Here is a 57,152-nt window from a genome sequence, read left to right on the forward strand (position 1 = left end):
TGAGCATTGCCACAATCGCAGTAAGGGAACTCGTCCGCTCCCGCGTATAAAGAGCTCAATCCATGTGATCTCGCCGGCGGTCAGCCCTATGCGTTGTAGCCACCATCTACTGCGATCAGGGCACCGGTGATGAAGGCCCCCTCCGGGCCGACAAGATGCCCGACCATTGCCGCGATCTCCTCGGGCCTGCCGTAGCGGCCCACCGCCATTAGGGCCCTCTCAGCATCCGCGGTCGGTCCGTCGGCCGGATTCATGTCCGTATCGGTCGAACCCGGCTGTATGAGGTTGACCGTGATCCCGCTCGCGCCGACATCCCGCGCCAAGCCTCGGGTGAACCCGATAAGCGCCGACTTGCTCATTGCGTAAAGCGTTACGCCGCCATAGGGCACGCGCTCGGCAAAGCACGACCCGATCGAGATGATCCGCCCACCGCTCCCGAGATGGCGCAGGGCGGCCTGTGAGGCGAGGTATACGGCCCGAACATGGATGGCCAAAGTCCGGTCGATCTCCTCGAGTGTCACGTCGGCTGGAGGTCCAAAGGGGAAGACCCCCGCGTTGTTTACGAGGATATCGAGACGGCCGAGCTCGCGGACCGTCCGCTCGACGGATTCGACCACATCGCCCGGACTGGCGCTGTCCGCCCTGATCGTCAGTCCGCGCCGGCCAGCCGCCACAACTGCATCGACCACTTCCCGGGCACTGCTCTCAGAAGCGGAGTACGTGATGGCCACGTCCGCCCCCTGTGTCGCAAGCCTCCTAGCAATGGCGGCACCGATGCCGCGGCTGCCGCCGGTTACCAGTGCGATCCTTCCCTCCAACATGGCATCCTCGTTTTGTATCGATCGGTACACCATGGAGCATGCGCTTGCCTTCAGCTGTCAAGGGCGTATTTTCCCGGTCGGTACAAAACACGGCACGGATCTCCCATGCCTCGTCCGCGCAAGTTCGAACGAGCAGAGGCGCTTCGGCGCGCAATGGAAGTCTTTTGGCGGCAGGGCTACGAGGGGACTTCGATGAATGACCTGACGGCTGCCATGGGCATCAACCGGCCGAGCCTCTACGCCGCATTCGGTTGCAAGGAGGCGCTGTTCCAGGAGGCGGTCACGCTCTACGACGCGACCGCAGGCGCACCAGCGGCTCGCGCGCTTGAGGAGGCGCCGACCGCGCGGGAGGCAGTGGAGCGTGTGCTGCGCGTGAACGCGTCCTATGGCGCAGCGCCGGGAACGGCGCCTGGCTGCATGATCGTCCTCGCAGCGACCGTGGGCAGTCCAGAAACCGAGGAGGTGCGGGCACTTCTCTCCCGACGGCGTAGCGAAGGTCAGATAGGGCTTCGCAACCGTCTTCAACGCGCCATGGCAGAGGGTGATCTTCCACAGGGCGCTGACATCGACGGGATTGCCATGTTCTACACGGCGGTCCTGCAGGGATTGACGATCCAGGCCAGGGATGGAGCGGCCGCCGAGGCTCTCCATCGCGTTGTCGACAAGGCCATGGCAGCGTGGGATGTGCTGGTCCGTCCCAGCACAGATGAACAGCTGTAGAGGCTCGCTGATACTGCAGTGCTGACGCGAATTCTGTCCAGTGACGGGTCACACCGCGGCCATTAGGACGACCAGGACGAACAGACAGTGACGATTACCGCTGCACCGCAGTCCCCGAAGCACGGCAAAGTACCCACGGGCCGGCTGATTGGCCGCTACATCCCAGCCGGTCCACATGCACAATGGAAACCCTGCTGCACGGCCCGGTTATCAAAGGATACCTACGAGGAGGTGCGCATCAAAGCCTTGGGCTCCCAACCCAAACGGTCCCTTTCTTCTGTAGATGCACAAAGCAGCACAGGAAGGCGCTCACCGAGCTTCCATCTTCGGTCAATGGAGAAATGACGCCACAAAAGCGCTTCTGGATCCCTTTTGCAGTCACGAACTCGTCCTCAACCCTGACAGGCTGCCGCGTCGACATGCATGTTCGAAGATTGTCAGCGAGAGGTGCAACGGTAGGATTTCCCTTTATCACCTCGGACAGAAGAGTCTTAGAGAGCCGTCTTCCATAATTATCGGCAACCGTTTCACCAACGATCACATGGTAGAAATCACTCCCCCCATCCCTGCTCTCCAACAACACGAGGTAGGGTAGAAGGTTGGGTATCAGCGTTACGTCCAACTTCTTGCGATATGGAAGTTCTCCAATGCCACGCATTTCATTCCAGAAAGCGAGGAATCGGCCTAACAGATCTTCGGGCATCCGATCAGCCTCGACCTTTCCGACCACTCGGGGTGAGCGGTATGATCCGATCAACAGATACGCCTTAATTGGGTTACTACGTTCTCGGTGAGAGCCGCGCCTGGGATGAACCTGCCGATCGTCGCAGCGCTTGCTGCCTCTCCCGCACCGGTCCTACGCATTGAGAAACGGCGCAGCGTGCTCCTGGAAGGGGCGGCAGCCCGGATCTCGTCGGAGTTTATCAATGCGCCCATTTCTACCAATGCACGGCGAAAGACAATTCAGAACATACTGGCTGCTAACAGACAGAATTTCTAATTTCACTGCATTCACCCGTCATGATCTACTCACCTTCCTAATCAGCCAATCCTTGCAGCGTTTACAACTTTTAAAATCTGCCCCTGAAATAATACTTGGCTTGTCTCATTAGATTCCAAGTATTCACATTGACCATTACTATCCCGGAAACTCGGGCATCCGAGACCTCCGCAGGCGAGAAGCTGGTTCAGGGCGGCCCAGGAGCCGATGCGATCCTCGCCAGCCCGGCCGTGACCTTCGACTGGGTGCCCGCGAGGGGAACTCCTACTCGGCGCACTCATCCTATTATGACTGGTGGAAAAATTCCGGTGAGTACATCACGCATCGCGTTGTTTCGCTGAGCACCGCAAATGACACGGTCGTCTTCGAAACGTCATCCCCGCCCCTGACCTTCTCCATGGATCCGGTCGAATTCCGCTTCGAGGGGACTGAGGGCCTGGATGCGGACCTGCAATACCCTCGAGACGACTGGGATCTCGTCTGGTCCCGAGACCCGGAGACACAGGTTCTCGCCCCCCCACATCCTGCAAGAGATCCATAACGGATGGCTCTGGTACGGGCCGGACCAGATGCATTTCTACAAGCATGGACGATGAGCACTACGAGCAGAATGAGCGAGGTCGATGGCTGTTGCGCGACGCGCCCGACTTGACGGCGCTCGGCGGCGACGGCGCCGACATCATCTACGGTGGAACGGGGAACCACAGCCTGCTTGGGCAAGGAGGCAACGACCGGCTTCAGGAAGGAGTTGGCATTGCGTTCCTGGCCCGTGGGCAGGGTGACGACCGGCTGGATGGCGGAATCGGATCCCAGATCCTCAACGGGGGTGCAGGGAAGGACACGCTGATCGGCGGGACGGCGGACCAGACACCCATCGGGGGCGCCGGGCGCGACGACCTGCAGGCGATCGCTGGATGGCCCACTCCCCTTCGGTTATGCCCCAACCACGCCGCTTGGACGCCGACGACACTGATCTCATGTAGGCAGGCCGTCGTTTTCGGCGACCGGATCGGCCTTACGGGCCTCGCCTTCAGTCCAGTCCTCGAGGAGGTTGAAGGCGACGGCCAGGAGCGTGGGGCCGAGAAAGATGCCGACGAGCCCGAAGCCCAGCACTCCACCGACGGCGCCCAGGAAAACGAGGACAAAGGGTAGCGCGCTGGTGCGCGAGATCAGCATCGGCTTGAGGATGTTGTCGACGCCCGACACGATGACTAGGCCCCAGATACCCAGAAAAGCCGCCCAAGCGAAGTCGCCCTTCCATGCGAGCCAAAGCGCAGCCGGAGCCCAGATCAGGGGCGGCGCCCCGGGAATCAGTGAGGCCACGAAGGTCAGCAACCCCAAGAAGAGCGCCCCGGGAATACCTGATATCCAGAAGCCGATCCCGGCCAAAAGCCCCTGGGCGAGGGCTGTACCGATGACACCGTAGACAACGCCCCGAACAGTCGCGGCTGCGACCTGGATCAGGTGCTCGCCGCGCTCGGTGAACTTGGACAATAGGACGCGCAGGCGCTGCGATGCGGCCTCGCCGTTCCGGTAAAGGAAGAACGCGATAAAGACAGAGAGCGCGAGCTCGACCAGTCCCTTGCCGAAAGTACCGCCGGCTGCAATGGCGAATCGCGCAGCGGGCTCGACAAACCCCTGGACCATATCAAGTACTCGCGCACGATCTGCCGCGAGCTCGTTCCAGTAGTCGTGGAACTCGGTGCCAACGAGCGGGAGGGAGGCCACCCACACCGGCGCGGCGGGCAGGCCTTCGGCAAAGACAGTTCGCGCCTTGGCGACGACACCCGCGGTGTCGTCGGCGACCGATGCTACGACGACGGCGAAGGGCACGATGAGCACGACGGCGATGGCAAGCGTCATGATCGAGGCCGCAAACGTCCTGCTTCCGTGCAGAAGCGTCTCAAGACGCATGAAAATCGGCCAGGTCGAATAGGCCAGAATCATCGCCCAGAGGAGCGAGGTGAGGAAAGGGAAGACGACCACGAGGCAACCTAGCGCGAGGGCCGAGGCCGCCGCGATACCGGTCCCCCTTTCGAAAGTCTCCTTAAGCTTCATGATGTCGTCCATCCCATCCCGCAGAACAATAAGCGCCGAGGCAATTTAGGAAGAGAATGCGATACCGGCACGCCGTCGTCATGCGGAGCCCGTTAGGGGGCTGGAGCGATAGCGGCTGGCCCGGGTCCGGGAAATGGACCGGAGGTCAGGCTGCGCAACTGCTACTGCCTGTGCCTTCTTGTCCGGATGGCCATTCGCGGAGCTTGGACCATCGCTTGGTCTCGTTGCGGGCCTTCACTGCGACCGCGAGGGCTTCCGCCGCCCAACCAGCACGACCAGGCGCCTGCCGCATGTGACCGTTTCTCGCGGAGCCTCGGGACGCGCCTGCCCGACGTGCGGATCGCGATCCACTGCGAGATGGGCCGCAGCCGGTCCGCGGCCATCGCCCTGGGCATCATCGCCGACGAGCTCGGGCCCGGGCGCGAGAGCGAAGCCGTCGCCGAGCTGCTCAGCCGCGACATCGAAGGCCATGTCTCGCCGTATCCGCTCCTGATCCATATCCTCGACCAACGCCTCTGGCGCTACGGTGCGCTCGAGGCGGCCCTCGCCGCAGCCAGCCCCGCCTATGTGGCAGCCCGCGACCACTGGGCTGCCGTGGCTGCCGATCCGGAGGGCGCTCTGAAGGCGCGCACCAAGCGCCGTCGGCGGCCGCGCCGCAGCGAGTTCGACCAGGACGTATCCGGCGATTGGCCGCGATGGATTGTAGGAAAGGAAGACCTGCCGACGTAATAATTTCGGCAGGTTCGAGGTATGTCGAGGAACCCTTTGAGGGTCCTGTAAAGGCCCCCAGCGATCCTGTCCATCGGACGCGGGTACTCGGGCCCGATTACCGCCTTGTTCAGCCGGCGGTCCCGCGTTCCCGTTTGGATCGCCACACGCGCGGCTCCGGCCTTCGACCCTCGTTGCGCGAGCGAGGATAGACGAGCTTGGCCATGTACTGATCGATGGACTGCCCATCGCCGGACAATGGCAGCAGCAGGGAATCGAACCCGAAGACCTGGCCGTCGATCGTGCGCTCGCCGGCGGCGCTGACTGGCTCGCCATGCGCCAGAGCATTCGTGAAAAGCCGCAGGCAGAAGTCCCGGAAGACAGGATCAGGCTGATCCTCGAAGGTCTCGTGCGTCATGTCGTAGCCGGCCGCCTCGGTGATCAGATCGCCGATCAGCCGATAGCGGAAACGCAGCGGGTCATGCTCGACCGCGATCAGCATCAGCTCGCCGAGGTGAAGGCGGAACGCTTCCGGGTCGATGTCGCCGCGGGCTGGCCAGCGCCGGCTACCGCGCAGACCATCCCAGACCCGTAGGAGGTCCAGCAGATCCGGTTCGCGCGTCACGACCCTGGAGTAGCGAGCCAGGTAAGCTGCGGCCAAGGGAACAAAGGCACCCTGGTTCGGCATCGATTTTTCACCTCCTCGCCAATGCCCTGATCCGCTCCGGGCCCAGTTCGCCCTCCTGTCCCCAGCCCCCGGCGCCCGACTTCACGGCCGGCCGGAACTGATCGTAGAGCCGGAATCCCGAGCGCGCGAGCTCCGCCGGCTCCAGCGAGCCCGCGAGCTTCTCCAAGGCGGCGCGCGACGAGTCCAGAGCGTCGGAACTTGCCGGCGAGATATCGCTCCACGCTGAGCGGCGCGATCGGTTTGCCCCTATTGCCGGCCGTCAGCGCCCTCGGGCCGGTTCATCAAAGGGGCACCGATTCACGGCAGCGCAAAGCGGGCCGGGTTGAGCCGCCACCGATCCCTTTTGCCTCTCCGGCACCGGCGCAACTACAAACACGTTCTGAACTGCTCTAGCCGATCGTAGAAAGAAGAAGCATTAGGCCCGCAAGGTTGAACGCCATGTGAGAAACGATAGAGTGCTGGAGTCCTCGGCCTCTAACGAGCCACCACAGGCAAATAGCTAGGATGAACTGAGGTATAAGGACCGCCTCAGCTCCATGCACCACGGCAAAAAGTGCCGATATGGCAGTTCCTGATGCCTAATAGTATTTGTCTACACTAAGGCCTAGCCGGATCAGTATCGCGGCTGGGCCCCGGAACAGGACTTCTTCAACCGTGGGACCGATAACGACAACCATGATGAAGGTCCACACGACACTCTGCTCGAGTTCGTCGGCGACCATATCCTCATTCGCGCTACCTAGAGCTGGCAGGCCGAATAATGCCGCGAACAAATCCAATGCAGGTAGGACCAACGCAACCAGCACGGCGGTTTCAAGCAAGATGCGGGCCATGTCACCAAGGTGACGTGGCAAGACATGTTAGGATGATGTCGGCATATTATTAAGCTGCGGCCAAGCCGCTGACTCCCGGTGATACGGCGCTTGAGTGATTATGCGGCAGCATCAAGTCGATCCGACGTCCTTCGGGCGTCGGGACGACGGAGTCCGCGTTGCCATTCCATCCACCTGCAGCATCCGGAAAATGCTCAACCCGCGCGCGCCGTCATACCGGCCGTGCGAAATGTATAGGGTCGTGCGGTCTACACCGAACTGATTGGCCACTTGGCCAACCGTCATCCTCGAATCAGTGAGGAGTGTCCGCGCCATCTTGACATTCGTCCGTCCGGACGGCTCCGGCACAGAGGTAGTCCGGGAACATGGAGGCGCAGACGCGAGGGACGCCGTCAGCGCACTCATCAGCGCATCCCGCAGGAAATCGCTAGCTTCCCGTCGCGCCGTGGAAGTGCGTCGCCACGACGGGTACTGACATCCCACCGGCAAGTGTCCAGAGCCGCTCAGTGCCCGATGTCGAAAAGGTCACCGTATTGCCGAGGCTGGGATCGGTGATACTGGTCCGGTGCATGAACGCGCGCTCCAAAATGGGCGGCGGCATGCCAGGGCCAGCGCGGGTTGTAGAGGACCGTCCGCGCCAGCGCGATCAGGTCGGCATCGCCGGTGCCGACGATCGCTTCCGCCTGCTCGAATTCGGTGATGAGCCCGACGGCAATCACAGGCATGCGCGTCGCCGCCTTCACGGCGCGGGCAAGGGGTACCTGATAGCTCGGTCCGACCGGGATGCGCTGGGCTGGGCTGAGGCCGCCGCTCGACACGTGGATCGCGGCGCAGCCTCGGGCTTCCAAGGCGCGCGTGAAGGCGAGCGTCTGCTCGATGTCCCAGCCACCCTCGACCCAGTCGGTGGCGGACACGCGGGTGGTGACCGGCCGGTCGGCCGGGAAGGCCGCCCGGACCGCCTCGAACACCTCGAGCGGGAAGCGCATGCGGTTCTCGAGGCTGCCGCCATACTCGTCCTCGCGCCGGTTCGAAAGCGGCGAGAGGAACTGGTGGAGGAGGTAGCCATGGGCGGCATGGACCTGGATGGCGTCGATTCCCAACCGCGCGGAGCGCCGGGCCGCGCCGGCGAAGGCGTCGCGGATGCGGTCCAGGCCCTGCCGGTCGAGCGCGATCGGCGGGTTCTCTCCCGCCTCGTACGGGTCCGCGGAGGGGGCGACCGTCTGCCAGCCATTCTCATGCTCGGGGGCGATCTGTGCACCTCCCTTCCAAGGCTGATCGGTCGAAGCCTTGCGGCCGGCGTGGGCAAGCTGGATGGCAATCGGAATGCTTGACCAACCGCGCACGCTCTCGAGCACGCGTCCGATCGCCGCTTCCGTCTCCTCAGACCAAAGGCCAACGTCGGCGTAGGTGATGCGGCCTTCGGGCAGCACCGCCGTCGCCTCGATCGTCAGGAGCGCCGCGCCGGATAAGGCAAGATGGCCGAGATGGATGAGGTGCCAGTCCGTCATGCACCCGTCCACCGCCGAGTACTGACACATCGGCGCGATGACGATCCGGTTGGCGAGTTCGAGCTCGCCGACGCGCACCGGCGTGAAGAGGCGGGCTCGGCTCATTGTGCGCCCGCTCCACTGCGGACAAACGGACCTCGCCAGCAGGATCTGGCGAGGGCTGGCGGCGAAATGACGGAAGTCTCGACGGCCATGGCTCAGGCTCCTTCGCGCCACCAACAGGGCTGGCCGGAACCTGTCTTCGCGGCTTGCTGGCGTATACCGTGGGCCTACGTTCTGTGGCCGCGGAAAGGTCTGCGGCCAGCGGCGGGCGAAATCCGGAATGCGCGGGGCGGAGCGACCATTTCGCCGTCGTGCGGCACACGATGGGACTCGCTGCTGTGGTTCTGTTCTCCCACAGCGGTTCGGTCGATGTGGGCGCCAAGAGTTGGGGAAGGCACTGGCTCAGCGATAAGTTCGGCGCGAGTCCGGAGGCTGTAGGCGAGCCTGGCCGCCTTGAAGGTTTAGGCCCGGTTGTCAGAACCCCAGAGCCTATAGTTCGAGCGAGATCCGGTGACGGTCAGCCGGTTTCCGTGCATTTGGCACGGGAGCGAACATGGGACCGAAGGCGGCGGAGCTTGTGGCGGGGATTATCGACCGGATCGAGGATCGGCCTCCCGCCCCCGGACGTCCGCCCGTGCCGACGGTGGAGGTTGTCGAGACGCAACGGTTCTTCCTGCGCGAGGGCGGTCAATGGCGTGAACTGCGGGCCTTGGCAGGACGCGCTTCCGGCTCCACCCTGAGGCGCCGCCTCAACGGCTGGCATGCCACGGCCCTGCTGCGCCGCGTCCATGCCGTCCTGGTCCGCATGGCGCGCTCTGGCCCCGACGCCGCGGCCTGGGACGTGGCGCTCGACAGTTCTTCGGTCCGAGCCAAGCGCGGCGGCGAACTGACGGGGCCGAACCCGACCGACCGCTGCAAGGCCGGGACCAAGTTCCATGTCGTGGTCTCGACCGACGCGTCCCGCTGGCGATCGTCCGCTCGGCCGCCAACGTCCACGACACCCGGCTGATCCCCGACCTGCTGCGCCTGGCCCAGGTCGTCTGCGCCGCCACCGGCCGGCTCTACGCGGACGCTGGCTACGACAGCGCCGACAACCGGTGGCTCTGTCTCCGGGACGGCATCCGGCCTCGCATCCGCAGGAAGGGCGAGCCGCACGGCTCCGGCCTCGGCTGGGTCCGCTCCGTCGTCGAGCATGGCTGCGCCTGGTTGCTGGCCGACAAGAGGCTCGACCGGAGGCACGACAGGCTCGGCCGGATCATTCTCGCGCTCCTGGTCGCAGCCTGCATTTTCATCATCGCAAACCGGCACCTTGCGTTCTATCGGGGCAGCTCAGCCGGCAGCCTGCGTCGCCCCCTGGCCGTCCCTCTTGATCAAGGTCTTTCGGCGGCGACCACAACGGCCGGCATCATGAGCTCGACCGTTCCTTCCCGGGCATGAGCAGCGACGGCCTCGCGCACGGCACTCCGGATCGCCGCCAGAGCTTCCGGCGTCTGCGCCCGTAGCAGGGCGGCGGCGCGAACGGTACCCTTCATCATCGCCTCGAACGGTGCCTCTGGCGACTTCACCCGCCAGACCTGAGGGACAGTAATCGCGGTGGCGGACCGGAACCCTGCCGCCCGGAGGCTGCGTTCGCACTGCGTGCGATCGCTGAACAGAAAGAAGTTTGGCCCAGGCGGCAGGGGGACATCCATGCGGCCATGGGCCTGAACGGCACCATAGACGATGCCCAAACCTTCGCATTGCTGTGGCGACGCCCAGACGCTGAATGCGATACGGCCTCCGCCTCGGAGCACACGAAACGCCTCGCCGAGAAAGGCGTCCGGATCGGGGAAATGGGGCATGCCGAAGTTGCTGACCACGGCATCGAAGCTTCCGTCCGGGAACGGCAAGGCACCAGCGTCGCCCTCACGGAACTCGATCGCCGGGTACTGCCCCCGGGCCAGGGCGAGTTGCGTCGAAGAGAAATCCAAACCGACCACCTCGGCGCCTCGCTCGGCGGCCGCAGCCGCGGCATAGCCCGCACCAGTGGCAACGTCCAGAACCCGCATCGCGGTCCCGACGCCGGCGACGTCTAGAAGTGCCCCAATAGCCTGTGTGGCCACGGGGGCGAGGTATTCGTGATACCCGAGGGCGACGTCCTCCGCCGACCACCCCTGATGTTCGAAGTAGCGAAATGAGGCCGTTGGATCTGACATCGTAGCCTCCCTCGCTGCACCATGCCGCCAATCCTACAACCACATCCCGGCGGCATCGAGGTGGACAGAGGGGGCGTCTTCACCGGTTTTGATAACCACCTCTAAGCAGGAACATACGTCAACCTAATCACGTCCTCGCCAACCAGATCGCTGGCCGCAAGGCGCAGCAGCGGCCGCGGGCCGGCGAAGAATGGCGTGCCGCGACCCAGCACGACGGGGTGGAAGTAGAGTCGATACTCATCGATGAGGCCAAGGTCGGTCAGACTTTGCGCCAAGTCTGGCCCGGAGACTGCAATCTCCCCAACAAGTTGAGCCTTCAATCCACGGACCACCGCCTCGAGGTCATCCTCGACAAGTGTGGCGTTGGGGCCGACGGACTTCAACGAGCGCGACAAGACCCATTTCGGTTGGCTCCGCCAAGCCGCCGCGAAGGCGCGCCGCTCCGCGTCCCACTCAGGATCGTCTTCATCCCAATAGCGCATGATTTCGTACATGCGGCGGCCGTACACACTGCCCGTCAGGCCGCGTACGTGCTCTATCCAGTGACGAAAGAGCGCGGGGCCTACCTCCATTTTCAGGTGGTCGACGTAGCCGTCCAGGGACTGGTTCATTCCGAACACAAGCTTCGCCATTTTGCAAAACCTCGGTCCCAAGTCTTTCAGATTAGCTTGAGCCGCAATTACGCGGAAGGAAAGTTGGGCATGATCGCCACAGTGTCGGCGTGACCACCGCAGGTCCGCTATCCCCCAAGAGGTACGCGGGCCGCCGACAGTTGTGGGCGGCCCTGTATAGGCTCGCTTCTGAGGTCGCTGGCCGACCGGAACGCTTCAGCTCACGCGAAGAAAGAGTTAGGCGGAGGAGCCCAGCGTTTCTGCGGGTTTCGGCGATGTGGCGCGGTGTGGCGCAGACACGAAAAACCGGCTCCCGATGACAGGACCGGCCCAACGGAAACCCAACATTATCAAGGGATTGGGAATGGTGCCCAGGGCCGGAATCGAACCAGCGACACGGGGATTTTCAGTCCCCTGCTCTACCAACTGAGCTACCTGGGCATCCGCGGGGCGAGGCAGCCTCGCCCTCGGTGTGGGCCGTCCTTATAGAAAACGGCGCCGGGCCTGTCCACAGGAAATCGCCGGCCTCAGCGCAGCCGTGGCGTGCTGCCGGCGCCGGGCTGCGGAGCGGCGTCCGCGTCCGTGCCAGGGTCGGCGCCGGGATCGGCCTCGGGGTCGTCGGCGGGGATCTGGTAGACGCCGTTCAGCCAGCGGGCGAGATCGATGTCGGCGCAGCGGCGCGAGCAGAAGGGGCGCGTGTGCGTCTCTGCCGGACGGCCGCAGATCGGGCAGGCCGCACGCGGGCGGCCGGCCTGCGGCTTCGGCTCCAGCGTCGTCGGGCCCCCGGGAGCCCCCGGGGCTGCGGGGCGGTTCTCTTCGGTCATGGCGATCTAATGGGCATCGCCGCCGCCGTGGTCAAGCGGTCCGGATCCGGCGAGAGCCAGCAGCTCCGGGATCTCGGGGCCGCGGCGGCCGCGGGTCATCTCGACAAGCCCCAGGCGCGTCAGGCCGTAGACCTGCACGCCCGCCGGGTCCTCAGCCACGGCGGCGGACAGGGCCTGGACCAGCCGCTCGCGCTCGCCGGCCCCCTTCATGTCGATGAAGTCGACGACCACGATGCCGCCGAGATTCCTGAGGCGGAGCTGGCGCGCCACCTCCTCGGCCGCCGCCAGGTTGGTGGAGAGCGCGTTGCCCCGTTCGCCGCCGTTCACGTCGACCACGGTCATGGCCTCGGTCCGGTCCACGGCGATCCAGCCGCCGCCCGCGAGATCGACGCGCCGCCCGCCCAGCCCGGAGATGGCCTCCTCCAGGCCGTGACGCTCGAACAGCGGCTCGGGACCGCGATGCAGCGAGAGGACCGGCACCAGGTCCGGCGCCGCGTCGGCCGCCCAGGCGGCAAGCTCCCGGTGAAGGTCCGCCTCGGCCACCCGGATCGCGGAGATCGCCCGCCCGCCCTGCTCCACCACTGCGCGGCGCGCGGCATCGGGCCCGGCCAGCAGAAGCCGAGGCGCCGCCCCTGCCGCCGCGCCCTGCTCGATCGCGCGCCAGGCCAGCGCCAGCGATTCCGCCTCGGCCGCGAGCACGGCGTCCGGCACGGCGGCCGCCTGGGCGCGCACGATCCAGCCGCCCCCCACGGCCACGGCCTCGACCCGGCGCGCGAGCGCGGCCCGCAGCCCCGGGTCGCGGCCCAGCCGGCGCGAGATGCTCAGCCCCGGCGTCATCGGCGTCATCACCAGGAAGCGCCCCGGCAGGGTCATGTCCATGGTCAGGGTCGGCCCCTTGCCGCCACCCGGCTCGGCCTTGACCTGGACGAGCAGCTCCTGGCCCGCGCGCAGCAGGCGGCCGATGGGCTGCCCGCCGCCGGCGCGCGCGGCCTTGCGGCTGCCGGCGCCGGGAAGGCGGAGGTCGGAGGCGCCGATCAGCCCCGCGCGCCCTTCTCCGATATCGATGAAGGCGGCGTCCAGACCGGGCACGATGCGCTCGACCCGGCCCAGGAAGACGGCGCCCAGCCGCGAGGGTCGCGCCGCATGGTCGAGCTGCAGGTCGGTCAGTTGCCCGTCGCGCAGGGTCGCGGCGCGCAGCAGCGGCCCGCTGCGGTCCACCAGGATCTCCGCCGGCGCCGCGGCGGGTGCCGCGCCGCTCATGGCAGCGGGAAGCCCACGCCCCGCAGAAGCCCCGCCACCTCGAAGAGCGGCAGGCCCACCACGTTGCTGTAGGATCCCTCGATCCACCGGACCAGCGCGGCGGCGCGGCCCTGGATCGCGTAGCCGCCGGCCTTGCCCTGCCATTCGCCGGAGGCGAGATAGGCCTCGGCCTCCTCCTGCGACAGGCGCTTGAAGGCCACGGTCGTGACCACCAGCCGGTCCAGGCGGCGACCGTCGGGCAGCACCAGCGCGACGCCGCCATGCACGCGGTGCCGCCGTCCCGAGAGCAGGTCGAGGCAGGCGCGCGCCTCGGCCTCGGCCTCGGCCTTGGGCAGGATGCGGCGGCCGCAGCCCACCACGGTGTCAGCTGCCAGCACCAGGGCGCCGGGATGGCGGGAGGCGACGGCTTCGGCCTTGGCGCGCGCGAGCCGCCGGGCGTGCGGCCCCGGCAGCTCGCGCGGCAGCGGGGTCTCGTCGAGCTCGGCGGGATCGACCGCAGCGGGGACGATTCCGATCTGGCGCAGCAGATCGAGACGCCGCGGCGAGGCGGAGGCCAGCACCAGCGGCCAGGGGACGTTCATGCGCAGCCGTTCACGTGAAGCGGAAGATGATGCGGCCCGTGGCCGGGCCGATGGGCAGGCATTCGGTGCCCGTTCCCGGGCGTCGCGCGGCCCACGGCGCCCGGCGGCAGCTCGACCCCGGTCTCGCCGAGCTCGGTCAGGTCTTCGGTCGCCATGGGGCGCAACCGCGTGGTGTCGAACCCGCCGATTCCTGGACGCGTGCCGCGGGCCCGTCAAGGGCTTCGGGGGCGGTCCGGGGAGCGAGCCGCCGCCCCCGGACCGCCCCACCGGCCGAGCGGGGTCAGATGAGGCCCGCCAGCAGCGGCTCGACCTCCTGGTAGCCGCGCCAGATCATGTCCAGCGCCACGTAGAAGATGGTCGCGAGACCCACATAGGCGATCCAGCGGAAGCGGTTCAGCAGGTTCGCGATGAACGAGGCGGCGACACCCATCAGCGCGACCGAGAGCACGAGGCCGATCACGAGCACCGATGGGTGCTCGCGCGCTGCGCCGGCCACCGCCAGCACGTTGTCCAGCGACATGGACACGTCCGCGACGACGATCTGCCAGGCGGCCTGGGAGAAGGTCTTGGTCGGCGCGCCGCCGGCGACGTTGCCGTCCCTGTCCAGGTCCTGCTCGGCCAGAGCCTCGGCGGCCGCGTGCTCCTCCTTGTGGGAGGACCTCAGCTCGCGCCACATCTTCCAGCAGACCCAGAGCAGCAGGATGCCGCCCGCGAGCAGCAGCCCGACCACCTGAAGAAGCTGCGTGGTGATGCTGGCGAAGGCGATGCGCAGCACGGTGGCCGCGATGATACCGACCAAGATCACCTTGCTGCGCTGCTCGCGCGGCAGCCCCGCCGCCGCGAGGCCGATTACGATGGCGTTGTCCCCCGCGAGAACCAGGTCGATCATGATGACCTGGAGCAGGGCCGCGAGGCCATCGGCCGTGAAAATCTCCGTCAGCAATGCCGTTCTCCTGCAACTGTTCGGGGAGCGGCAGCCCGGGCTTCGGCGGGCCGGCTAGCCGTCGCACACGACCGGAGGCAGGGACCGGCAAGCCCGGTTCCAGGTTCGACCGCGTGGGAAGGCTGGCCAGGCTCGGCGACCGCAAGCGCGAACAGGCCACTCCACATGTCCAGTCCGACATCGCAGCCCAAGGGACTGCCAGAGGGGCCCGGCCTGGCGTCGCCCTTTTAGCGCGGCAGCCGCCGCTGCTCAAGCGCCAGGGACAGGTACCGCCAGCGGCGGCTCCACGCCTCCGAGGAGCATCCGCCGGCCGGCAGGCCCGCCGGTCGGCCTGCTTCAGAGCGAGCTGGCCGCGCGGGAGGCCTGGTCGTACAGGCCGGAAAGGGCACGCAGCAGGCCCGCCGCCTCGCCGATCTGCCGGTTGTCGACGGTGCCCAGCGCGTCCATGGCGCGGATCAGGCAGCTCTCGCGGACCTCGCGGTAGCGGCGCACGGTTTCCTGGCCCTTCTCCGAGGTGCTGTAGAGCACCTCCTTGCCGCGGCGCGTACGCTCGATCAGGCCGTGCCGGTCCAGCTTCTTCAGCGCATAGTTCACGATGTGCGTGTCCTCGATGTGGAGGACGAAGGCGATGTCGGCCAGCCGCTTCTCGCGCGCGCGGCTGTTGACGCAGTGGAGCACCAGGATCTCGGTGACCGAGAGGTCCGGGACGCCCGCCGCTGCCATGCACTGCACGACCCAGCGGCTGAAGGCGTTGTTCGCCACGATCAGCCCATATTCGAACTCGCTGAGCTCGGCACTGCGCTCCGAGACCAGATGGGCCGAGGAGACGATCGAATGCGGGGAGGACACGGTCTGGGCCTCGTGATCGGTGGCGGGGCAGGCGGGCTCCCGCACCGCGGGACGGTCGCCGGGCCTTATTGCACGACCGCGGGGTACGGAACCGTCCGGAGCGGCCTTCCCCGCGGCGGACGCCGGCCCCGGGGCCCGAAGGACCGGCGCGCCCGCCGGAGCGGGCGCGCCGTCCCAGGCGCTAGGCTTACTTGCTCTTGTACGCGTTGATGAGCTCGTGGCCCGAGGCGCCGGCGCGCTGCAGCCAGTCGGCCGTCAGGCGGCTGCCGATCTGGCGCAGGCCATCGGCCAGCGCCGGGCTCGGCTGAAGCACCTTCATGCCGTTCTGGGCCATGATCTCCATGTTCTTCCGGGTGGTCTCCTGGGACAGCTTCCAGCCGCGCTCCTCGGCGGTGGAGGCGGCCCGCAGCAGGCCCTCCTTCGTCGCGGCATCCAGCCGGTCGAAGGCCGCCTTGTTCACGAAGATGACGTTCTTCGGCAGCCAGGCCTGGGTGTCGTAGTAGTGCGTCATGCTCTCCCAGACCTTCGAGTCCACGCCCGTGGCCGAGGAGGTGATGAAGGTGTTCACGACGCCGGTGGCCAGCGCCTGGGCGAGATCGGCGGCCTGCACCGTCACCGGCTGCGCGCCCGCGATCTCAGCGATGCGCGAGGTGCCGGCGTTGTAGGCGCGCCAGCGGGTGCCGCGCAGGTCCTCGACGGAATTGATGTCCTTCTTGGCGAAGATGCCCTGCGGCGGCCAAGCCACGGCGTAGAGAAGCTGCAGCCCCTGGGAGGCGAGCTTCTTCTCGATGGCCGGCCGGGACACCTGGTAGAGCTTCCAGGATTCCTGGTAGCTCGTCGCCAGGAACGGCACCACGTCCAGCCCGAAGAGCGGATCCTCGTTCTCGTGCAGGGAGATCAGCACCTCGCCGGCCTGGACCTGCCCGGTCTGCACCGCGCGCTTGATCTCGGGCGCCTTGAAGAGCGAGGCGTTGGAATGGACCGTGATCTCGAGCTTGCCGCCCGTCATCGCCTTCACGTCGGCGGCGAACTGGTTGAGGTTCTGCGTGTGGAAGTTGGCCGGCGGATAGGCCGAGGGCAGGTCCCACTTGGTCTGCGCGGCGGCCGGAACCGCCGTCGCAGCCGTGACTACGGCCGCGAGGGCCAGGGCGGAAAGAGTCGTGCGCATCGATGAAGCCTCCAGTTTGGTTTGTTGATGCTTAGATCACCGCAGCTTCGGATGGAAACACTTCGATCAAACCCGGCCTAGGACGGGAAGACCAGCCGCGGCAGCCAGGTGACCGTCGCCGGGAACACGGTGATGATCACGACGGCGGCGACGAGCAGGAAGAAGAAGGGAAGCGCGGCCCGCGCGACCGTCAGCGAATCCTTCCCGCTCATGGTCTGCAGCACGAAGAGGTTGAAGCCGACGGGGGGCGAGACCTCGGCCATTTCGACGACCAGGACCAGGAAGATCCCGAACCAGACGAGGTCGAAGCCTGCCGCCGACACCATGGGCAGCACAACGGCGGTCGTCAGCACGATCATGGAAATGCCGTCCAGCGCGGTGCCGAGAAGGACGTACATCACCATCAGCGCCATGATCAGCACGAACGGGCTGAGATGGAAGCTGTCGACCCAGGAGGCCAGGGCGTTCGGGATGCCGGTATAGGCCATGGCCGTCGACATGAAGGACGCGCCGGCAAGGATCATCATGATCATGCAGGTGACGCGCGTCGCGCCCATCACGCTTGCCCAGAAGCTCTGCCAGGTCAGGCTGCGCGACCAGGCTGCGATCGCAAGCGAGCCCATGACGCCCCAGGCCGCGCATTCCGTCGCCGTTGCCCAGCCCGCCACCAGCGTCGCGAAGACAAGCAGGATCAGCAGCATGCACGGGATCAGGTGGGCCGATTCGCGCAGCTTCTCGCGGAACGGCATGGCGGGCTCGCGCGGCGGCATCTTTCCGGGGTTCAGCAGCGCCCAGACCGCGATGTATCCGGAATAGAGCCCCATCACGATGGCGCCCGGGATGAAGCCCGCCAGGAACACCTGGATGATCGAGACGTCCGCCGCGACGGCGTAGATCACCATCATGATGCTGGGCGGGATAAGGATGCCCAGCGTGCCCGCGCCCGCGAGGGAGCCCAGGCTGACCATCTCGTCGTAGCCGCGCTTCTTGAGCTCGGGCAGCGCGATCTTGGCGACAGTCGCGCAGGTGGCGGCCGAGGAGCCGGACACCGACCCGAAGATCCCGCAGGCGAGCACGTTCACATGGATCAGCCGCCCCGGCAGCCAGTTCAGCCACGGAGCCAGGCCGCGGAACATCTCCTCGGACAGTCTGGTGCGGAACAGGATCTCGCCCATCCAGATGAAGAGCGGCAGCGCCGCCAGCGTCCAGGACGCGCTGTTGCCCCAGATCGTCGTCGCCAGCACGTAGCCCGAGGACGGCGCGTTCGTGAACTGCATGCCGACCCAGCCGCAGGCGAGGAGGCCGACTGCGATCCACACGCCGCTTCCCAGCAGCACGAGCAGGACCACCAGGATGAGGCCCGCGATCGTGATGAGATCCATGGCTCAGACCCCGCTCTGGATGGCGCGCTCGACCACCTCTTCGGCGGTCTTGGGGGCGGGCTTCTCGTAGGTCGGCGCGAGGCCGGACAGGACCCTGGCCAGCTCGTCCGCGAAGGCGATGGCGAAGACGACGAGCCCGAACGCATATCCCATCTGCGGGATCCAGAGCGGCACGGGCAGGACGCCCTGCGCGAGGTCGTTGAAGCGCCAGGAATCGTAGGTGAGCTGGACCGCGTACCAGGCGAAATAGCCCACGGAGACCAGCCCCACCGTCAGCGAGACCACTTCCAGCACCCAGCGTGAACGCCCGGCCAGGCGATCGAAGATCAGCTCGACCCGGATCATCTCGCCGGACTTGAAGGTATGGGCGAGGCCGAGGAACGCCGTGGCGGCCATGCACCAGGCCACCAGGTCGTCGCCCGCCGGCACGTTCATGTCGATCTGGCGCCCGATCGACATGACCATCATCAGAAAGAAGATGGCGAGCAGGAAGAGTCCCGCCAGCCAACCGGTGGCTCGATAGAGCCAGTCCAGGACCCGTCTCATTCCAAAAATCCCCCAGACAGCCGGATTCACTCCTGCATCATCCCTGCGGGAATGCCGGTCTTCGCCTCTCCTATGAAGAGATCGTGAACACGATGATGACGTTTTGTCAACGTGATGTTGACTGATCGTTTCGCTTCTGGTTCGTATAACGCAACGCCCCGGGGTCCGGGGCGGCAGAAGCCGTATCGCACCTGAATGGGGGACAACCGTGATGAGCAAGGGCGCCGCACACCGCTGGGACTTCTGGATCGACCGCGGCGGCACCTTCACGGACGTGATCGGGCGCGCGCCGGACGGCACGCTGCATGCCCGCAAGGTGCTCTCCGAGAACCCCGAGGCATATCGCGACGCGGCCGTTCACGGCATCCGGCTGCACCTGGGGCTGCGCCCCGGCGAGCCGATCCCGACCGGCAGCATCGGAGAGGTGCGCATGGGCACCACGGTCGCCACCAACGCGCTGCTGGAGCGCAAGGGTGATCCGACGGCGCTGCTGACGACCCGCGGCTTCCGCGACGCGCTGGCAATCGGCTACCAGGCGCGCAACGACATCTTCGCGCGGCGAATTCTGAAGCCCGACCTGCTCTACGCCCGCGTCGCCGAGGTCGGCGAGCGCGTCCTGGCGGACGGCACGGTCGAGCGTCCCCTGGACGAGTCCGAGCTGCGCGCGGCCCTGGAGGAGATCCGCGATGCGGGCTTCCGCTCGCTCGCGATCGTCTTCATGCACGGCTACCGGCACTCCGCGCACGAGCGGCGCGCGGCGGAGATTGCCCGCGCCATGGGCTTCCCGCAGGTCTCGGTCTCCCACGAGGTCAGCCCCCTGATCAAGTTCGTGGGCCGCGGCGACACCACCGTGGTGGACGCCTATCTGTCGCCGATTCTCCGGCGCTACGTGTCCCAGGTCTCCGAGGAGCTGGACGTCGCGCGCACCGGCGCCCGGCTGATGTTCATGATGTCCTCGGGCGGCCTGACCGCGGCCGAGCTGTTCCAGGGCAAGGACGCAATCCTGTCCGGTCCGGCAGGCGGCGTGGTCGCGCTGGCGCGGACCGGCCAGGAGGCGGGCTTCACCAAGGTCATCGGCTTCGACATGGGCGGCACCTCGACCGACGTCGCGCATTTCGATGGCGAGTACGAGCGCGCCTTCGAGACCGAGGTGGCAGGCGTGCGCATGCGCGCGCCCATGATGCTGATCCACACCGTGGCCGCGGGCGGCGGCTCGATCCTGCACTACGACGGGGCGCGCTTCCGCGTCGGCCCCGATTCGGCCGGCGCCAATCCGGGTCCCGCCTGCTATCGCCGCGGCGGGCCGCTTGCGGTCACCGATGCGAACGTGATGGTCGGCAAGCTCGACCCGCGCTTCTTCCCCCCGATCTTCGGCCCGGCCCAGGACGAGCCGCTGGACACGGAGGCCGTGCGCGCGAAGTTCGAGGCCATGGCGGCGGAGATCGGCGACGGCAGGACGCCCGAGGAGGTCGCCGACGGCTTCCTGCGGATCGCCGTCGCCAACATGGCCGAGGCCATCAAGAAGATCTCGGTCCAGCGCGGCTACGACGTGACGGGGTACGCCCTCAATGCCTTCGGCGGGGCGAGCGGGCAGCACGCCTGCAAGGTCGCCGACGCGCTCGGCATGACCCGCGTGCTGATCCATCCGTTCTCGGGGCTGCTCTCGGCCTACGGGATGGGTCTCGCCGACATCCGCGCCCTGCGCCAGAAGGCGCTCGAGGCGGCGCTGGGTCCGGCGGCGCTGGAGGGGATCGCGGCCATCGCCGCCGATCTCGGCGGCGAGGCGCAGGCCGAAGTCGAGGGCCAGGGCGTTCCCGCCGACCGGCTGCAGACCCATGTCCGCGCCCATGTGCGCTACGCCGGGACCGACACGACGCTGGAGGTCACGGCCTTCTCCGCCATGGGAACCGTGCCGCTGGCCGAGGCCGCCCGCTCGATGGCCGCGGAGCCCATGCAGGAGGCCTTCGAGTCCGCCCACAAGGCGCGGTTCGGCTTCATCGACCGAAGCAAGGAGCTGGTCGTCGAGGCCGTCTCGGTGGAGGTCGTGGGCGGCGGATCCGAGGCAGCCGCACAGCGTGGCGCCGCGGCCGAGCGCCCCCTGCCCGACCCCGCCGAGCGCACCCGGTTCTTCTCGGACGGAGCTTGGCACCAGGTGGCAGTCTACACCCGCGACCAGCTCGCCCCCGGGCACCGGGTTATGGGCCCCGCGCTGATCATCGAGCCCAACCAGACCGTGGTGGTGGAGGACGGCTGGCGCGCCGGCCTGACCGCGCGCGACCATCTGGTGCTCGAGCGCGCGGTGCCGCTGCCCCGGCGCACCGCCGTCGGCACCGACGCCGACCCGGTGATGCTGGAGATCTTCAACAATCTCTTCATGTCCATCGCCGAGCAGATGGGCGTGACGCTGCAGAACACGGCCTATTCCGTCAACATCAAGGAGCGCCTGGATTTCTCCTGCGCGGTGTTCGACGCCTCGGGCGCGCTGGTCGCCAACGCCCCTCACATGCCCGTGCATCTGGGCTCCATGGACCGGTCCGTGGAGAGCATCATCCGCAACAACGCGGACATCAAGCCGGGCGACGTCTTCGCGATCAACGCCCCCTACAACGGCGGCACGCACCTGCCCGACATCACGGTGTGCACGCCCGTCTTCGACGAGCGCGGCCAACGGATCCTGTTCTGGGTCGCCTCGCGCGGGCACCATGCCGATGTCGGCGGGACGGCGCCGGGATCCATGTCCCCGACCGCCACCACCATCGACGAGGAAGGCGTCTACATCGACAACTTCAAGCTGGTCGATCGCGGCGCCTTCCGCGAGCGCGAGCTGGTGGAACTGCTGACCGGCGCCGCCTGGCCGGTGCGCAACGTCGTGCAGAACATCAACGACCTGAAGGCTCAGATCGCGGCCAACGAGAAGGGCGTGGCCGAGCTGCGCAAGATGATCGACCAGTTCGGGCTCGACGTCGTTCAGGCCTATATGGGCCACGTCCAGGACAATGCCGCCGAGAGCGTGCGCCGCGTGCTCGACCGGCTCTCGGACGCCGAGTTCACCTATCCGATGGACCAGGGCTGCCGGATCCAGGTGAGGATCACCGTGGACAGGGTCCGGCGCGAGGCGACGGTGGACTTCACCGGCACCTCGGAGCAGCGCCCGGACAACTTTAACGCGCCCGAACCCGTAACGCGGGCCGCCGTCCTCTACGTCTTCCGCGTGATGGTCGAGGACGCGATCCCCATGAACGCAGGCTGCCTGCGGCCGATCCGGATCGTGGTGCCCGACGGCTCCATGCTCTCGCCCAAGCGGCCGGCGGCGGTGGTCGCGGGCAATGTGGAGGTCTCGCAGGCCGTCACCAACTGCCTGTTCGGCGCGCTCGGCGCGCTGGCCGCAGCGCAGGGCACCATGAACAACCTGACCTTCGGCAACGAGCGGCACCAGTACTACGAGACCATCTGCTCGGGCGCCCCGGCGGGCGAAGGCTTCGACGGCGCGCCCGGCGTGCACACGCACATGACGAACTCGCGCCTGACCGACCCGGAGATCCTGGAATACCGCTTCCCCGTGGTGCTCGAGGACTTCCACATCCGCCAGGGATCCGGTGGCCGCGGCCGCTGGAACGCCGGCGACGGCACCAGCCGGACCATCCGGTTCCTGGAGCGCATGGACTGCGCGATCCTGTCGGGGCACAGGAAGGTCCGGCCTTTCGGCCTTCTCGGCGGGGAGCCCGGCGAGCTCGGTCGGAACCTCGTGCGCCGCGCGGACGGGCAGGTCCAGCAGCTCGGCGGCTGCGACCAGACCACGCTGGAGGCTGGAGAGGCCGTGACGATCGTGACGCCGACCGGGGGCGGCTTTGGCCCACCCGGCGAGCGCGGCCGCTGAGGTGGTCGCGCCCCGTTTCGGGGCAGGATCCGCCCGGCATGGAACTTGCTGCCGGCTTCCGGCAGGTGCCCGACGCGCAGGGACGCGCGGCGCCTGCTGGGCCCGGATCGGGCCGGCGCTGGAGCGCGTGGATCCGCTCTAGGTTCAATGGGTAGGAAGTGGCTCGAGGTTCAGGGCGAACCCCAAGTCGCTTTAGGGGGAACGATGAGCACGACGGTACAGGGCGCGGCGGGCAAGGTCGAATTCCGGCACAGCATCCGCGGCAAGCTATGGCTGGCATTCGGGGTGACCGTGGCGCTGACCGGCTGCGCCGGGCTCGTCGGCATCCTGTCCTACAGGGAGATCGGGCAGCGGCTCGCGACCATCGCGGGGGAAAGCCTGCCCGCGATCTCCGAGGTGCGCGGCTTGGCCGAGCTCAGCACGGCCGTCGCGGCGGCCGGCCCGAGTCTGGCGGCGGCCTCCGATGAGGCGCGACGTCAGGCTGCATTCGAGGCAATTGGCGCGCGAACGGGCACATTGCTCGCGGCGCTGCGCGATGTCGAAGCACGGCTGAAAGCCGATGCGCAGGTGGCCGAGCTGGACGGCAAGGCGCGCGCCGTGATCGCGAACCTGGACCGCCTGAACGCCGCCGTCGGCGAAAGGCTGGTCGCCGCCGCCGAAAAGGAGCGCGCCCTGGCGCGCCTGCTGGAGACCCATGCGCGCGTCGCCGCGACGCTGACCCCGCTGCGCGAAGCCGCGCAGGAGCGGCTGAAGTCTGAAAGCGGCAAGCTGACCGAGGACACCGGCGCCGCCCTGCGGGCCCTGACCGGCGAGGCGATCGGCGGCCTGATCGATCTCTACGAGCTGCGCCGTGCCGTGGCCGCCGCCGCGGGCAGCGCGGCCGCCGCCGTCCAGGCCCCGGCGCGGGAGCTGGACGGGCTCTGGCAGGGCTACGTCAATGCCATGATGGACGTCCAGAACCGCGGCGGCGCCGTGCTCGCGCGGACCGGCGAAGCGACGCTGGAACCTTTGCTCCAGGGCCTCTGGACGGTCGGCGCCGAGGGCACCGGCGTCTTCGATACACGCCGCCGCGCCGTGGGTTCGCCCGCCGACGGCGCGGCTGCCCGCCGTGCGGCGGAGCTGGGCGCCGAGGCGGCGCGGCTGGCCGGCGAAATCGAGGCCGCGATCGAACCCCTGATCGTCGCGGCGCGCACCGGCATCCTGTTGTCGGGCCGTCGGCTCGAAGGCAACACGGCCTCGTCCGTCGCCACCTTCCTGGAACAGGGCGTCGATCCGCTGACGGTCTACCTGGAGCTTTCCGCCCACTCCAACGCCCTCAACGGGATCCTGTCCGAGGGCGCGGCGGCGCCCGACACGCAGCGCCTGGCAATACTGGCCGGGAACGCAACGACCGGTCTGGCCGGCCTGCGGAACCTCGCGGGCAAGGCGCCCGAGGCCGATCGCGCCGGGATCCTGGCTGCGGTCGACGCATATGCCGCCCTGGCGGAGGGACCGGCCTCGCTTCCCGGCCTGCGCGGGACCGAGCTGCGCCTCCAGGCCGAGGCCGAGCGCCTGCTGGAGCAGAACCGCCAGCTCGCCGAGGTGCTCGGGGCCGTCGTGGCGGACCTTGTCGCCCGGGAGCAGGCCCGGGCCGACGCCGCGGCCGCCGCCTCCCACCGGGCAATCTCCGGCGGGCAGGCGCTGCTTGCCGCGATCGTCGCCGTCAGCGTGGCGGCCGGGCTGCTGATCGGCTGGCTCTATGTCGGCCGGATCGTGGCCGCGCGCCTGTCGGCGCTCGCCGAGGCCATGCGCCGCGTCGCGGCCGGCGATCTCGACATGCCGATCCAGGTCGCGGGCCGCGACGAGATCGCGACCATGACCTCCGCGCTCCTGGTCTTCCGGGACGCGACCCGCGCCGTGGCCGAAGCCAGCGCCCAAGCGGACCGGCAGCGCGACACCGCAGCCGCGGAGCGGCGCGCGATGCTGAGCCGCCTGGCGGACGAGTTCGAGGCGACCGTGCAGGCCGTGGTCGCGAGGGTGCTGGACAGCGCCACCACGCTGCGCGGCGCCGCGGGGAACATGGCCGACAACGCGGGCCGGACCCAGCAGGATGCGGCCGACGCCTCGGCCGCCGGCCACAGGACCAGCGCCAACGTCCAGGCCGTTGCGGCCTCGACCGAGGAGCTGAACGCCTCGATCACCGAGATCGGCCGCCGCATGGCCGACTCGGTCCGCCTGGTGGGCGGAACGGTGGAGGCCGTGACCGAGGCGGACAGCACGGTTCGCCAGCTTGACGAGGCGGCAGCCAGGATCGGCCAGATCGTGACGATGATCGAGGAGGTCGCTTCCCAGACCAGCCTTCTGGCGCTGAACGCCACGATCGAGGCGGCACGGGCCGGCGAGGCCGGAAAGGGCTTCGCGGTGGTGGCATCCGAGGTCAAGACCCTGGCGACCCAGACCGCCCGCGCCACCGAGGAGATCTCGGGCCAGATCGCTTCCGTCCAGGAGATCAGCCGCCGCACGGTGGCGGCCCTGCAGGCGATCTCGCGCACGGTGACCGAGGTGAACGCCGTCACCGTCGCCGTCTCGGGCGCCATCGAGGAGCAGCAGGCGGCCACCCAGGAGATTGCCCGCAACATCGCGGAGGCCGCCCAGGGGGCCGGCATGGTCCTCCACTCCATCGAGACCGTCGGGCATGCCGCGACGGAGACCGGAGGCGCGGCCGGGCGCGTGCTGGGCGCGGCCGAGCAGCTCTTCACGGAGGCCGAGTCGATGCACGGGCATGTGGGCGGCTTCCTCGCCAATGTCAGGAGCGCATGAGCCGGGCAACGGCCGGGCGGTACCTTGCGGCCCCCCGGCCGTCTCATCCGGTCGAGGATCTGGCGGTCGAGATTCGTTTTTGTTGATCCGGGTCAATTGCTGCCCTTGCGGATTGCGGCAGACCTCGGGCGCAGACTGCCGGAGACGAAGCCATGACCGCGACCCACCCGCGCGACGAAAGCGCCTTCTGCCACCTGACCCGACCCCTCGCAACCCAGCCGTCACGCCCCAGCCGTCACGCCATGCGCACATGGGCCGGCCGCTCCTGGCGGCCGCAGAGCCAGCGGTAGACCTCCTCCATCTGCCGGGCCACCACGGGCCAGGAGAACCTCTCGTCCACCAAGGCGAAGCCGTTGCGCCCGATTGCCCGCCGGCGCGCCTCGGGCATCGCGAACAGCGTTCCCAGCGCCAGCGCCAGGCTCTCGACCTCGGGCTCGGCCCGCAGCGCCGCATCCATCGCGAAGCCCTCCGGCAGGTTGCAGCGTGGCGTGATGATGGCCGGCAGGGCATAGGACCAGGCCTCCAGCACGGCCATGGGCAGACCCTCGCTGACCGAGGGAAGAACGAAGGCGTCGGCTGCGGCCAGGGTCGCCGCCTTGTCGGCGCCGTGCTGCGGGCCAATGAAGGAGACATGCTCCTCCAGCGCCAGCGCCCCGGCCATCGCCTTCAGCTCGGCGGCGTGCCCGCCCTGGTCCCAGCCGGCAATCACGAGCCGCCACGGCGCGGCTAGGCGGGGATCGCGCCGCCGCGCCACCTCCCAGGCGCGGATCAGGGCGGCAATGCCCTTCTGCGGCGCCACCCGGCCAAGGAAGAGCAGTACCTTCGCCTCGGCCGGAAGCGCCCGCCGCCACGCGGCGCCCCTGCCCGGCGGCGTGCGGATCTCCACGCCGTTGGGGACGACGCAGACGGGGTTGCGCAGGCCGGCCGCCCGGATCGCGTCCAGCTCGGACTGGCACAGCGCATGGATGCAGGCGGCCTCCCGGAGGTTCCGCTCCTCGTACAGGACGCGTGCGGCACGCTTCTTCCAGCCGCTGTGGGCCAGCGCCCAGGCGTCCAGATGCCCGTGGGGGCTGACGACGTAGGGGCGTCCATGGACGTGGCCCCAGCGCCGCGCCGCGAGGCTGACGTATTTCCAGAGGCCGTGCACATGGAGGACATCGAGCGACGCGCCTTGCAGGACCCGGACGAGCGGCGCCGAATAGCCGAAGGATTCCGGCCCCAGGACCGGCGAGACGGTCAAGGGCACGTCGCCCCAGGCGGCGCGGTCCGCGGCGGTATGGGCGTCCTGCAGGCCGAAGAGCGCGACCTCGGTCCGCGGCGGCTGGTGCAGGTGTCGCGTCAGCCCGCGCAGGCATTCGAAGACGCCGCCCCCGCTCCTGGAGACCGAGGCGACAAGCGTTCCGACCCGGAGGGGCTGTGTGGCCGGATCCTGGACGGCACCCGCGAAAAAGGGGCGCGGCAAGGTCGACATCGTCATGCGGCATTCTCCTGTCGCGTGCGGGCCGCCGTGTCGGCGTTCCGGGCCGAGGCCTGGTCGGAAGCAGGGTCCAGGGCCGGGCTGCGGACGGACCGCAGTTCCCGGCAGAGGCGTCGGCCATAGGCCTGCAGGTCGAAGTCCTGCGCGCGGCGGCGCGCGTTCTCGGCCATAGCGCGGCGCAGGTCAGGCTCAGCGGCCAGGGTCTCGACGGCCTGCGTGATCGCGTCAACGTCGCGGATCGGGACGACGTACCCGTCGGTCCCGTCGCGCACGACACTGCCGGTGTTGGCGGTCACGATCGCCGGCAGGCCGGCCGTCATGGCCTCGTAGACGGCGGTGGCCGACCCCTCGCAGATCGAGGGCAGGAGGAACACGTCGGCCCAGGCGTAGTGGGAGAGGATCTCTGCGCGCGGCACGCCGGGGATGAACTCCAGCCCTTCGGCCAGGGCGGCGCGCGGTGCCGGCCCGAGATCGCAGGGACCGATCAGCCGGAACTGCGCGCGGCCCCTGAGCCGGCGCGCGGCCTCCAGTACGTAGGGCGATCCCTTCCGCAGACCGACGCTGCCGACCGTCAGCACCCGCAGCGGGCCGCCATGGGACGCGCGCGCAGGCAGAGAGAAACGTGCATCGACGCCATAGGGCACGACCACGCAGCGCCGGGGATCCCCACCCTGGTCGATCACCCCCTGGCGGACGAACTCCGACCCGCAGACGACCAGGTTCGCGGCCGCCCATTCCGCCCGCTCGCGCGCGGCATAGGTCCCGGCCAGCCTGTCGGCGACGGCGGGCGGCTGCCAGTCCGGAAATCGCTCGGCCTCCTCCTGGACCAGTCGGTCCACGATCTCGCGCGGGGCGATGATCTGCTCCACGGCGGTCCAGAGCCCCCGCGCCCGTGCAGCCGTCAGGAGTTCGAGGCATTCCCCACTATAGGCGTAGACCCCCGCGGCCCGCCCGAAATCCGCAGCGGCGACGGCGCGCGCCAGCTTCCTCCCCGCCCAGAGATGAGCCGCGGTGCTCTGCGTCGGCGTGCGCGCCGCCATGCGCATCAGGGCGAAGGCCAGCCCGATCCCGCCGAAGCTCGTGATGCGCTCGTCAGGCACCTGCCAGGGGATGCGGCCGGCGAGGCGCCGCACGGCCGCAGGCTGCAGGCGCCGCGGAACGGCCCCGAGCAGCCGCGGCCAGCCGCGCGTGCCGCAGATGTCCGTGTAGAACCGCTCCAGCATCCCCGAAGATGCGAGGAGACGGGGAACAGCGTAATGCATGCGTGCGCCAAGCTGGCTGACGATGACCTTGTCCATCTCACCGCCTCTGTCTCGTTGATGCCCGCCTCGTGATGTCTGTCCGTCGAGAACCGACCGGGCCCGGTCCGCTCCCCTGCCCCCGGCTTCCTCACCCCGGCCGCGCCGCCGTCCCGAGCGATCCTGCCGCGGGGCGCGGGTTCGGCGCCGCCCCGCCCCGGGGAGCCGGGCAGCGCGCGAACCACAGGACCGGAAGCATGAAGAGCGCCATATGCAGCCAGGTCGACGGCACCCACTGGGTATGGTGGGAGATGGCGTTCATCGCGGGGGCGGCGGAGAACATGTAGATGATCTGCGGGACCGCCCAGCCCTGCCGCGCCGCCTGCCAGACGCGGCAGAGAAGGTGGGAGATCAGCAGGAACTTCACCGCGCCGAACCACCAGAATGACCGGAACGCGTCGGCCATTCCCGTCTCGGTCGTGCCGTAGACCGGGTTGTATTCCGAGGGACCCGGCCTCGGGATGTCGAGCATGAGCTGCTGCTTGAGGTCCTGGCCGAGGAGCTGGGCCGGGAAGTAGTTGAAGACGAAGATGTTCCAGTGCCACGCCCCGAAGTCGAGCTGCATGTCGCGGTCGGCGGCGTTGATCAGGATCAGGGCGTTGGGCATCTCCAGCCCGCCCTTTTCGAGCCCCTTCGCGAAGTTCTCCATGACGGGGATCTCGGCGATATCGGCAAGCTCCGGCCGGCCCTTGGTCCGCGTGATGTCGCGGTACTCGGCGACGCTCTCCATGACCAGGGTTCCGGCCACCACCCCAGCGACCACCAGCAGGCGCGGCAGCGTGCGGTCCCGGTGGAAGAAGGTCGCCAGTGCGACCATCAGGACGAGTTCGACGGTCTCGCCGCGCTTGCCCGTCACGAAGATCCGGTCGAGGTAGAGCAGCGCGTCGAAGGCCACGATCGCCAGCGCCGGCAGCGAGGGGCGCCGCATGAGGCAGAGAAGGGCGATACCCATGCCATAGGGCAGCAGCTTCGAGAAGAAGAGCTGCATGACGGGCACCCCCGTCATGCCGGTCATCACGGCCAGCTCGCCCGAGCGTCGGCTGAGCTCGAAGTAGAAGACCGCACCCGCGGCCGAGAGGGCGGCCGCGCCGAGAAGCAGCCGTCCCTCGTCGAGCGTCCAGCGGAAGGAGCGGAGCGCCGGCGCGGTGTCGGACCATCCCAGCCGGATCATGGCGAAGCAGAGAATGGTGAAGCAGACCGTCATCTCGTAGGCGCCGGCCGGCAGGAACCGGTTGTCGATCATCGCCGGAAGCTGCGGAAGGATGAAGGACACGGCCATGGCGCCCGCGAGGAACGGGTATTCGTAGATCCTGTGCGGCCGCGTCAGGCCGCCAAGGATCAGCAGCAGCGCCTGGGCGACGAAGGTCCACGTCACGATCCAGCTCATGGCGCCAATCCCCGCGCCGCCGGGAGATCGGAGGCCGGCGCTCCGAAGCCGGTGCCATAGCGTGCGGCGTACCAGGCGATCTTCAGGAACTCCTGAGCCACGGTGAGCCGGGCGAGGCCCCGAATGCTGCGCCAGTGCGCATCGTGCTCGTCCGCGGCGGCCACCATCAGGGCCGTCGCCGGCGAGGCCGCCCGGAAGCAGCCCAGCGCACGCCGGGTGTGATACCAGCTCGTGACGAGGATCGCGCTGCGGGCGCCCAGCTCCGAGAGGATCGCCGCCGAGCGGCTGGCGTTCTCGTGCGTGCTGCGGGATTGGCACTCGACGACGATGCGTGCGGCGGGAACGCCGCGCCGGACCAGCGCCCCGCGGACTGTCTCGCAGTCGCCAGCTCCGGTGACCAGCACCCGGGGCGCGAGACCGTCGGCGAAGAGCCGCGCCCCGAGCGCGGCACGGGGCCCCGCATCGCCTCCCAGGACGATGATGACGTCGGACGGGTGGAGATCGGTCCTGACGAGCAGCAGCGGGCCGAGAAGCGAAGCCGCGGCCATCAGCGCCAGGACCAGCCCCAGGCACCCAAGCGCCAGCCGGAGCGACCGCCCTGCCCTCAGCATGCCGGCTGATGTCCTGGACGAAATCCCGCGCGCAGGATCGCCGGCGCGGCCGGCCGGCCGCGGAACCGCATGTGCATGGGGGTGCCCGTCAGCCGTGACCGCCATCGCGCACCATGCCCGGCTGGATCTCGCCCATCCCAGATGCGGCGGCTGCGGAGGCTGTTCCGGCCCGGACGAGATGCCGGGGCTCGAAGAACGGCGCGTGCGGCACCCGGCGCTCGTGCAACTTGGCATCCACGAGGAAGCGGTACCAGAAACACTGGAGCACGCAGTAGACCAGGCCCGGGATGCCGTCGAGGAAGCCCAGCCGGACGAAGTACTTGTAGAGGAACAGCGCGAAGGGTCGCAGCAGGAGCGGGGCGCGGTAGTACATGGCCTTGCGGAAGCGCGCCCGCTCGATCGGGTTCCCGGCGGCGTCGGGACGGATCGCGGTCGAGGCTTCCTGCGCCTCCAGGTCCTCGACCTCCAGGTCGCTCCACCGGTTGTGGCGCGCGATCCACTCGGACAGCGAGGCGCGGTGGTCGTCCACGAAGGGCGCCGTCAGTGTCCGGCCGGTGCCGGACAGCACGAAATGCTGGTCGTATTTCCTGTCCTCGACCCGGACGCAGCCGGTCCGGAACAGGCGCATGTGGTAGGTCGGGTAATAGCCGCCATGCAGCAGGTCGCGGCCCATGAAACGGGTCAGCCGGCGGATGAAGAACCCGTCGACGCCCGGCGGCCAGGCGGCCTTCAGGGCGTTGATCTCGTCGACCAGCGCCTGCGTCAGGATCTCGTCGGCATCGAGATGGAGCTGCCAGCCATATCTGAGGTCCAGGTCGGAGATCGCCCAGTTCCTCTGGTCGGCGTAGTCCGCGAAGGCGCGTTGATGGCAGCGCGCGCCCATGGCCCTGACGAGGTCCACGGTCCCGTCGCGCGAAAAGGAATCCACCACGTGGATGTCATCGGAGACGAGCTTCGCGCGCGAGATCGTATCGGCGATCACGGCCTCGGAATTGCAGGTCAGGATGACCACGGAGATCGTCATCGGGGCTCTTCCTGGTGGTTTCCGGGGGCGAATGGGCCGGTCATGAGGCCATGCGCTCCCTGACGGTCCTGATCAGGTTCTTGACGGGCAGTGGCAGGTAGCTGCGCAGGCCAGGGCGAAGGCCGGGCGGCAGCCGCCAGCGCTCGATGTCCAGCGGATCGGCGACGGGCGGACGCGTCGCCGCAACGCGCTCGATCAGCAGTGCATAGCGTGACGCCATGGCCTCGACGCCGAAGCGCTCGTCCGCGACCATCGGCCCCGCTGCCCGCATCCGGGCCAACAGCGCGCCGTCGCGCAGGAGCCCTTCGACGGCGCGGGCGGCGGCACGGGTGTCGCCGACCGGAAAGAGCATCCCCGTCTTCCCGTGCTCCACGATGACGTCGGTGACGCCGCGCAGCAGGGAGGTCACGGGCACGCAGCCCGCCGCCATGGCCTCGATCACAGTCATCGGCAGCCCTTCGAAGCGGGACGGAGCGATCAGGCAGTCGTGCTCCTCCAGCAGGGCCTCGGCCCGCTCGGGCGGAACGGCACCGAGGAAGCGCACACGCGCGCCAAGGGCGGCGCAGCGCCCGCGCAGGCGCTGCAGGTCTGGCCCGTCGCCGGCCACGGTGAGCGTCACGGAATCCGGAAGCCTGGCCAGAATGTCTGGCAGCCAGAGCACACCCTTCGCCTGGTCCTCGACCCGGCCGAGCGACAGCAGGCGGAGGCGTCCCGGATCCGGCGCCGGCCCCGCCCGGTGCGCGCGGCGGTCGACGGCGTTCAGGATCGTCGTGATGCGGGCCTCGTCGAAGCCGTGGTGCAGCGTCAGGTCGCTCGTGATTCTCGGCGACACGCCGACCGTCGCGTGGACGTGGTCGCGCAGGGCCCGCGCCGAGGCGTAGATGCCGGGCGTGATGTTGTGGACGACCAGGATGCGCAGGAGATATCCGGGCAGGTAGCGGACCGCGTTGGTCTGGACCCGGTCGCCCCCGAGGTTCACCACGACGCCGTCGAAGCGATGCTCCAGGATCGCCTCAATGAGCGCCCGCGCCTCGGCGCGCTCGTCCCCCCCGGCGTCCGCAGCGACAAGTCCATGGGCGCGTTCGGCCGCCCAGACGGGATCGTGCAGGGCGCGGCGCGCCTCCTCGCCCCGGCCGACCCAGCGGAGGTCGATCCCGGCCTTGCACAGGCCCGCGCGCAGGTGGCGATACACCGTGAAGGTGCCGCCGATATGCGGGAAGGCGAGATAGGCGAGCTTCATAGGCCCGGGCTCCGGATCGGCAGCCCGGCGTCCTGCAACACGGCTCCTCCGCCCGCCGGGCGCCCCTTGCGCAGACGGTTCTCGGCACGCCGGACGAACCGGATATGGGCGGCGAGAGGCACGGCGAGCCCGGCCAGCATCACGGGGTCCGGCACCCCGGCGAGGATTCCCGCGACGCCGACCCCGCCCAGGACGAAGCTCGCGAGCACGATGAGACCGGCCGCCCGTCGCGCCGAGAAGCCGAGATCGAGCAGCAGGTGGTGGAGATGGCGGCGATCCGCCGCGAAAGGGCTGCGGCCGCCATGGATGCGGCGGAGGATCAGGCTGAGGGTGTCGATTGCCGGCAGCGCGCAGATCCAGAGCAGGCCCGGGAGCGGCGCCGTCGGCGCCGGTGCGGAGGCCAGGACGACGATGAAGAAGGCGATGCTGGCCCCCAGCATGGTGCTGCCGGCGTCGCCCATGAAGACCGATGCCCGCAGGCGCCAGGGATGGGGAAGATTGAAGACCAGGAAGCCGAGCGTCGCGGCCAGCAGGACGAGCACCGTGGCCTGCCCGCCATGCCGCTCCGCCCCGGCCACGACCGCCAGCCAGAAGAAGGCCGCCGCCGCGGCCCCGCCGGCAAGACCGTCCAGCCCATCCAGCATGTTGTAGGCATTGATCGCGCCGACGATCAGGAACAGCGTGAAGGGAAGCGCAAGGACGCCGAGATCGATGCGGCCTGCGCCGAGTTCCGCGAGCTCGCGGACGACGTGCCAGTCGGGGACGACCATGACAGCCGCCGCGACTGCCTGCACCGCGAGCCGGACCCGCGGGCGGAGGTCCCGGATGTCGTCGACGATACCGATTGCGACCAGGATGAAGAGCCCTGAGACGAGGCCCCAGGGCGCGCGCTGCGGCCATTCCACCAGCAGCACCGTGACCATGAAGGCCGCGAACATCGCCACGCCGCCCACCACCGGGATGCAGCCCTCGTGCAGCTTGCGGGCATTGGGCCGGTCAACCAGCCCCGCCGGCTCGGCGAGCTTGCCGAGCGCGATGATCAGCACGACCGCCAACAGGAACGCGTTCAGGAGATGTGTCGCATGGAGCGTCATGTCCCTCCCTCCCTGGCTGGAAGCCGGGATCCGCAGCGGGCGCCGTCCCGTCTGCCCTTGGTGCGCCGAAAGCGTAGCGAGGCGGCGGCGGCGCCTGGGATAGAGCAATTCTGCTGAGCGCGGTTCCGGATGGCCGAGGCTCGGCCATGCCCATGTCCATGTTGCGGAGCGGCGGCGGCGCATCCCCTCCGGCGAAAGGCGTAGGGGCCGGTCGCGGGCGCCCTCCGCCGGCCGCGATCAGTCCGCGGCGAGGCCTCGGGCGGGGGCGCCGCGGCCCGTAAGGGCGGCCGGCGGGGCGGCACGATCGAAGCCGTCCCAGGCATTCTCCCGGCCGATCCACGCCCTGTCCGAGCGCCTCACGAAGGCCAGGGTATCCGCCGGCGGCATGCGACCGCGCTCAAAGCGGTTCCGGAAGAGGACGCTTGCCGAGATCGGCGTGGTCGGCCCCGCGAACCGCCTGGCGGAAGGCAGCGGCGAGCGAGCCTCGAGGATGCCGATGCGGATGTCGGTGAAGCGATTCCCCTCGAACACGTTCATGACCTGCGCACCGGTCTCGAAGCCCTGCCAGGTCTCGAAATGCATGCCGGCACGGGCGAGATTCTCGCCGACATTCCCGCGATAGACGTTCCCGAGATGGCCGATCGAGCCCGGAACCTCCCCATGCACGTACATCGTGTGCATGACAAGGCCGTCGTAGGACTCTCCGACCAGGTTGTTCACGAGCAGGTTGAAGAAGACGGGGCTCAGCTCGGCACGGCCCTCGAGACCGATCGCCCACAGCTCGATCCCGCCGCGCATGCGCCGGAAGACGTTGCCATCGACCACGATATCGGAGCTGTTGCCGTAGATGTGCACGCCCGAGGAGGCGGTGTCGTAGGTGGCGTAGACGGGCTTGCCGTCGAGATCGTTCCCGTAGACCGCGACGCGCGACGCCGTCCCCGCGACGGTGACGCGGCTGCCGGGTTCAGGGACGACCTTCCAGTCCGGACTGACGACCAGGGTGTTCGTCGACGCGTCGACCTTCCCGATCCGACGAACCTGGCCGACCCCGGCTCCTGAGAGGACGAGGACATCGAACCTGCCTTCGAGAAGTGGGGGCAGGGTCCCAGGCGCCAGCGTCAGGCTGCCGGGCGTTCCCGAGGCGACGGCGGCACTTGCGAGCGCGCAGCACTGCTCGAACAGGATCTGCTCGCCGGCGTTGGGATCGCCGAACCGCGCGGGCGGGGGCGCAAGGGCCTTGGTCACGTTCCCTGCGATGTAGACATTGCGCAGGCTGCCGAAATGCGGCTGCGAGACGATGAACCGGCCGGCCGAGGATTTCGCGGGGTCGTCCGGGTCCAGATCCGCGGCCCGGTTTCGGGTGATCGCGATCTCGCCGCCGCCCCAGGTGGTGAGCGCGGAATTCGCCCCAGCCGACAGCCTGAAGTCGCAGCCATCGACGACGACCTGGCTGGACCGGCCCAGGAACCCGCCCTTGCCGACCAGCTCGACGTCGGACAGGACGAGGCCGCGGATGCCGTCGAGATGGAAGTAGGGGTCCGGGGCGGACACGATGCGCATGCCGGCGAGACGCACATTCCTGGAGAAGCGGATGAACACGGGCGTGCCCTGGCTCCCCTTCCCCTGCGTGCCGTCGATCGTGAGCCCCGTGATCTCCAAATCACTGCCGCCGAATGATCCTTCGGCGAAGAGCAGGGCCTGCGCCCTCTCGTCCCCGGGCACAGGTCGGAAGGACGAGGACGCCTTCAGCACGCTGCGGTCCCGTCCCTCGCCGACCAGGCGCAAGCCGTCCGGCAGGACGAAGCCCCGGCTGGACAGGTAGGTTCCCGCCGGGAAGAGCACGGTGGCTGGAGCATTGCGGCCGGCCTCCGCGATGGCGGCCTGGATCGCCGCCTCGTCGTCGGACCGGCCGTCCCCACGCGCGCCGTACCGGCGGACGTCGTATACGGGCCCCTGCCGCCCCGCCTGCCCCATCTCGGCCGCCGTCTCCGTCTGCGAGGCGACCTCCAGCGTCACCGGCGCGCCCCATCCGAAGCGGCCGCCATGGCCGTTGTGGGCCCATAGCGTGTAGGTCCCGGACGGCAGGGCGGCCGGCACGGTGAACACGATCCTGTAGGGGTTCACGGCGGTGACCTCGACCCAGGCCCCTGCCCGCTCCGGCGCGGCCAGGTAGACCCATGCCGCCGTCGTACCGTTGCCGCGGCTGAGGTTGCGCCCGTAAAGGGCAGCCGAACGGCCCGGAACGGCAGGCTGCGGGCCCGCCCACCATGCCTCCGCCCGGTTCAGGGCAAAGGGTGCGCCCCGCATGCCGACGCGCTCGGGCCATACGAGATACAGGGACCACGGGAGCGCGCCTTCGGGCACCGCCGCCGCCGCCGCGGTGCCCGATGCGGCCCAGGGACGGGCCTCGGATGCGACCGCGTCGGAGGGCGAGGTCTGGGAGAACACGCGGAAGCGGAGATCCTGCCCGAGCTCCGCACCGCTCACGACGAAGGTTTCGCCGGGTCCGGCGGTACGGGATGCCTCGGCGATGGCGGGCGTGGCGCCGCTGTCGAGGAGCGGCGGCTCGAACACGTCGAAGACGTCGGGCAGCTCGGGGCGGGGCTGCGGCTCCGTCAGCCCGAAATCCGAAGGGAGTGCCGCCCGGGCCGGGCGCGGCGCCGCGGGCTCCGCGCGGGCAGGCTGTGCTATCGCCCCGCCGGGCGTGGTGCCCAGCAGCACGCAAAGCAGGAGAGCGGTCAACCTGTCGTACCGCCCTTGGGCGAGGATCTGAAGCATGGATGGGCCCTCCGCGGGTGCCGGGCAGGCGCAAGCAGCTCCGGTCCCGCCGGCGATACGGGGGGCACCTTAGCCGCGCCGGCCGTGTCGTGCCGTTCGGCCGTAGGAAGGTGGCGCGACGAGGCGGCCGACCGCGGCTACGTCTTCGGGTGGCCCCGCGCATCCCTCGCGCATCCCTCTCAGGGCCGATCCGGGAATATGGGCGCCCTTCCTTGGTAGGCCCGGCCGTGCGTACGGACGCCGCGCGCCGTCATTCGGCCAAGATGAGGGGATCCCGGCCGGACGGTAGGCTCGGGGAACGGGTTTCAGGACGGGCGCCCGCTTCGGGGGGCCGCATCGGCGCACCGCCCGGCGCCACGCGCGGCAGGTGCTGCCTGTCAATGCGGCACATCCTTCCGGTCGCCCCGCCTGGACCTGCCCATCGGAACGCGGCATCGGGGGTGCGGAATGTCGAGGCGGGTCGCATTGATCCTCGGAGTGACGGGCCAGGACGGCGCGTATCTCTCCGAATTCCTGCTGGGGAAGGGCTACGTCGTGCACGGCGTCAAGCGCCGATCGTCCTCCTTCAACACGGCCCGGATCGACCACCTTTACCAGGATCCGCACCAGGGGAACGCCTGCTTCCACCTGCACTACGGCGATCTCACCGACGCAACGAACCTGGTGCGCCTCGTGCAGCAGATCCGTCCGGACGAGATCTACAATCTCGCGGCCCAGAGCCACGTCCAGGTCAGCTTCGAAACCCCGGAATACACCGCCAATGCGGACGGGCTCGGCACGCTGCGCCTGCTGGAGGCCATGCGGATCGTCGGGATCGCCGGAAGCTGCCGGTTCTACCAGGCCTCGACCTCCGAGCTCTTCGGTGGCGTGGGCCCCATCCCCCAGGACGAGGCGACGCCCTTCCATCCGCGCAGCCCCTACGCCGTCGCCAAGCTCTATGCCTACTGGATCACGGTGAACTACCGCGAGGCCTACGGGATGCATGCATCGAACGGCATCCTGTTCAACCACGAGAGCCCGATCCGCGGCGAGACCTTCGTCACGCGCAAGATCACGCGCGCCGTGGCCGCGATCCATCACGGGTTTCAGAGCAAGCTCTATCTCGGAAACCTCGACGCCCGTCGGGACTGGGGCCATGCCCGCGACTACGTGGCCGGCATGTGGCGGATCCTGCAGCAGGACGAGCCCGACGACTACGTCCTGGCGACGGGAGAGACGCATACGGTGCGCGAGTTCGTGGAGCTCGCCTTCCACCAGGTCGGCCGCGCCGTCGAATGGAACGGCAGCGGCGTCGAGGAGAAGGGATACGACCGCAGCACCGGAGAGGTGATCGTCGAGATTGATCCCAGGTACTTCCGGCACACCGAGGTCGATGTGCTCCTGGGCGATCCCTCGAAGGCCCGGGCCAGGCTCGGATGGTCGCACAGCATCAGCTTCCGCGACCTCGTGGCCGAGATGGTCGAGGCCGATCTGGCAACCGTCCTGAGGGAGGAGACCCGCAATGACCGATACGTTTGAGCGGCGCGCCGGCGCGCCGGCCTTCGAACTCGCCGGCCGGCGCGTCTGGGTCGCCGGGCATCGCGGAATGGTCGGCTCCGCCCTGTGTCGGCGCTTGGCGCGGGAGCCCTGCACCGTGCTGACGGTCGACCGACGCGAGCTCGACCTGATGGTGCAGCCGGCCGTCACCGACTGGATCGTGCGGGAAAGACCCGACCTGATCTTCGTCGCAGCCGCGCGCGTCGGCGGAATCCTCGCCAACGCGGCCAATCCCGCGACCTTCCTGTACGAGAACCTCCTGATCGCGACCAACATCATCTCGGCCGCCCACCGGGCGGGGACGGAGAAATTGGTCTTCCTCGCGAGCAGTTGCATCTATCCCAAGTTCGCGCCCCAGCCGATCCCGGAGGAGGCTCTTCTGACAGGCGCGCTGGAACCCACGAACGAGTCCTATGCCATCGCCAAGATCGCGGGCATGAAGCTGGCCGAGGCCTACAACCGCGAGCACGGACGCCGCTTCATCACCGCCATGCCCCCCAATCTCTACGGGCCGAACGACAATTTCGACCCCGGCACCTCGCACGTTCTGCCCGCGCTGATCCGGCGGATCCACGAGGCGCACCTGACCGGCGCGCCTTCGGTGACGATCTGGGGCAGCGGCACGCCCCTGCGCGAGTTCTTGCATGTCGACGACCTCGCCGATGCCTGCGTGTTCCTCGCCCGGCATTACGAGGCGCCCGGGCACGTCAATGTGGGCCCGGGAACCGAGATCTCCATCGCCGGGCTTGCCCGCCTCGTCGGCGAGATAGTCGGTTACGGCGGCGAGTTCGTCTTCGATACGTCGAAGCCCGATGGGACGCCGCGCAAGCTCCTGGACTGCACGCGGATGCAGGCACTCGGCTGGAAACCGTCGGTCGGCCTGCGCCAGGGCGTCGCTGCCGCCTACCGCGAATGGCTCGGCCGGCAGGAGGCGCCCGGGCCGCGGCACATCCCGAGCCGCCAGCCCGCGTTCTGATATCCCCTCGTCCCGGCACCGCCGGGACGAGACGCCGGCACCGCCGGGACGAGATCCCGGCGCTCCGGCAAGGCCGGATTTCAGCCGCCCCCCGGCCGTATGTCGGTGGCGACGGTCACCGTCTCCGGCCCGGCGCCGCTCTCGACGCGCAGGACGTCGCCGGGCTGCAGCGCCCCCAGCTCCGTGATGGAGATCACCTGGCGCTCGCCCTCGATCAAGCGAATCACCGAATAGGACGGCGCCCGTCGCTCCGCGGCGCGGGGCTGGCTCGTCTCCAGGCGGAGCCGGTCGACCATGGCCGCGCCCGAGGCGGCGCTGCCGTTCGCCCTGGAGAGCGCAAGCTCGACCTCGCGGAGATCCTCGGCGTTCTCGCGCTGCCAGATCGCACCGAGCTCGATCAACTTCTGATCGACCTCGAGCTGGCGCTGGTGCGCTCGCGCCAGGAAGGAGCGGAGCTCCAGCCCGTCCCGTTTCATGGTCGACATCTGGCGCTTCAGGTCGTTGATCCGAGTCTGGGTCGTATGCCCTCGCGACATCAGGCCTTCGGCCGTCCTGATCTCGTCGGCCAGCAGCGTGATCTCCTCGTCGTGGAGCCTGATGCTCTGCTCCAGCGAGCGGATCTCCTGGTCGTAACTGGCGCGCTGGTCCTCCAGGATCCTTCTCTGCGCAGCCTGGACGCCGCGCCTGACATTGAAGAGGTCCACCTCCTTCCTGAGCAGCGCCTGGGATCCCGCATCCGAGAACCCCGCCAGGGAGGAGCCGTCGAAGTCCTGTCCCGCGACCTCGGCCGCGAGGCGCGCCCGACGGATCACGAGCGAGGTCCGCAACAGCAGCGCGTCGCCGAGCTGCTGCTCGGCTCCGATGAGCTGTAGGACCTTGTTCTCGGCCTCCGCGGACAGGCGCAGGCCGCCTGCGAGGGAAACGAGCTCGAGCGGGACCATGCCGGGCCGGAACTGGTACGGTCCCGGCCGGGCCACGTTGCCCACCACGTAGACCGGTGCGTATTCCGCGATCTGCACGGCCGGGGCACCGCTGACCGGCACCTGGCCGGCCAGCCGGGCGACGAGCTGCCGTCCGATCTCGTCCACCGTCAGTTCGGCCACGGGGACGGTACCGGCCAGCGGATAGCTGATCGTGCCCTCCGGCCCGATGCGGAAGTCGCCCGAAAGCCGCTCGTCGTTGTAGACGACGATCCTCAGGACGTCGCCGGGACCGACCCGGTAGGCTGCGCCGCGTCCGGAGGCGCCGAGGTCGGCCGCCCGAAGGTCCGCGCAGGCCCATGAAACGGCGAGTGAGACGCCGGCTGCGAAGCCGCGCCAAGCCACGCGGCGCGTGCGCCCGGACGCATGCACGGGCTCAGGAGACCGGGTCGGGATGATCGTCATGGTACTTCTCTCCATTCGCACCCGAGGTCAGGACGCCGTTCGTTGCCGCGGCACCCTGCGCCGGACGCTGGGCGGCCGGGGCCGCGCCGCGCGACCGGTCCGCATGCAGCCGTATCTGCGCAGCCCACCTGGCGTGCAGGCTGCCGCCCCTGCTACGGACTGCTGGCGCGTGGTCGACGGCGTCCAGCACCTCCTGCGGGCTCCGGCGGGCGGCATTGAGAACGATCCCGGCGACGGCGGTCTCGCCGAGGCCGAGATGGTGGAGCGCCAACGCGACGTCGTCGATGGCGGTCACGCCCCAGCGCACCACCAGCAGGGCGGCATTCGCGACGCCTCCGACCGGGCCGGCATCCGGGGAGCCGAGGATCGCCGGCGTGTCGATGATCACCAGGTCGTATTCCTCCCGCAGTGCCGCCACGAGCACCCCGAACCGGGCCGAAGCGAGTAGCGGGCCGGCGTCGCCGGCATGGGGTCGGGCGGCGATCACATGGGCCGGCGACAGGGGATCGGTCCGTACTGCGTCGGGCCACTTCGCGTTGCCGGCGAGTACGTCGTTCAGCGCCGGCCCCGCCCCGATGCCGAAGGCTGCGCCGATGCCCGGACGTTTGAGATCGGCGTCCACCACGACCACCTGCCGGCCGAGCAGCGCCGCCGATCGAGCAAGGGCCGTGCAGAAGCTCGTCCGCCCCTCGCCGGGATTGGCGGAGGCGATCATCAGGACGGCCGGCTCCTGGGTGTCCAGCAGGCGGTCCAGGACGGCTGCCACGCGACGGACGGCGACGGAGCAGGGGGAACCCGGCGCGACCGAGGGCTGGCCTGCAAGGCCGCCGGAGTCGCTGCGGCCCACCCGCGGCACGACGGCGACGACCCGCGTCCCGGTCCGCGCCTCCAGCACGCCGCCTTGCAGCACGCGGCGATCGAGGCGGTCGCGGACCGTGGCGCCATAGATCCCGCCGCCGATGCCGCCGAGCAAAGCCAGGCCGAGCAGCGGCAGTCTGGATGAATCCGGCCGCTTGGGCGGCGTCGCCGCCGAGATCAGGCGGGCCTCGGGCGTCGCCAGCCCGTCCTGCTCGATGGTCTGCTTGTACCGCGTTAGAAAACTCTCGTACAAGGTGCTGTTGGCATTGGCGTCCCGCTGGAGCTGGTTCAGATGGATGGCCGCCCGCCTCGACTGCGCGACGGTCGCCTCCATCTCCCCCAGCGCCTCCATCAGTTCCAGCTCCTTGCGTTTGGCGACCTCGACCTCGCTGGCGAGGCTCGACAGGACACGCTGGATCTCGGTGAGAATTTGTCGCTGGATGCCTGCCTTCTGCGCCGCGAGCGCCGCTGCCTGCGGCCCCTTCATGGCGTCGAGCTGCTCGAGCTGCAGGAGCGAGCGGGTCGTCTCCATCTCGTCGCGGCGGAGCGACTGGATGGCGGGCGAGGCAAGGACCTCGGCGAAGCCGTCGATGGTGCCGTCGGAACGGGCGAGCTCCAGCGCGGTCTGCAGGCGCGCCTCGGCAGCCGCCCGCGCCGACCGGGCCAGGACGATTTCCGAGTTCAGGGCGTTGATGCGCAGCATCATCGGCGTCGTCTCGGCGACTTCAGAGAGGCCGGCTTCGTGCCGGAAGGTCTCGACCGCGAGCTCTGACCGCTCCAGCTCGATCCGCATGGTCTCGAGCTTGCTGCCGAGCCACTCGCTCGCGCTCTGGATGCCGGACGTCTGGAACTCCACCTGCTGATCGAGATAGGCCTGCGCGTAGGTGTTCGCGGCCTTGGCGGCGAAATCCGGATCGTAGGCGGTGAAGGCGACGTAGATCGTGTAGGACCGGCCGTCGTTGCTGACCTTCAGCCCGGACATAAGGCGGTCGACGATCTCGCGCCGGGCATCCGCTGCGGCCCCATCGGACCCAGCCGGGGCCCAGCCCCAGCGGAATGCGGCGCCGAGCAGCCCCTCCGGCGAGGACCACCAAGGCCGTTCGGGCCACAGCTCGGACGCGACCGCCTCGTCGAGCTTCAGCCGGTCGGCGACCCGCTCGGCCATGAGGCGCGAGCTGATCAGGTCGATTTCGGTCCGGATGACAGGCTCTTCCTGCGGAAGGGTCGAGATGATGTTTGCGGTGGGGCTGATCTGGATGTTGCGGACGTTGAGGGCCAGGACGGCCTCGGCCCGGTAGCGTGTCGGCGTCGTGAGCACGACCAGACTGGCGCAGGCGACGGCAATCAGCACGGAGCCGAGAACGATCAGTTTCCTCCGGGCAAGGAGCCGGAACCAGTCAACGGGGCCCGAGCGCACTTCGTCTGCCGGATGACGGGAAGCGATCATGCTGCACCTTGTCTGTCAGTCCACGCCCTCTCCGACGGCAGATCCGGCTATTCGGCGATCAACTTCTGCGCCAGATAGGCGACCTCCGTCCGGTTTCTTGCCTTCAGCTTCTTCATGACGTTGCGGATGTGCGCCTTCACGGTGCTCTCCCGCATATTGAGCTCGTGCGCGATGATCTTGTTGGCCTTGCCCTGCCGGACCGCCTGCACGACCGCGACCTGCCGCTCGGTGAAGAGGCCGTTGCAGCGCAGCCTGGGCGCCGCCGCCTCCTCGATGGAGCGGCGCGAGGCGATCAGGCTGCTGGCGGGCACGAAGATCCCGCCGGCCCTGACCAGGCGGATGGCCTCGACCGCGACCTTCAGCGACACGCTCATGGGGATGTAGCCCTTGGCGCCGTTGTCCAGCGCCTCCAGGATCCGGGCCACCTCCTCGTTCTCCGATACGAGCACGACCTGCTGGGCCGGTCCTGCCTGGTGCAGGATTGCCAACTCCTGCTCGTTCTGTGCGGGAGTGCGGCCCTTGCGGCCCATGGAGAAAAGCACGATCGCACCGGACCCCCCCACCACCTCGGAGGCCATCCATTCCTCGACGTCGGCGAAGGCATGGACCGGCCCGCCGCCGAGACTGGACAGCGCCCGTGCCAGGCATTCGCGGATCAGCAACCGGGGCTCGATGATCACGACGGCATCCCGTGCCTGCTCATCCGGAGCCGTGGGCGCCTTCGCGCCCGCATTCCTGGCGAGGTTCTGCGCCGCGCGAAGGGCCACGGGTTCCTTGCTGTAGTAGGCGAGGTTCAATGTTTCCATGGTTTCTCCCTTTCTCCGAAATCGGGCGCGCGTGGCGCGCGCCCGTCTCGACGCCAGCTCCTGGAACCATGGCGGAAGGGACTTCCGGGGCGGCGCACTACCGGCGCGGCGACCTAAGTCCGGCTCGCGAAGGTACACCGGGTCCGACCGACCGGCCCTGGGATGCCGGCACTACGACGCGGGACGGTACGGGATCCGGAAGCCGGGCAGCACCGCGGAGCCGCGGTCGGAGAACCGCGCCGCGTGCCCGGAAGGCACGATGCCGGCGCGCGGCATCACGTGGTCCAGCATGATCATCTCCCCTTCCCATCCAATCGTATGCCTGCGTCGCACGACGAGGATCTTCTGTTCTTGTGTGCGAGGCGGCCGGAACGCCGGACTTTTAGTTCCGCCCCGCAAGAAAAATCGCAATGAAATGCTAACACTCGCCAAGATCAGAGTGAAAGTACGCCTTGTGGTGGATTTCGGGCGTAACGCACGCCGCGGATGCCACCTCTTCCTCCGCGGGACCTAAGCCAAAGGAGGGCGATGTGGGGGCGGTGCCCTCACGACGTTTCCCCCGTCCCGGCGGGACGCGGCCGGCCGAAGGGGCGGAAGCGGACGCGGGCCAGGCGCAGAAGCACTGCCTGGCCACCGACGGCTTCGAGCGTCCTGCGGATTTCCTTCAGGAAGGGATGCCGGGTCGCGGCCAGCCCGGCCGCCCATCCGGCGATGGCCAGCAGCGACGCAGCCGTGGTCGCCCCGGCCGAGAGCTCGCCACCGCCCCCGGACAGCACGAGAACGGCCGCAGGGCCGAGGACGCTGCATAGCGTCACCACGGCACTCCGGCCGACGGCCGCGGGAATCTCCCACCAGGCGAAGGGCACATGGCGGCGAACGAAGCTGAGGGACACCAGCATCTGGATCGGCAGGGTCAGGAACAGGCTGGCCGCCATGGCAGTGACGCCGAAGGCGCTCGCAAGGCAGAGAATCGGCGCAGCCAACGCAACGGAGAGGAGCTTCGAGGCGAAATTGTCCCTGAGCGCCCCCAGCGAGACGAGGACGGGATAGGTCAGGATCACCGGGAACCAGGACAGGCTCGCCACGGCCATGATCTGGATCAGCGGCGCGGTGCCAAGCCATTGGCCGCCCAGGATCAGCAGCACCGCCGGGTGGGCCAGCAGGGCGAGCACGAGGAGCGCCGGCCAGTGGAGGACGGTGATGTAGCTCAGCGCGTCGAGGTAGGGCCGTTTCAGGTCGCCGCCCCGGCGGACCTCGGCGGCGAAGGCCGGATAGGCCACGGAGAACACGCCCGACAGGATGAACCTGTCCGGCAGCCCGCAGACCATGCTCGCCCGGTTGTAGAGCGCGACCGTCGAAAGCGGCAGGAACCGCCCGAGGACGAGCTGGGGAAGGGAATCGTAGATCCGGGTCAGGATGATGGTCGACCCGTTGAAGCACCCGAAGGCCAGCGCGCCGCGCCAGGAGGCCAGGGACGGCCGCAGGATCCAGGCTTCGGGACGGAAGGCGAAGGCAAGAAGGCTGCTCGTCGCCGAGGCAGCCAGCAGCGCCCATGCGAAGCTCATGTAGCTGAAGCCCAGGATCGCCAGGATCAGGGTGACCGCGGCGCCCGCGACGGCGGAGGCCGCGTTGATCACCGCGAGCGCCCCAAAGGCCATGTCCCGGCGCAGAAGCGCCGTGATGGGAAGCGCCAGCGTCTCGACAACGCAGGCGGCGGTGGTTACGCGCAGGTAGCGCGCGAGGCCGGGCTCGCCGTAGAAGTCGGCGATCCACGGCGTCGTCGCCGCGAGGGCAGCGGCGACCGTCGCGCTGACGGCGAAGAGCACCGTGAACGAGGTGCGCACGTCCTCCCGCGAAATGTCCCTGCGCTGCACCAGGAATTCGGACGTCACGAACTCGCGCAGGGACAGGGCGACCGTCATGATCCCGGACCCGACCACGGACAGGCCGATCTCGGCCGGCGTCAGCAGGCGCGAGACCGCGGCGATCATCGTGAACTGGACCGCGATCACGGAATAGCGCTCGGCCGCATTCAGCACGAACGCGCGTCTTACCCCTGCCATCTGCCCCCCGGTCCTCGCGCATGTTTCGGAACGGATCGGCCCTTTCCGCGCCCGGACCGACGGAGCCGCGCGTTCCGTCGGACCTACCGGCGCCGCTCCGCCAGGGCCATGAGCGTCCAGCCCAGCCCCATCCTTTCCTTGAGCCTTTCCACCCGATCGCCCAGCAGGGCGCGCACCGGCCGGTTCACCCTGGACGAGTTGACCAGCCGCATGACCCCGCGGTTCGCCTTCGGCGTGACGGAGAAGACCTCCCGCACCACGAATTCCGGATCGAGAAGCGCCCGCAGTTCCCGCCGGTCGACCCAGCGGCGCAACTGCCCAGGCGAAGGCGGCGGGACGTCGTTGAACCGCTCCAGGACGAAGCGGTTCTGGGTCGCCATCATCAGCAGGCCTCCGGGCCGCAGATGGCCTGCCAGCTTCCTGACGAAGGCCGGCTGGTCCGCCACATGGGAGAGCACTTCCAGCGTGACGAGCACGTCGAAGGCCTCGGCGCCGAGATCGAGGCTCATGAAGTCCCCGGCCACATAGGTGACGTGGGGAGCGCGGCGCTGCGCACGGGCGAGCACCTGGTCCGAGAGGTCGGTGCCGGTCACGCGGCCATACTGCGCCAGCCTGGGGCACAGCCAGCCGGTTCCGCACCCGACCTCGACAATGTCGAGGTCCCTGCGGCCGATCCCGTCCAGCCATCCGCAGACGATCTCCGCCTGGCGGATGCTGACGTCGCGGAGCGCGGCTTCGTTGTGGGTGGCGTTCCAGGAGTTCCAGAAGCTCTGCTGGAGGGGCATCGGCGCGACATCGGCCATGGCATCACACCCTTCGATCGGCGGTTGCATCCGGGGGCCAGTGCCGCCTAGCCAAGGCGTCCCTTGCGCAGGGTGAAGGCCTCGGCATAGCGCTCGGGCGCCCGGCACTCCATTCCGCGCAGGCGCGCGAGACCGCGGAAAGTCTCCCCGTCGAACCAGTCCTTCGCGCGCTGGGTGCCGTAAATTCCCTCCAGCAGGCGGATCTTGCGCTCGAGCAGGCGCGCGGAGACCGGCATGTACATGTTGGGCCGGCCGAGATCCCCGTCCCATTTCGGGATCTCGTATTCCAGGATCACGTGGTCGCGATAGACGTTCCACGTGATCCGGTTCACCTCGCGGTGATCCTGGTGGCCGTCGCCACGGCGGTGGGTCAGCACCAGATCGGGCGTGAAGCGCCGGGACATGGCGGCCACCCAGTCCTTGATCTCGGCCCCCTGGTAGGGAAAGAAGCCATCGCGGAACTCCGCGAACTCGATCCGCGCACTGGCGGCGCCCTCGAGAAAGGCCGCGGCGCCGGCACGCGCCTCCTCGGCCCGCTGGCCGGCGGCGCTGAGGACGCACCACTGCACGTGCAGCCGCACCCCGGCATCGATCCAGCTCAGGATCGTCGCGCCCGCGCCGATCTCCACGTCATCGCAATGGGCGCCCAGGCACAGGACCGACAGGCTCTCGCCCGGAGCGACCAGGCCGAAGTCCTTCATGACGCAGAGACCAGGGGCTTCGTCGGCCGGCCCGGTGCGCGCCGGCCGACCCGCCATGGCATCTCGCCCTGCTCCACCATGTCCTCGAGGATCTGGCGGTCCTTCAGCGTGTCCATGGAGCGCCAGAACCCCTCATGCCTGTACGCCATGAGTTGGTCGGCCTCGATCAGGCGCCGGAAGGGATCGAGCACCAGCTCCTCGCCCTCCCGCATGTAGTCGAAGATCTCAGGCCGCATCAGGAAGTAGCCGCCGTTGATCCACATCTCCGAGCGGTCGGACGAGCGGAACTCCCGGACGCGCCCATCGGCGTCGATATCGGCCAGGTGGTAGGTCAGCGGCGGCCTGATCGCCAGGAAGCAGGCGATCTTCCCGCTCCTCCGGAAGCGCTCGACCATGTCGTCGAGATCCACGTCCGTCAGCCCGTCGCTGTAGTTCGCAAGGAACATCTCCTCGCCCCGGACGTGGTCGCGGACGGCCCACAGGCGCTCGCCGATGTTCCGCCAGATCCCCGTGTCGATCATCGTAATCCGCCAGTCCTTCTCGGGCTCGCTCAGCAGCTCGACATTGCTGCCGAAGCCCGAGACGATGCAGTCGGCGTAGGCCTGCGGCCGGTACTCCAGGAAGAACTTCTTGATGACGTTGGCCTTGTACCCGAGGCAGAGAACGAAGTCCGTATGCCCGAAGCGGCTGTAGTACTGCATGATGTGCCAAAGGATCGGCTGATTGCCGACCGGGATCATCGGCTTGGGAACGTTCTCCGAATACTCCCGAATCCGGGTTCCAAGTCCGCCGCAGAAGAGGACGACCTTCATGGAAGCAGCTCCTTCGGATCGATGATCGTAGCCTCGGGGATCGGGACGATGAACTTGCAGCCCCAGTCGGCCACGTGCCGCATCTGCCGGACGATCTCGTCCCGGAGGTTCCAGGGAAGGATCAGGAGATAGTCGGGCCGGGCGGCGTCGATCGCCTTCACCGGGAGGATCGGTATGTGCATGCCGGGCGTGAAGAGCCCGTGCTTGTAGGGGTTGCGGTCGACCGTGAAGTCGAGGAAGTCGGTGCCGATGCCGCAGTAGTTCAGCAGCGTGTTGCCCTTCCCCGGTGCGCCGTAGCCGCAGATCCGCCGGCCCTCTCGCTTGGCCGCGATCAGCAGCGAGAGCAGCGCGCGCTTGGTCTCGTGAACCCGCGCCGCGAAGGTCGTGTAGGTCCCGATGTCCCGGAAGCCGAGCCGGATCTCGCGCTCGCGCAGGGCCGCGATCGCGGGGGCGATCGCATGGGCCGCCGTGACATGGGCGAGATAGACGCGCAACGAGCCGCCGTGCGTCGGCAGCTCCTCCACGTCGATCAGCTTCAGGCCGTGGCGCGCGGCCATCTGCTCGACCGCAATCAGCGAGAAGTACGAGAAGTGCTCGTGATAGATCGTGTCGAACTGGTTCTCGGCAACCAGCCGCGCCAAATGCGGAAACTCCAGCGTGATCAAGCCCTCGGGCTTGAGCAGGCAGCGCATCCCCGCGACGAAGTCGTTCAGGTCCGGCACCTGGGCAAGCACGTTGTTCCCGACAATCAGATCGGCCGACCGGCCCTCGGCCACCAGCTCCTGCGCGAGGGCAAGGCCGAAGAACTCCGCCCGGGTGGGGATGCCCTTCGCGATCGCCGCCGCGGCCACGTTCACGGCCGGCTCCACGCCCAGCACCGGAACCTGCATCGGCAGGAAGTGCTGCAGCAGATAGCCGTCGTTGCTGGCCAGCTCCACGACCAGGCTGTCGGAACCTAGGCCGAGCCGGTCGCGGATCATCGCGCAATAGGACCTGGCGTGCTCGACCCAGGTGGTGGAGTAGGACGAGAAGTAGGCGTATTCCCGGAAGATATGCTCGGGGCCGACGTAGTCGCGGAGCTGCACCAGGAAGCAGCGGTCGCAGACCTGCACGCGCAGCGGGAAGAACGGTTCCATCTCGTCCAGCCGGCCGGCGGGAAGATAGCTCTCGCAAAGCGGCGACATCCCGAGGTCGACGAAGGTATGGCGCAGTGGTGCGCCGCATAGCCGGCAACTGCCGCCGGCCATGGAACGGCCGTCCGTCGGAGCGTCTGCGGTGTGCGTGTCCATGGCGGCTCCCTGCTGGTCGATGCGTGGTTCGGGCAGGCGGCGGTCCGGCCGGGCGGGTGGAGGCGCCCGGGCCGCGGTTCAGGGTTCGGGCAGAGGATATCCGCGCCGCAGGGCGCGGAGACCCTGGCTTTGAGAGGAATCGGCGATCGGCGAAGGCAGCTAAGCAGCCGGGCTTAGCGGTGCCGTGGGGCTCCGCCGCAGGGTGAACCCCTCCGGCCATTGAGGCACGGAGGCGGGACGCGATACGTCCTTTGCCGGTCTTGCCGGGCCCGCCGGTGCCCCGAGAATGGGTGCGCCGTCCTGCCGGGCGATCCGACCGGGCGAGCCAGGAGATGGTCATGGCCAGCGTCGACGTCGTCATCCCCTCCTATCAGTACGGGCGCTACCTCCGCGACTGCGTCACCAGCGTGCTGCGGCAGGACGTCGAGAAGCTCCGCGTCTTGGTGATCGACAACGCGTCCACCGACGGCAGCGCCGAGATCGCGCGTGAGCTCGCGCGCGAGGACCCCCGGGTGGACGTGGTCGCCCGGCGCACCAACCTCGGCCCCCACGCGTCCTACAACGAGGGGATCGACTGGGCCGAAGCCGACTACTTCCTGATCCTGTGCGCCGACGACCTGCTGGTGCCGGGCTGCCTGCGGCGCGCCGTCTCGGTGATGGAGCGGCACCCCGGCGTCTGCATGACCTATGGGCGCGACGCGCCGCTCCACGATGGCGGACCGATGCCGGTCGTCGCCGACCGGCAGGACGCCGAGTGGCGCATCATCAGCGGCGGCGCGTTCATCGAGCGGTTCTGCCGGACCGCCGTCTTCGACATTCCGGGCTCGACCCTCGTGGTCAGGACCGCCGCGCAGAAGCAGGCCGGCCACTACCGCCCCGAGCTGCCCCACACCGACGACTACGACATCTGGCTGAGGCTCGCCTGCCTGGGCGACGTCGCCGAGACGGACGCAGTCCAGGGTATCCTGCGCCACCACGTGACCTCGCGGTCGGCCTTCATCCGGGACGCGCACAACTGGCACGTCGAGCACACCTCGGCCGCCGTGGAGACCTTCTTCGCCCATGAGGGGGCCCACCTTCCGGGAGCGCGGCGCCTGCACCGCATGGCGCGGCGCAGCCTTGCCGGCCGCGCCTACTGGTCGGCGGCGGCCAATCTCGTGCGGGGCCGCGGGCGCGTCGGGCTGGACCTCCTGAAGCTCGCCTGCCGGATCGACCCGTCGACGGCGGTGCTTCCGCCGGTGGACTACCTGTACCGGCGCCCCGGCGCCCTGGACCGGGTCGCGCGCGTCGCCCGCGATGCCCTGGGATGGCCGCGCGTCTCCAGCCGCTCCATTCCTTCGTCGGGCTGAGGCCGCCACCCTGCCCCCGCGCCATGGGATCCGCCGAATGCGCTTCGTCGACACCGAGCTGTGCGATGCCTGGATCGTGGAACCGGAGCCGCGCCCGGACCATCGCGGCTTCTTCGCGCGCACCTTCTGCGTGCGTGAATTCACGGAGCGCGGGCTGGAGACGAACTTCGTCCAGCACAGCGTCTCCTATTCGGCGGCGCGGGGAACGCTGCGCGGCCTCCACTTCCAGCGGCCGCCCCACGGCGAGGTCAAGATCGTGCGCTGCCTGCGGGGCGCGATCTGGGACGTGATCGTCGACCTGCGGCGGGATTCGCCGACCTACCGGCGATGGCAGGGCTTCGAGCTGAGCGCGGACAACCGCCGGCAGCTCTACGTTCCCCGGGGCTTCGCCCATGGCTTCCAGGCGCTGACCGACGACACGGAACTCGGCTACATGATCTCGGCCTTCCATGCGCCCGAGGCGGCCTCGGGCCTCCGTCACGACGATCCCGCCTTCGCGATCCCCTGGCCGCTTCCGGTCGCGGCCATCTCCGCGGCCGACCTGGGCTGGCCCCCTTTCGCGGGCTGAACGCCGCCGCGGGGCCAGCCGCCATTCACCCCTGCGGATGCGGGAGGGGCGTCACGCCGGACAGCAGCCCCTTCCCTTCGAGAAGGTGGGCCGCCTCGGCGATGACGCGGAACGGCAGGCCGGAGCGCTCGGCCATGTCGAGCAGCGAATGCGTGCCGTCAGCGAGATTCAGCACCCACAGCAGCGCCATCCGCCGCGCGGGCTCGTCCCTGCCGCCGCCCAGCGCCGCGTAGAGCCCGCGGCGGCCGAGCTGCGGCTCGCAATGCGGCAGCAGGTTCACCGGCCTGCCGTCGCCCTCGATGATCTCGATCGCCGACAGAAGGATGTCGAAGGAGGATTCGAGGGAAGCGGGGTCGATGAAGCCGAGGTTGTCGGCCGAGGTGTGGTATTCCGGGAACTGGCCGAACCGGCTGCGCTGGAACAGGCCGACGGGCAGGTCGAAGCCCGGCGAGCAGTACTGGCGCTCGTCGTACCCGTAGGGTGAGAAGTCGAGGATTGCCGGCGCCGGGCTCGCATGGCGCAGGACGTGGGCCATGGCCCTGTCGATGAACGCGTCGCCCCGGCGGCTCCGCTTGTAGGAGGGCTCTCCCCGGTCGCCCACGCAGGACACAACGATGCCGTGCCGGATCCGGCCGACCCGCTCACGGTTCCGCGAGAGCCAGGTGATGGCGCCGATGGTGCCCGGGGCGAACAGGAACCGATAGCTGTAGCGCGTCCGCAGCGAGGCGATGCGCCGCGCGAGATGGGCAAGCACCGCCAGCCCCGAGCAGTTGTCGTTGGCGAGCGAGGGGTGGCAGACATGGGCGGAGAGCAGCACCTCCTCGTCCGTCGCGCCCTGGTGCAGGTGCTCGCCATAGGTGAGGCTTCCGTCCTCCAGCGTCGCATCGATCAGGACCTCGTAGAGCCCCTCGGGCAGCCGCATGAGCTGCTCGTGGGCCATGCAGAAGCCCCAGTCCTCATTGTAGTAGGAGGTCCGGTACGGAATCAGCCCTGGCTGGTCCGGCAGCGTGTGGATGTGCCTTCGGAGTTCGGACAGCGGCATCACCGCCGAGACCGGCCGACTGTAGCTCACGACGTGCAGGTTCGAGACCCGAAAGTCCACGACCCGGACGCCGCGGGCATCCCTGACGTAGGCGTCCCGGATGTTCCATTCGCGCGGAACCGTCCAGTCGAAGACCGCCGTTCCCGAGGGCACCTCGTGGATCTCCAGCGGGATCAGCGCGCCCAGTTCCGCGAGCGTTCGGCGGACGCCGTCACCGGTGATGCTGCGGCAGATCGGGAAAAGGCGCGCCGCCGTCCCATGGATGGCATCGCCGATCGATGGCCCGCCGGCATCGCGGGCCGGCGGGAACGCTTCAGCCGTTGTCCCGTCCACGGCGACCCCCTCCGTCATTCCGCCGCCGCTGTGGCCAGGGCACCGTCGCCGGCGGGCGAAGCCTCGCGCAGGTCGCCGTGCAGGATCCCCTGGGCGAGCAGGCTCCGGATATGGCTGATCCGCTGGTAGCGCGTGCCCTCGAAGGCATCCAGCGTCAGGTCCGAGGCGCGGTAGGCGGCATGGAGCTGCTCCGCGCCCATGCGCGCGTCCCAGACGGGCCGGAAGCCCGGCAGCGTGCGGGCGATCTTCTCGAAGCTGACGCGGTAGGAACGCTTGTCAGGCCCGGCGTCTGACGCGAAATCCACCTGGCATCCGGGAACGACGTCCGCCACGATCTCGGCGATGTCCCGGATCCGGTAGTTGTGGGCGGTCTGCCCGACATTGAAGGCCTCGTTGAAGACGAGTTCCTCCGGCGCCTCGAGCCCCGCGATGAAGGCGCGCGAGATGTCGGCGATATGAACGATGGGTCGCCAGGGCGAGCCGTCGGACTTCAGCAGGATCACGCCCCTGGTGACCGCCCAGGCAACGAGGTTGTTCAGCACGATGTCGAAGCGCATGCGCGGCGACAGGCCATAGGCCGTCGCTGGGCGGAAGTAGGTCGGGCAGAAGCCCTCGCCCGCGAGCATCGAGATGTCGCGCTCTGACCAGACCTTGGACTGACCGTAGGCCGTCACCGGGTTGAGGGGGCTGGTCTCGTCCACCATTTCGTCGCCGGCCAGTCCGTAGTTACTGCACGACGAGGCGTAGAGGAAGCGCCGGACCCCCACCTTCTTCGCGATCTCCGCCAGGCGCACGCTGGCCTGGTGGTTGACCGCGTAGGTGATCTCCGGGTCAAGGTCGCTGAGCGGGTCGTTGGAGAGCGCTGCCAGATGGATCACCGCGTCCATCCCCTCCAGGTCGGCGGGCGCGACGTCCCGGATGTCCTTGCGGATGCTCGGCACCTCGGCGATGGGGCCGCCGTCCTCGAAGGTGCAGCGGGAATAGAGGTCGCTGTCGTAGCCCGTGACCTGGTGCCCGGCCTCGAGCAGCATGGGCACCATGACGGTGCCGATATAGCCGCGGTGGCCCGTGACGAGAACTTTCATGGCTGGAACTCCCTGGTGCTGAAGGGATGGTCGGCCGGCGCAGGGGACGCGGCCATCGCGGCGGCACCGGCCGGTCCGGTGCCCAGAGCGCGCGGCGCGGCGCCGGGCAGCAGCCTGGCCAGAAGCGCGTCCTGCTCCGCGAGGAGCCTTTCATAGCGTCGGCACGTCTCGGCAATGGTCCGGGCCAATGCCTGCCGGTCGGCGATCAGGTCCGTCACCTGCGCTTGCAGGAGACCGACATCGAGGCTCTCGATGTCCTGGCAGAAGGCCTGCAGTCCCATCTCGGCAAGCAGAGCGTCGTTCTTCCTGGCATAGCCGATCGAGACAGTGGGCCTGCCGAGCTTCAGGGCGCAGACGACGTTGTGGAACCGGGTCGCCACGACCACGTCGGTCCCGGCGATCTGGCGCATGAGCTCGTGAAGCGAACCGGTGGGCTCGGCGACGAGCCGGCCGGCCTCCGCGGCTGGGCCGTCCGCTGCCAGGACCGTCATCAGGTCGTCCACCGCGGCACTGTCGGCGGCGTCGCCCGTCAGGATGCGCACCCGGTGGCCGCTGTCCAGGAGCCAGCGGACGAAACGCGCGATCTTGCCGAGATAGGTCGCGTAGATCTCGGCCCCGCGCGCGGGATCGCCGCGCCAGCCGGAATAGGCCATGACGCCCACGCCGATCGTGAGCGGCGGCCGGCCGGCGCCCGCTTCCGCTGTGACTGGTTCCGTGATGGCCGCCCCCTCGGGCGGTACCGGCAGCTTGAACGCAATGTCGGGATAGACAGGATCCCTGCGGCTGTTGAAGCCGATGCCGGCCATGAAGTCCCGGGAGATCATGTCCCGGTACGAGCGGTATTCGGCTCCGCCGGCCGCGGCCTTCATCAGCCAGCGGCTCGCGGGATCCCGGATTGGCCCTGCGCCGATGCTCACGAACCAGACCCGCGTGCGGCGCAGCCTGGCGCAGAGGAACCATCGGAACAGCGTGTAGGGCATGCCGGACGGGCCGGTACCGAAATCGTCCAGGATCCCGGTTCCCGGCACGATCAGCAGATCAACCTTTCCGGCCAGGCGGAAGGTGCGCAGCCAGCTCGCCACGATGCGCGGAGCACCGAGAAGGGCACGGTCCACCAGCCTGGCCGCGCGCCCGGCGAAGCCCGGCCAGGCGATCCCGTGGCTCCGGACTCCGAACCGGCGTTCCACGGCCTCCGGCGCCGGGCAGAAGCAGACGAGGGCGGCATCGGGCCGCGCGCGGCGCAGAAAGGCGAGCATCGCCTCCAGCGATCCGTCGTTCCCGGAATTTCCGGACCCGAAGAGGCCGAAGAGGCCGATCGTGATCTGCCCCACTCCTGCGTTTCGTCCCATGGTTCTCCTCGGCATCGGCTCCCGCGCCGGCTCCGGCGCGGGACTTCAGGAGTGCGATTCCAGGACCAGCAGCCAGTCCCCGTAGCCGGAGCTGTTGCCCTTGGCATCCGGCTCGAAGCTGCGCCGCCCCGTGGCCCCGAGCGGCGGCGCCGCATCGCGGAACGAGCCGTCGGCGGGGTCGTACCAGCGCGCCCTGACCCATGGGCCGGCGAGGCGGCCCAGATCGATGGCAATGCGGCGGGCCGTCGGCATGAAGACGAGCCCCAGGGAGCCGTCACCGCTGCGCGCAGCGACCGCCGGGCCTTCGGCGGAGCGGGAACCTTCGACCAGCAGCGTGCCGTCCAGGTCGGGATCGAGCTGCCACCACTTCAGCCCGTCCATCAGCCGGCGAAGCTGCGTCATGCTGCGCGAACCCGGGCCGTCCAGCGCCTCCCGCCAGCCAAGGGGCGCGTCGAACAGGCCGGGGCCGTCGAAGTGCCAGATCGGGTTGCTGCCGAAGACCTGCCCGGCCGCCCCCGACAGCAGCGCGTAATAAGCTTGTGCGCGCAGGCTCTGCTCGGTCGCCTCGTGCTCGTTCTCGTAGATGGCCTCGATCAGGAAGAACGGGATGCGGCTGCTGCGGGAATACTGGCGCAGGGCGGCGGAACGGACGGATCCGTAGGTGTAAATCGTGTCGACGCCGATCCAGGGCGCGCCGCGCCAATATTCGGTGGCCGTGGAATCCCGCGCCGTGTGGGCTGTGTGCAGAGAGCCAGGATCGATGCTGCGGATGCCCCGGGCGATCGCCTCCGGCAGCCGCCTGTCCGGGGGATTCTCGTCGCCGCCATGGACCCAGAGGATGTTCCCGTAGTCGCGATAGCGCCGCCCCAGGAAGGTGCCGTACCGCTGAAGCGTGTCGGGTCCGCTGGCGACCATCTCCCGGTACCATCCCTGATCACCTCCGCCGGCCCCCACATAGGCCGGCGCCAGCAGCACGAGGAAGCCCTCCTCCCTGGCGCGCCGCAGCACCCAATCCGCATGGACGAAGTAGCGCTCGTTCGGCGTGCCAAAGTCGCCCGGGGTCAGGAACGGCTGCTCGCCATAGGCGTTCGCCGGCGCGTTGCGCGCGAAGCGGCGCTCGATCAGCGAAACCAGGAGCGTGTTGAATCCCCGCCTGCGCCGGTCCGCGAGATAGCGGTCGACCTCCTCGCGGGTGAGCTGCGCGATCAGCGACCAGGCGGTGTCGCCATGGATCAGGAATGGCTCGCCCCGCGCATCGGCTAGGTGGTGCCGGCCGGGAATCGGCGCGACGGGGAAGGCGGGCGCGGCCTCGCCGCCGGAGACCGGGACGGGCCAGAGCGCCAGCAGCACCAGCAGGCGCGTCATGCCCCGCCAAGCTGCACGGCTCCAGGCCATCAGATGGCACCCTGGTGCTGGTTGTAGCGCCGGTAGACCGGCTGGGAGGGCGGTCCCACCAGGAAGCGCCCGACGCTGCCGTCGAGTGCCCGCCGATAGACCTGGAGGGCGCCATCGATCGCCTCCACCGTCTGGTCGATGTCGGAATCGCGATGGGCGTAGCTGACCACCAGCGACGGCATCACGATCCCCCGTCGGATCGTCTCCTGGAGGAACAGGGAGCGGAACGCCTGCGAAGGCAGCCCGTCCTGGTCCAGGGTGGCGTACAGCAGGCAGGACGCTCGGCCGATGAGCTTCACGTGCTGGCTCAGGCCATGGCGGCAAATCACCTCCGCCACCTGCTGCCTGAGCCGCGCCCCCTGGCGGTTCAGGTGCTCGATCACCGGCTCCTTCTCGTAGACCTGCATGGTTGCGATCGCCGCGGCGAGGGCGTGGGTCTCGGCACCGTGGGTGGTCGACAGCAGGAAGACCCGCGGCCGGTCGTGGTGCTGGATCCCGCCGAGCCGCATGAGTTCCCGCTTTCCTGCCAGCGCCGAAACCGAGAAGCCGTTCGCCAGTGCCTTTCCGAAGCAGGAGAGGTCGGGGGTGATGTCGTAGGCTTCCTGTGCGCCGTTCCTGTGCCAGCGGAAGCCCGTGATCATCTCGTCCAGGATCAGCAGGGCGCCGTTGGCATGGCACAGCCGCTGCAGAGCACGCAGGAAGTCGCCCTGGGGCTCCTCGGTGCGGGCCGGTTCCAGGATGAAGGCGGCGATGCGGCCGGGATAGGCGTCGAACAGCGCCTTGGCGCTGGCGAGATCGTTGTAGCGGAAGATCAGCGTGAGCTGTCGGACGGCCTCGGGAACGCCCGCGTTCACGGCCGTCGTCCCGATGAACCAGTCGTCCGTGGAGAAGAAGGGGTGATCGGCGCAGCAGGCGATCATGTCCCGGCCGGTATAGGCGCGGGCGAGCCGGACGGCCGCCGAGGTCGCGTCCGAGCCGTCCTTGCAGAATTTCACCATGTCCGCCCGGGTAATCAGGCGCAGGAACTGCTCCG

General features: G+C 68.9%; 48 protein-coding genes, 1 tRNA gene and 1 pseudogene (1 of these 50 running past the window's edge). 11 read left to right on the plus strand and 39 right to left on the minus strand.

Annotated elements, in window-relative coordinates; translation table 11 throughout:
- Window positions 1-86: 86 nt before the first annotated feature.
- Complete coding sequence (locus JUB13_RS21580; RefSeq protein WP_236025126.1) at window positions 87-854, minus strand: 3-oxoacyl-ACP reductase family protein; 768 nt, start codon at window positions 852-854, stop codon at window positions 87-89.
- Window positions 855-974: 120 nt separating this feature from the next.
- Here JUB13_RS21580 and JUB13_RS21585 point away from each other — a divergent pair, with 120 nt between their 5' ends.
- Window positions 975-1,541: a TetR/AcrR family transcriptional regulator gene (locus tag JUB13_RS21585; RefSeq protein ID WP_268914403.1), complete on the plus strand. Its 567-nt coding sequence runs from the start codon at window positions 975-977 to the stop codon at window positions 1,539-1,541.
- Window positions 1,542-1,779: 238 nt separating this feature from the next.
- Here the strand turns inward: JUB13_RS21585 and JUB13_RS21590 are convergent, their stop codons facing one another.
- Window positions 1,780-2,244 carry a PAS domain-containing protein gene (locus JUB13_RS21590; protein ID WP_207482524.1) on the minus strand — a complete coding sequence of 155 codons (465 nt, stop codon included), beginning with the start codon at window positions 2,242-2,244 and terminating at the stop codon, window positions 1,780-1,782.
- Window positions 2,245-3,126: 882 nt separating this feature from the next.
- On the opposite strand from JUB13_RS21590, the pseudogene JUB13_RS32245 reads away from it, so the two are divergent.
- Window positions 3,127-3,384: pseudogene (locus tag JUB13_RS32245) on the plus strand (calcium-binding protein); the annotation flags it as partial.
- Between the two features lie 132 nt (window positions 3,385-3,516).
- Here JUB13_RS32245 and JUB13_RS31505 read toward each other — a convergent pair.
- Window positions 3,517-4,611 carry an AI-2E family transporter gene (locus JUB13_RS31505; RefSeq protein WP_236025128.1) on the minus strand — a complete coding sequence of 365 codons (1,095 nt, stop codon included), beginning with the start codon at window positions 4,609-4,611 and terminating at the stop codon, window positions 3,517-3,519.
- Window positions 4,612-4,932: 321 nt separating this feature from the next.
- On the opposite strand from JUB13_RS31505, the gene JUB13_RS21600 reads away from it, so the two are divergent.
- Window positions 4,933-5,328, plus strand: coding sequence for a hypothetical protein (locus tag JUB13_RS21600; RefSeq protein WP_207482528.1), 396 nt, complete (start codon window positions 4,933-4,935; stop codon window positions 5,326-5,328).
- Between the two features lie 109 nt (window positions 5,329-5,437).
- Here the strand turns inward: JUB13_RS21600 and JUB13_RS21605 are convergent, their stop codons facing one another.
- Both JUB13_RS21605 and JUB13_RS21610 read right to left on the minus strand, forming a co-directional pair.
- Window positions 5,438-5,995, minus strand: a complete 558-nt coding sequence (locus JUB13_RS21605; RefSeq protein ID WP_207482530.1) for a PAS domain-containing protein — start codon at window positions 5,993-5,995, stop codon at window positions 5,438-5,440.
- Between the two features lie 1,336 nt (window positions 5,996-7,331).
- Window positions 7,332-8,441, minus strand: a complete 1,110-nt coding sequence (locus JUB13_RS21610) for an NADH:flavin oxidoreductase/NADH oxidase (RefSeq protein ID WP_207482532.1) — start codon at window positions 8,439-8,441, stop codon at window positions 7,332-7,334.
- Window positions 8,442-8,931: 490 nt separating this feature from the next.
- Here JUB13_RS21610 and JUB13_RS31510 point away from each other — a divergent pair, with 490 nt between their 5' ends.
- Both JUB13_RS31510 and JUB13_RS32250 read left to right on the plus strand, forming a co-directional pair.
- Window positions 8,932-9,387, plus strand: a complete 456-nt coding sequence (locus JUB13_RS31510; RefSeq protein WP_236025129.1) for a hypothetical protein — start codon at window positions 8,932-8,934, stop codon at window positions 9,385-9,387.
- The gene (locus JUB13_RS32250) at window positions 9,387-9,815 is read left to right on the plus strand and encodes a hypothetical protein (RefSeq protein WP_407928164.1); all 429 of its coding nucleotides are present in this window, start codon (window positions 9,387-9,389) and stop codon (window positions 9,813-9,815) included. Before JUB13_RS31510 ends, JUB13_RS32250 begins: the two co-directional genes overlap by 1 nt.
- On the opposite strand, the gene JUB13_RS21620 is transcribed toward JUB13_RS32250, so the two are convergent.
- The 12 genes from JUB13_RS21620 to JUB13_RS21675 form a co-directional block, all read right to left on the minus strand.
- Entirely contained in the window at window positions 9,749-10,573 is an 825-nt protein-coding gene (locus JUB13_RS21620) for a class I SAM-dependent methyltransferase (protein ID WP_207482534.1), read from the minus strand. The genes JUB13_RS32250 and JUB13_RS21620 overlap by 67 nt on opposite strands.
- 101 nt (window positions 10,574-10,674) lie before the next feature.
- Window positions 10,675-11,205, minus strand: coding sequence for a dihydrofolate reductase family protein (locus JUB13_RS21625; RefSeq protein WP_207482536.1), 531 nt, complete (start codon window positions 11,203-11,205; stop codon window positions 10,675-10,677).
- A gap of 344 nt (window positions 11,206-11,549) precedes the next feature.
- A tRNA-Phe gene (locus JUB13_RS21630) sits at window positions 11,550-11,625 on the minus strand.
- Window positions 11,626-11,711: 86 nt separating this feature from the next.
- The gene (locus JUB13_RS21635) at window positions 11,712-12,008 is read right to left on the minus strand and encodes a DNA gyrase inhibitor YacG (RefSeq protein WP_207482538.1); all 297 of its coding nucleotides are present in this window, start codon (window positions 12,006-12,008) and stop codon (window positions 11,712-11,714) included.
- A gap of 6 nt (window positions 12,009-12,014) precedes the next feature.
- Window positions 12,015-13,268, minus strand: a complete 1,254-nt coding sequence (locus JUB13_RS21640; protein ID WP_207482540.1) for a ribonuclease E/G — start codon at window positions 13,266-13,268, stop codon at window positions 12,015-12,017.
- On the minus strand, window positions 13,265-13,849 hold the full coding sequence (locus JUB13_RS21645; RefSeq protein ID WP_207482542.1) for a Maf family protein: 585 nt from the start codon (window positions 13,847-13,849) through the stop codon (window positions 13,265-13,267). The genes JUB13_RS21640 and JUB13_RS21645 overlap by 4 nt, the downstream gene beginning before the upstream one ends.
- A complete protein-coding gene (locus JUB13_RS21650; protein ID WP_207482544.1) occupies window positions 13,846-14,004 on the minus strand; it encodes a hypothetical protein in 159 nt (52 codons plus the stop codon). Before JUB13_RS21650 ends, JUB13_RS21645 begins: the two co-directional genes overlap by 4 nt.
- Before the next feature lie 125 nt (window positions 14,005-14,129).
- On the minus strand, window positions 14,130-14,789 hold the full coding sequence (locus tag JUB13_RS21655; RefSeq protein ID WP_207482802.1) for a TerC family protein: 660 nt from the start codon (window positions 14,787-14,789) through the stop codon (window positions 14,130-14,132).
- 339 nt (window positions 14,790-15,128) lie between these two features.
- Window positions 15,129-15,641, minus strand: a complete 513-nt coding sequence (locus JUB13_RS21660) for a winged helix DNA-binding protein (RefSeq protein ID WP_207482546.1) — start codon at window positions 15,639-15,641, stop codon at window positions 15,129-15,131.
- A 187-nt stretch (window positions 15,642-15,828) separates the two neighbouring features.
- Window positions 15,829-16,809 (minus strand): TRAP transporter substrate-binding protein, encoded by a 981-nt coding sequence (locus JUB13_RS21665; protein WP_207482548.1) that lies wholly within the window; start codon window positions 16,807-16,809, stop codon window positions 15,829-15,831.
- 77 nt (window positions 16,810-16,886) lie between these two features.
- Complete coding sequence (locus JUB13_RS21670) at window positions 16,887-18,191, minus strand: TRAP transporter large permease (RefSeq protein ID WP_207482550.1); 1,305 nt, start codon at window positions 18,189-18,191, stop codon at window positions 16,887-16,889.
- A gap of 3 nt (window positions 18,192-18,194) precedes the next feature.
- A complete protein-coding gene (locus tag JUB13_RS21675) occupies window positions 18,195-18,737 on the minus strand; it encodes a TRAP transporter small permease (protein WP_207482552.1) in 543 nt (180 codons plus the stop codon).
- Between the two features lie 211 nt (window positions 18,738-18,948).
- Here JUB13_RS21675 and JUB13_RS21680 point away from each other — a divergent pair, with 211 nt between their 5' ends.
- The gene (locus JUB13_RS21680) at window positions 18,949-22,614 is read left to right on the plus strand and encodes a hydantoinase B/oxoprolinase family protein (protein WP_207482554.1); all 3,666 of its coding nucleotides are present in this window, start codon (window positions 18,949-18,951) and stop codon (window positions 22,612-22,614) included.
- A gap of 204 nt (window positions 22,615-22,818) precedes the next feature.
- On the plus strand, window positions 22,819-25,413 hold the full coding sequence (locus JUB13_RS21685; RefSeq protein WP_207482557.1) for a methyl-accepting chemotaxis protein: 2,595 nt from the start codon (window positions 22,819-22,821) through the stop codon (window positions 25,411-25,413).
- A 235-nt stretch (window positions 25,414-25,648) separates the two neighbouring features.
- Here JUB13_RS21685 and JUB13_RS21690 read toward each other — a convergent pair whose 3' ends face one another.
- From JUB13_RS21690 to JUB13_RS21725, 8 genes are all read right to left on the minus strand, one after another.
- Window positions 25,649-26,890, minus strand: coding sequence for a glycosyltransferase (locus JUB13_RS21690; RefSeq protein ID WP_207482559.1), 1,242 nt, complete (start codon window positions 26,888-26,890; stop codon window positions 25,649-25,651).
- Window positions 26,887-28,188, minus strand: coding sequence for a glycosyltransferase family 4 protein (locus JUB13_RS21695; protein WP_207482561.1), 1,302 nt, complete (start codon window positions 28,186-28,188; stop codon window positions 26,887-26,889). Before JUB13_RS21695 ends, JUB13_RS21690 begins: the two co-directional genes overlap by 4 nt.
- A 91-nt stretch (window positions 28,189-28,279) precedes the next feature.
- Window positions 28,280-29,575, minus strand: a complete 1,296-nt coding sequence (locus JUB13_RS21700; protein ID WP_207482563.1) for a hypothetical protein — start codon at window positions 29,573-29,575, stop codon at window positions 28,280-28,282.
- A complete protein-coding gene (locus JUB13_RS21705; protein ID WP_207482565.1) occupies window positions 29,572-30,186 on the minus strand; it encodes a YdcF family protein in 615 nt (204 codons plus the stop codon). The genes JUB13_RS21700 and JUB13_RS21705 overlap by 4 nt, the downstream gene beginning before the upstream one ends.
- An 88-nt stretch (window positions 30,187-30,274) precedes the next feature.
- A complete protein-coding gene (locus JUB13_RS21710) occupies window positions 30,275-31,210 on the minus strand; it encodes a glycosyltransferase family 2 protein (protein ID WP_207482567.1) in 936 nt (311 codons plus the stop codon).
- A 40-nt stretch (window positions 31,211-31,250) separates the two neighbouring features.
- Entirely contained in the window at window positions 31,251-32,450 is a 1,200-nt protein-coding gene (locus JUB13_RS21715; protein WP_207482569.1) for a glycosyltransferase family 4 protein, read from the minus strand.
- The gene (locus JUB13_RS21720; protein ID WP_207482571.1) at window positions 32,447-33,544 is read right to left on the minus strand and encodes an MraY family glycosyltransferase; all 1,098 of its coding nucleotides are present in this window, start codon (window positions 33,542-33,544) and stop codon (window positions 32,447-32,449) included. The genes JUB13_RS21715 and JUB13_RS21720 overlap by 4 nt, the downstream gene beginning before the upstream one ends.
- Window positions 33,545-33,781: 237 nt before the next feature.
- Window positions 33,782-36,322 (minus strand): glycosyl hydrolase family 28-related protein, encoded by a 2,541-nt coding sequence (locus tag JUB13_RS21725; protein ID WP_207482572.1) that lies wholly within the window; start codon window positions 36,320-36,322, stop codon window positions 33,782-33,784.
- 447 nt (window positions 36,323-36,769) lie between these two features.
- Between JUB13_RS21725 and gmd the strand changes: the two genes are divergently transcribed.
- Together gmd and JUB13_RS21735 are read left to right on the plus strand one after the other, a co-directional pair.
- Window positions 36,770-37,840, plus strand: a complete 1,071-nt coding sequence (gene gmd, locus JUB13_RS21730) for a GDP-mannose 4,6-dehydratase (RefSeq protein ID WP_207482574.1) — start codon at window positions 36,770-36,772, stop codon at window positions 37,838-37,840.
- Window positions 37,824-38,834, plus strand: coding sequence for a GDP-L-fucose synthase family protein (locus JUB13_RS21735; RefSeq protein ID WP_207482576.1), 1,011 nt, complete (start codon window positions 37,824-37,826; stop codon window positions 38,832-38,834). Before gmd ends, JUB13_RS21735 begins: the two co-directional genes overlap by 17 nt.
- Before the next feature lie 80 nt (window positions 38,835-38,914).
- Here the strand turns inward: JUB13_RS21735 and JUB13_RS21740 are convergent, their stop codons facing one another.
- From JUB13_RS21740 to JUB13_RS21775, 9 genes are all read right to left on the minus strand, one after another.
- The gene (locus JUB13_RS21740; RefSeq protein ID WP_207482578.1) at window positions 38,915-40,219 is read right to left on the minus strand and encodes a polysaccharide biosynthesis/export family protein; all 1,305 of its coding nucleotides are present in this window, start codon (window positions 40,217-40,219) and stop codon (window positions 38,915-38,917) included.
- Window positions 40,191-42,524: a GumC family protein gene (locus JUB13_RS21745; protein ID WP_207482580.1), complete on the minus strand. Its 2,334-nt coding sequence runs from the start codon at window positions 42,522-42,524 to the stop codon at window positions 40,191-40,193. Before JUB13_RS21745 ends, JUB13_RS21740 begins: the two co-directional genes overlap by 29 nt.
- A gap of 47 nt (window positions 42,525-42,571) precedes the next feature.
- Window positions 42,572-43,330 (minus strand): LuxR C-terminal-related transcriptional regulator, encoded by a 759-nt coding sequence (locus JUB13_RS21750; protein ID WP_207482582.1) that lies wholly within the window; start codon window positions 43,328-43,330, stop codon window positions 42,572-42,574.
- 171 nt (window positions 43,331-43,501) lie between these two features.
- Window positions 43,502-43,627 (minus strand): hypothetical protein, encoded by a 126-nt coding sequence (locus JUB13_RS31865; RefSeq protein WP_268914400.1) that lies wholly within the window; start codon window positions 43,625-43,627, stop codon window positions 43,502-43,504.
- Window positions 43,628-43,875: 248 nt separating this feature from the next.
- Window positions 43,876-45,393, minus strand: coding sequence for an oligosaccharide flippase family protein (locus tag JUB13_RS21755; RefSeq protein ID WP_207482584.1), 1,518 nt, complete (start codon window positions 45,391-45,393; stop codon window positions 43,876-43,878).
- A gap of 83 nt (window positions 45,394-45,476) precedes the next feature.
- A complete protein-coding gene (locus JUB13_RS21760) occupies window positions 45,477-46,196 on the minus strand; it encodes a class I SAM-dependent methyltransferase (RefSeq protein WP_207482585.1) in 720 nt (239 codons plus the stop codon).
- Between the two features lie 47 nt (window positions 46,197-46,243).
- The gene (locus tag JUB13_RS21765; protein ID WP_207482587.1) at window positions 46,244-46,897 is read right to left on the minus strand and encodes a PIG-L deacetylase family protein; all 654 of its coding nucleotides are present in this window, start codon (window positions 46,895-46,897) and stop codon (window positions 46,244-46,246) included.
- Window positions 46,894-47,709: a glucose-1-phosphate cytidylyltransferase gene (locus JUB13_RS21770; protein ID WP_207482588.1), complete on the minus strand. Its 816-nt coding sequence runs from the start codon at window positions 47,707-47,709 to the stop codon at window positions 46,894-46,896. The genes JUB13_RS21765 and JUB13_RS21770 overlap by 4 nt, the downstream gene beginning before the upstream one ends.
- Window positions 47,706-48,998, minus strand: coding sequence for a class I SAM-dependent methyltransferase (locus JUB13_RS21775; RefSeq protein ID WP_207482590.1), 1,293 nt, complete (start codon window positions 48,996-48,998; stop codon window positions 47,706-47,708). The genes JUB13_RS21770 and JUB13_RS21775 overlap by 4 nt, the downstream gene beginning before the upstream one ends.
- 338 nt (window positions 48,999-49,336) lie before the next feature.
- On the opposite strand from JUB13_RS21775, the gene JUB13_RS21780 reads away from it, so the two are divergent.
- Both JUB13_RS21780 and rfbC read left to right on the plus strand, forming a co-directional pair.
- Complete coding sequence (locus JUB13_RS21780) at window positions 49,337-50,347, plus strand: glycosyltransferase family A protein (RefSeq protein WP_207482592.1); 1,011 nt, start codon at window positions 49,337-49,339, stop codon at window positions 50,345-50,347.
- A gap of 37 nt (window positions 50,348-50,384) precedes the next feature.
- Entirely contained in the window at window positions 50,385-50,915 is a 531-nt protein-coding gene (gene rfbC, locus JUB13_RS21785) for a dTDP-4-dehydrorhamnose 3,5-epimerase (RefSeq protein WP_207482594.1), read from the plus strand.
- 25 nt (window positions 50,916-50,940) lie between these two features.
- Here rfbC and JUB13_RS21790 read toward each other — a convergent pair whose 3' ends face one another.
- The 5 genes in view from JUB13_RS21790 to JUB13_RS21810 are tightly spaced (at most 45 nt apart) and all read right to left on the minus strand, a layout consistent with a single transcriptional unit that may run on beyond the window.
- The gene (locus JUB13_RS21790; RefSeq protein WP_328702983.1) at window positions 50,941-52,290 is read right to left on the minus strand and encodes a DUF4910 domain-containing protein; all 1,350 of its coding nucleotides are present in this window, start codon (window positions 52,288-52,290) and stop codon (window positions 50,941-50,943) included.
- Window positions 52,291-52,304: 14 nt separating this feature from the next.
- Complete coding sequence (locus tag JUB13_RS21795; protein ID WP_207482598.1) at window positions 52,305-53,375, minus strand: NAD-dependent epimerase/dehydratase family protein; 1,071 nt, start codon at window positions 53,373-53,375, stop codon at window positions 52,305-52,307.
- Window positions 53,372-54,724: a polysaccharide pyruvyl transferase family protein gene (locus tag JUB13_RS21800; RefSeq protein WP_207482600.1), complete on the minus strand. Its 1,353-nt coding sequence runs from the start codon at window positions 54,722-54,724 to the stop codon at window positions 53,372-53,374. Before JUB13_RS21800 ends, JUB13_RS21795 begins: the two co-directional genes overlap by 4 nt.
- 45 nt (window positions 54,725-54,769) lie before the next feature.
- Window positions 54,770-56,089 (minus strand): apiosidase-like domain-containing protein, encoded by a 1,320-nt coding sequence (locus JUB13_RS21805; RefSeq protein ID WP_207482602.1) that lies wholly within the window; start codon window positions 56,087-56,089, stop codon window positions 54,770-54,772.
- Between the two features lie 29 nt (window positions 56,090-56,118).
- On the minus strand, window positions 56,119-57,152 hold the 3' portion of the coding sequence (locus tag JUB13_RS21810; protein WP_328702984.1) for a glutamate-1-semialdehyde 2,1-aminomutase. 310 nt of this gene lie beyond the right edge of the window; 1,034 of the gene's 1,344 nt are visible here — the last part of the coding sequence; its start codon lies beyond the right edge, outside the window; its stop codon occupies window positions 56,119-56,121.

Source organism: Arenibaculum pallidiluteum, assembly GCF_017355985.1.
Taxonomy (GTDB): Bacteria; Pseudomonadota; Alphaproteobacteria; order Azospirillales; family Azospirillaceae; genus Arenibaculum; species Arenibaculum pallidiluteum.

Bases quoted from the DNA above. Each gene is read 5' to 3' on its own strand.
- JUB13_RS21775 (WP_207482590.1), bottom strand. From the start codon at position 48,998: ATGGACACGCACACCGCAGACGCTCCGACGGACGGCCGTTCCATGGCC.
- JUB13_RS21675 (WP_207482552.1), bottom strand. From the start codon at position 18,737: ATGAGACGGGTCCTGGACTGGCTCTATCGAGCCACCGGTTGGCTGGCG.
- JUB13_RS21685 (WP_207482557.1), top strand. From the start codon at position 22,819: ATGAGCACGACGGTACAGGGCGCGGCGGGCAAGGTCGAATTCCGGCAC.
- JUB13_RS21680 (WP_207482554.1), top strand. From the start codon at position 18,949: ATGAGCAAGGGCGCCGCACACCGCTGGGACTTCTGGATCGACCGCGGC.
- JUB13_RS21635 (WP_207482538.1), bottom strand. From the start codon at position 12,008: ATGACCGAAGAGAACCGCCCCGCAGCCCCGGGGGCTCCCGGGGGCCCG.
- JUB13_RS21750 (WP_207482582.1), bottom strand. From the start codon at position 43,330: ATGGAAACATTGAACCTCGCCTACTACAGCAAGGAACCCGTGGCCCTT.
- JUB13_RS21700 (WP_207482563.1), bottom strand. From the start codon at position 29,575: ATGAGCTGGATCGTGACGTGGACCTTCGTCGCCCAGGCGCTGCTGCTG.
- JUB13_RS21715 (WP_207482569.1), bottom strand. From the start codon at position 32,450: ATGAAGCTCGCCTATCTCGCCTTCCCGCATATCGGCGGCACCTTCACG.
- JUB13_RS21745 (WP_207482580.1), bottom strand. From the start codon at position 42,524: ATGATCGCTTCCCGTCATCCGGCAGACGAAGTGCGCTCGGGCCCCGTT.
- JUB13_RS21590 (WP_207482524.1), bottom strand. From the start codon at position 2,244: ATGCCCGAAGATCTGTTAGGCCGATTCCTCGCTTTCTGGAATGAAATG.
- JUB13_RS21770 (WP_207482588.1), bottom strand. From the start codon at position 47,709: ATGAAGGTCGTCCTCTTCTGCGGCGGACTTGGAACCCGGATTCGGGAG.
- JUB13_RS21735 (WP_207482576.1), top strand. From the start codon at position 37,824: ATGACCGATACGTTTGAGCGGCGCGCCGGCGCGCCGGCCTTCGAACTC.
- JUB13_RS21800 (WP_207482600.1), bottom strand. From the start codon at position 54,724: ATGGGACGAAACGCAGGAGTGGGGCAGATCACGATCGGCCTCTTCGGC.
- JUB13_RS21805 (WP_207482602.1), bottom strand. From the start codon at position 56,089: ATGACGCGCCTGCTGGTGCTGCTGGCGCTCTGGCCCGTCCCGGTCTCC.
- JUB13_RS21795 (WP_207482598.1), bottom strand. From the start codon at position 53,375: ATGAAAGTTCTCGTCACGGGCCACCGCGGCTATATCGGCACCGTCATG.
- gmd (WP_207482574.1), top strand. From the start codon at position 36,770: ATGTCGAGGCGGGTCGCATTGATCCTCGGAGTGACGGGCCAGGACGGC.
- JUB13_RS31505 (WP_236025128.1), bottom strand. From the start codon at position 4,611: ATGGACGACATCATGAAGCTTAAGGAGACTTTCGAAAGGGGGACCGGT.
- JUB13_RS31510 (WP_236025129.1), top strand. From the start codon at position 8,932: ATGGGACCGAAGGCGGCGGAGCTTGTGGCGGGGATTATCGACCGGATC.
- JUB13_RS21585 (WP_268914403.1), top strand. From the start codon at position 975: ATGGAAGTCTTTTGGCGGCAGGGCTACGAGGGGACTTCGATGAATGAC.
- JUB13_RS21670 (WP_207482550.1), bottom strand. From the start codon at position 18,191: ATGGATCTCATCACGATCGCGGGCCTCATCCTGGTGGTCCTGCTCGTG.
- JUB13_RS21620 (WP_207482534.1), bottom strand. From the start codon at position 10,573: ATGTCAGATCCAACGGCCTCATTTCGCTACTTCGAACATCAGGGGTGG.
- JUB13_RS21690 (WP_207482559.1), bottom strand. From the start codon at position 26,890: ATGACGATGTCGACCTTGCCGCGCCCCTTTTTCGCGGGTGCCGTCCAG.
- JUB13_RS21640 (WP_207482540.1), bottom strand. From the start codon at position 13,268: ATGAGCGGCGCGGCACCCGCCGCGGCGCCGGCGGAGATCCTGGTGGAC.
- JUB13_RS21580 (WP_236025126.1), bottom strand. From the start codon at position 854: ATGGTGTACCGATCGATACAAAACGAGGATGCCATGTTGGAGGGAAGG.
- JUB13_RS21760 (WP_207482585.1), bottom strand. From the start codon at position 46,196: ATGGCCGATGTCGCGCCGATGCCCCTCCAGCAGAGCTTCTGGAACTCC.
- JUB13_RS21725 (WP_207482572.1), bottom strand. From the start codon at position 36,322: ATGCTTCAGATCCTCGCCCAAGGGCGGTACGACAGGTTGACCGCTCTC.
- JUB13_RS21605 (WP_207482530.1), bottom strand. From the start codon at position 5,995: ATGCCGAACCAGGGTGCCTTTGTTCCCTTGGCCGCAGCTTACCTGGCT.
- JUB13_RS21695 (WP_207482561.1), bottom strand. From the start codon at position 28,188: ATGGACAAGGTCATCGTCAGCCAGCTTGGCGCACGCATGCATTACGCT.
- JUB13_RS21665 (WP_207482548.1), bottom strand. From the start codon at position 16,809: ATGCGCACGACTCTTTCCGCCCTGGCCCTCGCGGCCGTAGTCACGGCT.
- rfbC (WP_207482594.1), top strand. From the start codon at position 50,385: ATGCGCTTCGTCGACACCGAGCTGTGCGATGCCTGGATCGTGGAACCG.
- JUB13_RS31865 (WP_268914400.1), bottom strand. From the start codon at position 43,627: ATGATCATGCTGGACCACGTGATGCCGCGCGCCGGCATCGTGCCTTCC.
- JUB13_RS21710 (WP_207482567.1), bottom strand. From the start codon at position 31,210: ATGACGATCTCCGTGGTCATCCTGACCTGCAATTCCGAGGCCGTGATC.
- JUB13_RS21645 (WP_207482542.1), bottom strand. From the start codon at position 13,849: ATGAACGTCCCCTGGCCGCTGGTGCTGGCCTCCGCCTCGCCGCGGCGT.
- JUB13_RS21625 (WP_207482536.1), bottom strand. From the start codon at position 11,205: ATGGCGAAGCTTGTGTTCGGAATGAACCAGTCCCTGGACGGCTACGTC.
- JUB13_RS21765 (WP_207482587.1), bottom strand. From the start codon at position 46,897: ATGAAGGACTTCGGCCTGGTCGCTCCGGGCGAGAGCCTGTCGGTCCTG.
- JUB13_RS21720 (WP_207482571.1), bottom strand. From the start codon at position 33,544: ATGACGCTCCATGCGACACATCTCCTGAACGCGTTCCTGTTGGCGGTC.
- JUB13_RS21740 (WP_207482578.1), bottom strand. From the start codon at position 40,219: ATGACGATCATCCCGACCCGGTCTCCTGAGCCCGTGCATGCGTCCGGG.
- JUB13_RS21650 (WP_207482544.1), bottom strand. From the start codon at position 14,004: ATGGCGACCGAAGACCTGACCGAGCTCGGCGAGACCGGGGTCGAGCTG.
- JUB13_RS21755 (WP_207482584.1), bottom strand. From the start codon at position 45,393: ATGGCAGGGGTAAGACGCGCGTTCGTGCTGAATGCGGCCGAGCGCTAT.
- JUB13_RS21780 (WP_207482592.1), top strand. From the start codon at position 49,337: ATGGCCAGCGTCGACGTCGTCATCCCCTCCTATCAGTACGGGCGCTAC.
- JUB13_RS21705 (WP_207482565.1), bottom strand. From the start codon at position 30,186: ATGCTGAGGGCAGGGCGGTCGCTCCGGCTGGCGCTTGGGTGCCTGGGG.
- JUB13_RS21610 (WP_207482532.1), bottom strand. From the start codon at position 8,441: ATGAGCCGAGCCCGCCTCTTCACGCCGGTGCGCGTCGGCGAGCTCGAA.